Below are 56,596 nucleotides of genomic sequence, written 5' to 3'. Positions count from 1 at the left end.
GCCGGTGGCCCGGCCAGCAAGGCGAGCGCCTTCGAGGCGACGCCGGCGAGCCGGTCGCAGGGCACGACCGCGTCGATGATCCCCTTGGCGACCAGGTTCTCGGCCACCTGGACACCGTCGGGGAACGGATGCCCGTTGAGTGCCTCGTAGACCGATGGGCCCAGGAAACCGATCAAGGCGCCCGGTTCCGCCACGGTGACGTGCCCGAGCGACCCCCACGACGCGAACACCCCGCCCGTGGTGGGGTGTCGCAGATACACCAGGTACGGCAGACCGGCCGCCTTGTGCTCGACGACGGCCCGGGAGATGTCCACCATCATGACGAAGGCCGGCGTGCCTTCCTGCATTCGGGTACCGCCGGAGGCGGGCGCGGCGATGAGGGGCAACCGCTCGGCCGTCGCGCGGCGCACGGCCGTTACGATGCGCCCGGCCGCGTCACGACCGATCGACCCGCCGAGGAAGCGGAACTCGCTCACGACGAGTGCCACGTCGTGACCCCCGATCCGGGCCCGGCCGGTGACAACGGCCTCGTCCGTACTGGAACGTTCCCGAGCCTGGAACAGCGCTTTCTCATACTCCGGATCCCGGTCGCCGGGGGCGATGGGCACATCCCACGAATGCCAGGAGCCCGGGTCGACGTTCGCCTCGATCAGTTCGAGGGCACCCGGCCGACGCGTCATCGGACCACGTCGCCGACCCAGCGCCGCACCGATTCCCCGTGCTGGTCGAGGACGGGCGGCGGCCGGTGCGCGGTCCGGGTGTGCTCCCGCCCGGACGGTTCGAAGAAGCGCAGCGGTGGCCCGGGCAACGTGAGCGGGCCCAGGGTCTCGTGCGTGACGTCGATGACCAGGCCCTGGCTCAGGGTCTGCTCCCAGGTGTAGACCTCGTCCAGGGTGCGTACCCTGCCGGCAGGTATGCCCAGCTCGCGTAGCCGTTCGAGCAGGTTGCCGGCGCTCCAGTCCGCGAAGGCCCGTTCGACCAGTTCGATGACCCGGTCACGGGACGCGACGCGTTGGGCGTTCGTGGCCATACCCGGCTCCTCGGGGTCGAGATCGAAACCCGCGCAGAACCTCTGCCAGAGCCCCTCGCTCCCTACGGCGATCTGTACCGCTCCGTCGGCGCACCGGAAGAGCCCGTAGGGCGAGATGGACGCGTGGTGATTGCCCGCCGCCCGCCCGACCTCGCCGGCGACCGTCCAGCGGGTCCCCTGGAAGGCGTGCACGCCGACGGCCGCGGCCAGCAGTGAGGTGCGTACGACCTGGCCTCGTCCGGTCGACTCACGCTGGCGCAGTGCCGCCAGGACACCGTAGGCGCCGTACATGCCGGCGAGCAGATCGCAGATCGGCGTCCCGAACCGTTGCGGGTCGTCCGGCGCCGATCCGGTCAGGGACATCAGGCCGCCCTCGCCCTGGGCGATCTGGTCGTAGCCCGGCCGTCCGCCTTCGGGACCGTCGTGGCCGAAGCCGGTGATCGACAGTTGCACGAGCCGCGGGTTGAGCTTTCCGAGCGCGTCGGCGCCCAGCCCGAGCCGTTCCATGACTCCGGTCCGGAAGTTCTCCACCAGCACGTCCGCCCGTCGCACCAGGGCGAGCAGAACCTCGCGGTCGTCGTCGTCCCTGAGGTCCAGGCAGACGGACTCCTTGTTCCGGTTGGCCGACAGGAAGTACGTCGACTCTCGTTCCCCCTCGTCTCCGACGAAGGGCGGTCCCCAGCCCCGGGTGTCGTCTCCGTGCCCCGGTGCCTCGATCTTGACCACCCGGGCACCGAGGTCGCCCAGCATCATCGTCGCGTGGGGGCCCGCCAAGGCGCGGGACAGGTCGACCACGAGCACGCCCTCAAGGGGGCCGGCCAGGCTGGAGCCAAGGGCGGCGCTCATGCGGACGCGCCCGATCCCAGCACCTCGTGGCGCTCCTGGTTGGCCACGACCGGGTTCCGCAGCACGCCGAGCCGCTCCACCTCGACCTCCACTTCGTCGCCGGGGCGCAGCAGCCACGGCGGTGTCCGGGAGTAGCCGACCCCCGACGGGGTTCCGGTGGCGAGCAGGTCGCCGGGGCGGAGAGTGAGGGTCCGGCTGATGAGCGAGAGCGTGTCACCGACCGTGTAGACCATCTCGTCGGTGCTGCCCTGCTGCACCACGGTGCCGTTCACGCGCGTCTCCACCTTGAGCCCGTCACGCAGGTCGCCCACTTCGGCGGCCGGTACCAGCGGTCCGAGCACGCCGGAACGGTCTCCGTTCTTGCCCAGCGTCCACTGGGAGGTGAGCTTCTGTGCCCGGCGCGAGGTCACGTCGTTGAACGTGGAGTAGCCGACCACGGCCGCCAGGGCCTCCTCGGGCGTGGCGTCCACGAGGGTCGCACCGACCCAGGCCACCACCTCACCCTCCCAGTCCACACCGTCCTCGTCGGGCGGCACCGGGATGCCCACGCCTCCGACGGTGAGCGAGCTCGGCCACCGTGCGAACAGGGTGGGGTAATGCGGCACACCCTCGCTCGCGTAGGAACCCTCCGCGACGTGCTTGAGATAGTTCAGCCCGATACAGATGACCTTCGCGCCCGGCAGCACCGGGGGGACGAACTCGACATCGTCCAGCGGCAACATGGCCACCACCTGCTCGGTGGCCGGCTTGCCGGCCAACCAGCGTCGGGGTTCGGCCCAGAACTCCTCCAGGGGCGCGAGGACGTAGACCCCGAGGCCGTCGTCCGTGAGGATCCCCACCAGGACCGATCCGCCGGTATGGCGCAGTCCCACGATGCGCATCGGCATTTGTCATCTCCTTGACGTGCCAGTTCATGCTTGCTTCCCGCTCCCGTCCGAGTTCGGCGGGCGCACCGCGTGCGCCCGCCCGTCGTCAGACCGGGATCGCCGCGTAGGTCGCGTCGAGGTACTCCGTGATGCCTTCGAGCCCGCCCTCGCGACCGAGCCCGGACTGCTTGATGCCGCCGAAGGGCGCGGCCGCGTTCGACACGACGCCGACATTGACCCCGACCATGCCGCTGGCGAGGTTCCCGACCATGCGCAGCGCGCGCTCCAGGTCGCGCGTGTAGACGTAGCTCACCAGTCCGTACGGGGTGCCGTTGGCCGTGTTCACCGCCGCCTCCTCCTCGCGGAAGGTGGTGATCGGGGCGAGCGGTCCGAAGATCTCCTCGTCGAGCAGTGCCGTTCCCGGCGCGACGTCGCTCAGGACGGTGGGTTCCACGAACCGGCCGTTCGCCGATCCGCCCCCCACCTCGATCGTCGCGCCTCGCTTGAGGGCGTCGGCCATCAGCCGTTCGAACTTCGCGACCGCCGCGTCGTCGATGAGCGGCCCGACCTCGGCGCCGTCCTGCCAGCCGGCGGCGACCCGCATCGCTCCCATGCGGGCCGCGAGCCTGCCGGTGAACTCGGGGGCGATCGACTCCGCGACGATGAAGCGGTTGGCCGCCGTACACGCCTGGCCGCCGTTGCGCATCTTGGCCAGCAGCGCGCCCTCGACCGCGGCGTCGAGGTCGGCGTCCTCGCAGACGATGAAAGGCGCGTTCCCCCCCAGCTCCATCGAGGTCCTCATGACGTGGGCCGAGCACTGGGCCAGGAGCAGCTTGCCCACCTCGGTCGATCCGGTGAAGGAGAGCTTGCGGGCGAGCCCGGACCCGATCACCGCGCCGACGACCGCGGCTGGACGGGAGGTGGTGACGACATTGACCGCGCCGGCCGGAGCACCGCACTCCTCGATGATCCGCGCCAGGAGCAGGCTGGTCAGGGGCGTCTGCTCGGCGGGCTTGAGCACGGACGGGCAGCCGGCTGCGAGCGCCGGGGCGATCTTGCGCGCCCCCATCGCCAGGGGGAAGTTCCACGGTGTGACGAGCAGGCAGGGCCCCACCGCCCTGTGCTGGACGAGGATGCGGGTCAGCCCGGTGGGGGACAGCCGGTAGTCCCCTCCTATGCGGAGGGCCTCGTCGGCGAACCAGCCGAAGAAGTCGGCGGCGTAGGTCACCTCCCCGCGGGACTCGGTGATCGGCTTGCCCATCTCCAGGGTGATGAGCAGGGCGAGCTCGTCCGCACGCTCGCGCAGCGCGGCCTCGACCCGGCGCAGCAACGTGGCGCGCCGGGCGGGGGACAGGGCGGCCAAGGAGGGCTGCGCGTCGGAGGCGGCCCGGATCGCGTCCAGCGCGTCCTGCGCGTCGGCGTCGGCGACCTCGATCAGCGTCTCGCCGGTCGCGGGGTTGTCCACCGGGAACGTGGCTCCACCCGCCGCTGGGCGCCAGCGCCCTCCGGCCAGCAGCGTCGACGGGACGGCCGGGAGCGACGGGGCGAGGGTGGACGTGGCGAACGCGGTCATCGGTTCCTTCTTTCTTGCGGTGTCAAGACGGTCCTGGGCGCCTCACAGCACCGCGACACCACCGACGGGGCACCCGGACGCACCGGTGATGGGCAACGCGGGCGCGGTGAAGAGGAACTCGTACTTCCCGTAGTGGGCGCAGGTGGCCGCGAGCTCCTGAAAGTCGAAGATCTCGCCGATGGCCAGCCCCATGTGGACCAGTGCCACGACATGGAACGGCTGGAAGCAGTCGATCTCGTTGGGGCGGACCTCGACGCCCCAGGTGTCCGAGGCGACCGCGGCGATCTCCCGCTCGTGGAACCACGGGGCGGTGTGCAGCGACACTCCCGGGGCGGCACCGCCCGCGTAGTCGCCCCACGCGTGCCGGCGAGTCTCGAGGAAGCCGGTGCGGATGAGCACCGCGTCCCCGCGCCGGACCTGAACGCCCTGGGCTTCCGCGGTCGCCTCCAGTTCCTCGACGGAAACCGGGTAGCCGGGCTCGAGGGAGTCCACGCCCAGGTGCCGGGCCACGTCGAGCAGCACGCCTCGCATCACGAACTTGCCCGCGTAGTTCTCCACGCCGTTCTTGGCCGCTCCGCCGGAGGAGACGAGACCCGCGGAGTACCCGTTCCACATCTTCCCCTTCCAGAAGATGTGCGAGAGCGAGTCCCACTGGGTGCCGGCCTGGTTGGGCACGATGAGGATGTCGTCGGAACGCCCGTAGCCCTTGGCCGGGCCGAACCCGGCCGGAAGGATTTCCTGTGCTCCGGCCAGGTGGTCCGCGCCCGTCGCCGTCATCACGTTGCGCGGGTTGGCCCGCAGGCTTCCGGTCTGGGGGCCTCGCTGGTCATAGGGGAGTGAGCAGGAGACGGTCACGCCGTGCTCGACGAGCGCCGCGGCGCGCCGTACCTCCTCGGGCCCGACGTAGTTCATCGTCCCGAGCGAGTCGTCCTCGCCCCAGCGCCCCCAGTTCCTGCACTGCTCGATGTAGCGATCGAGAACATCCGCTCCAGCGAAGTCGGACATCTCACCTCCATGGTCATGCTCGCCGCGACGGCGGGCGGAATGGTCAAGAAGCGGTCGACGTGGCGAAGACGCCGACCAGCCGGGAGCCGAAGGCGTCGATCGCCTGCTCGGTGAGAGGCCCACCGCTCCGCGTACGCAGCACCAGTAGGTAGCGGTAGCGGAAGATCTCGCCAGTGGGTGCGTTCGTGATCGTGCGTACGGCCAGCCCGAGCGGGGCCAGGCGCGCGAGAGCCTCGTCGAGCTCCTGAGCGCCGTCGACGCGGACCGCCAGGTGGTCGGCACCGGGGGAGACCTCCAGCGCGGAGCCGAGCGCCCACCACCCGCCGACGCTGCCGTTGTCGACGTCGCGCTCGATGATGTCCAGGCCGAGCTCCCGGGCCACGGCCTCGGTGCCGATCAGGGCCATCGAGCCGTCACCGGCGAGCACCTCCCGCGCCGCGGCCACGGAGTTCAGCGGGTGGATCTCGACCGTGGCGGCGGGCAGCCGCTCCGCCAAAAAGCGACGGCACTGGCGGATGGAGCCGTGCCCGCCCACATATGTGATGTCGTCCAGACGGCTGCCCGGTCTGCCGAGCAGGGCGCAGTGGTACGGCACCACGATCTCGTCGCTGATGAAGAGCTTCTCTCCGGCGAGGATGCGGGCGGCGGTCTCGGTACACGCGGTGTTGGAGGTCTCCGAGGTCAGCACCCCCAGGTCGATCCTGCCGTCGAGTACGGCGGCGGCGACGTCGTCCATGGTGGGGAAGTACTCCGGGCCGCCCAGTCCGGGCCTGCGGTCGAGCAGGGCCCGTGTCGCCTGCCCCGCGAAGGTGAGCTCGCTGCCCAGCGTGCCGACCCGCCGCGTCGGCCGGTGTTCACTACCGCTCACGGCACCCTCTCAGTAGGTGAATAGTGTATTCATTCGATGAAAAGTGTATTCAGTAATCGGTAATGTGGCAATGCCTTCCGGCCGCCGACGACGCGCTCGGCGTGAGGCTGATCTCACGGCGTGGCGAGAGTGCTCGCCGAGGACGGGCGCACCGGCTCGAACACCCCGGCGGCGTGCCACGACGGGCGGCCGCTCAGGGCGCGTAGCCGGTGCGTTCCGGGTGGCTTTCGGGGAGAGAGATCCGGGTTCCGGTCTCAGCCGCCCGAGGTCTCGCCCCAGTTCATGTGGACGAGCCGGTCACGCGTGTGCTCGACGTGGGCCTCGATCAGGGTGCGGATCTCGTCCTCGTCGCCTCGTTCGAGGGCCCCGAGGATGGCCTGGTGCTCGGCGAGCACCTCCTGGCGACGCGGGAGGTCGGGGGTGGCCAGGTGCACGTAGCGGTAGATCCGGAACCGTACCTCGTCGATGATGCTGGACACGGCGGAGCCGCGACCGTGCAGCGAGTGGTGGAACTCCATGTCCGCCTGGAGCCACTCCTCGGCTGACATGTCCAGGTCCATGGAACCGGCGACCGCCCGGGCCGCCGGCAGGTCGACGTCGAGGAAATCGGGACGAGATCGCGCACGGAGCGTGGCGAAGATCTCCAGCGTCTGGCGCAGGTCGTAGAGTTCGAGCACCTGCTCCTGGGAGAGCTGCGTGACGACGTAGCGCTGGAAGGGGTTGGCGTCGAGCAGGCGTTCCGCCTGGAGTCGCCGCAGGGCCTCGCGTACCGGCACCCGGCTCACTCCGAGCGTGTTGGCGAGCTCAACCTGGTTGATCTCGGTCCCGGCCGGGAGCTCTCCTCGGATGATGGCCTCACGGACGCGATCGTAGACACGATCCCCGAGCGTCGAACGTGAGACGGCACCCATACCTGCGACTCCGGACGACCGGTCCAGGCTGCCGAGCGCTCCGCTGCTCACAGGAGAGAGGATCGGCTTCTGTGGCGCTCCTCGAGTATTTTTCGGCACCCCTCAAGTATAGGTTCCTCATGCGTATACAGTTGCCAGAAACTGTAAAAGATCATCCCGGCCTCCCCTCAAGCCTGCGTCACCGGTGCTGCCGGAGCGTGTTCCCGGAGGTCGGACACCTCCGGTGGCCCGGCGGAGCTCACCCGAGCCGTGTCACGCTCCGCCATGTGATCATTCTGGGTTGCGCCCGACAAAGTACTCCTCGTCAGGGTCGTCCGTCACCCAAAGCCCCGACTCCACCAGCGCTCGCCGGAACGCCGCCATCTCGCCGCTGTGCAGGCGGTTCGCCGGGACACGCATCGGCCCGCCGTTGAAGCCCGCGAGCCACGCCTGGTACTTCCACGCGGACCGGTTCACGGAGTGGGCGTGCGGGACGGGGGCGACGTTGCCGTTGGCCTTCCACGCGGGGGCGATCTTCCAGAGCAGGTCCATGGCCTTGTCGACCTTGCCCTCCTGGGCCAGGGCCAGCATCCGCGGGGCGGTGTCGCCGTAGTACTCGGTGTTCGAGGTCGCGATCACCCGTAGCGGGACGAGCGCGGCCAGCGCGATGGCCTCCTGGATGATCGGCATGGTGATCAGTACCTTCTCCGAGAGCCGGTGCCAGGCGTGTGCGAAGCCCGCGATCGACGGGAATCCGCCTTCGGCCTTCACCGAGACGACGTTCGGCGCGGCGTCGACCAGGTCGGCCAGCATGTCGACCGGCAACGAGGCGGAGTGGAGGCGTTCGAAACCCCAGTGTGTCATCGGGAAGAGGATGACGGCCAGGTCGGTGGCGTCACAGAACGCCTTGGTGTAGTCGTAGATCTCCTGCAGGGACTTCGGATAGAAGCTCGGCGGGTAGGACAGCAGCGCGAGGCGGGCTCCCGCGGCCTCGGCACGCCGCGCGGCGGTGATGTTCTCCTCCAGCGTGTTGAACGACGCGTGGAAGATCAGGTTGAGCCGGCCACCCGCCTCGTCGTGGGCGATCTCGGTGAAGCGGACGTACTCGTCGAGGGTGATGTTGGTCTCGCTGACGAGCAGCGTGCCGGTGAACCCGAGTTCGATCACCCGCCGGACGTCGTGGCGGACGCCGCTTTCGTTCAGGCGGGTCAGATCGGTGGAGAAACTGGGGATGAGCACGTTGTTGACACCGTGGAAGTGCTCACGGGCCCAGTCGCGCGCGTCGTGCTTACCGATGGCTGTGGTCATGATGGGGTTCGTCTCCTTATCAAAGGTGCGTGTGGCGGAAAGCCGGGAGGCCCGGACGGTCAGCGGCGGCCCTTGGGCGCGGCCAGGTTGTCCAGGGTGGTTCCGAGGCCGGCCTCGATCGCGCGCCGGTACGCCAGCTCGGCGGCGACCATGTCCTGGAGCGCGGTTCCGACGGACTTGAAGATGGTGAGGTCCCCCCGCGGGGCCTCGGGGAGCGCGACCTTGCCTTGGAGCAGGTCGCCGAGCCCCAGGACGGTGCTGAGGCTGCCGCCCTCGCCGACGAACTCCCGAATGTCGCCGGACTCGTCCGCGACCTGCTCCGGATCGGCGTCGAAGACGAGGGTTCCCGCACGCCTGAAGACGGCCGTATCGAGCTCGCGCAGGTCACGGTGGGTGGAGCCGATCGCGCTGATGTGCAGGCCGGGCCGGAGCCAGTCGGACTCGCACGCGATCGGGCCGCCGTAGCCGGTGTTGGTCGCGGTGATCACGTGGTCGACATCGGCGCACGCCTCCGCGGTCGTGGCGGCCGGCACCACCGGTAGGCCGAGCTCCTCGCGCAGCCGGCCGGCGAGCCGCTCCCGGCTCACCGGGTTCGGGCTGAACACCTTGACCTCGTCGATCTCACCCACCGCGGCGAAGGTGCGCAGGTGGGTCTCGGCCTCCAGGCCGGACCCGAGAACGCCGAGGCGGGTCGCCTTGACTCCCAGGGCCCGTGCGGCGACCACGCTCGTCGCGGCGGTGCGCGCCGCCGTGAGGTGGCAGGCGTCCATCATCGCCAGAACCTCGCCGGTCTCGACGGAGGCGATCATGATCAGGTAGCGGACCCCCACGCCGTTGCCGCCGAAGAACGCCTTGAGACCCATGACGCCCGACCGGGGCACCACCGCGGGCATGATGCGGAAGAATCTGCCGCCCCCCGAGAGGTTCAACCGCCCGGGAACGTCGGCGGGGGCTTCCGCGTCGGCCCGGATGGCCTGGTCGATCGCCTCGACGAGTGAGGCCGGGTCGAGCACGCTGCTCACCGAACGGTCATCAAGCAGGAGAGTCATAGCGGTTCCTTGGGAAGCGGCGCCAGTGATCGTGTGGAACGGAGTCGACGGTTCGGCCCATGACCTTGCATCACCCCGACAACTGTATACACTCTAATGACAACTTTGCACGCGTCAAGTCGTCGGTTACATCGGAACGAGCGGCGGCAACGCGCCCGTCTTTCGCGTCGCGGCGGGCGGCCTCTGGTGGACCGGCCACTGACGAGCGGCAAGAATCACGCAATTACTGGCAATTCGGTCGTAACCGGAAACTGGAGGAACTATGGAGCAGTCAGTCGAGCGTCTCGGATACGTCGTGATGGGTGTCCCGGACCTCGCCGAGTCGACGAGGTTCTACTCGAACGTCGGCCATCTCACCGTGCATGACCGTTCCGCGGAAACGAGCTTCCTCGGCGGCGGCTATGACCACCACTGGCTGCGGCTGGAGGAGAACCGGCACCGGCGCGGGCTGATGCGGGTGGGCTTCCAGCTCACGGGTGACGAGGCGTTGTCCGAGGTCGCGAACCGGCTGGACGAGCGCGGTGTCCGATTCGAGGAGATCGGTGACCTGGAAGGCGATGGGATCGATCGCGGTCTCCGGTTCGTCGATCCCGACGGGGTCGAGGTCGATGTCTACACCGACATGCTCTCCCGGGCGGTGAAGCCTGCTCAGGACGCCGTACGCATGACGGAGATGCTGCACGCGGTGTGGTTCTCATCCGACCCCGTCGCGGCGCATCGGTTCTACGCCGACGTCCTCGGGTTCCGGGCGTCGGACTGGATCAAGCGCAACGCGGTGTTCATGCGGTCGGCGAACAACTATCACCACTCGCTCGGCATCTTCCGTTCGAGCCCTCAGTGCGCCGCGTCCATGGACCACTTCTGCATCCTCGTGGAGAACATCGACGATGTGATGCGGGCCAGGAACATCGCACTGCGCCAGGGCGCGCAGCTCCAGAAGGACGTGCTTCGGCACGCCGCGTCCGGCTCGATCAGCGTCTACATCGCCGACCCCATGACCGGCATCTCCTTCGAGTTCTGCACCGAACACGACATCGTCGACGCGGACCACCGGCCACGCCTGCTGGAGGGCTCGCCGATCACGCGTGACGTGTGGCAGGCGGGCAGCCCGGGCCTGGCCAGGAACGCGCCGCTGGGTGCCACCTCGGACGCGCCGCTCCCGCGGGTGTCCGAGGAGAGCGGCGTCGCCGACATGGCGAACTCCATCGCCTGAGGCTCACCGGTACCGGCTCCAGGCCGGAAGCGCCGCCCCACCGCGCCCTGTCCACGGCAGGGCGCGGTGAAACACGGTGAAACACGGTGGGACACGGTGAGGCAGGGTGGGGCTCGACCACGCTCACGTACCGCGGAGGCTCTCCGCGACGAACTGTTCGACGTCCCAGGGGGTGACCGTCAGTCCGTCCAGGTTCGACTGCCTCGCGGCCATGTCGAGCATCGCCTTGTTGGCGGCGAACCCATACGGAAACGGGTCCGCCCCGAAGACCGACGCCTGCCAGTCCATGTCGTCGTTCCCGTCGAGGAAGACACCGGCGGCCTTGCGGTCTCGCCGGTACGCCTCCTGCTTGGCGGCTTCGAACGCCTCGAAAAGCGCCTCGGGCACCCATGGCTCCTTCTCGACGAGGCGCCGCTGCACGAGCACGACGTGGTTGACGGGCAGGAAGCCGGTTCTGCGCTTGAAGTCCGCCATGAACCGACGGCCCCCGTCGGGGAAGAGCCGCGCCACCCTGCCCGTCGAGGTGTCGATCGCGGTCCCGCCCGCCGGGAACGCGGCGTCCAGTTCCCCGGTCTGGAGCATGCGGTTCACATCGCCGCCGCCGGTCCAGTGCAGCGTGACGCCGCTGGGCGGATTCAGTTCGAAGCCCATCTGCCGGCCGTGGCTTTCCTCGCCCTGCCGCCCGATGTACCACTCGATGTCCTGGGGGCCGATACCCCAGAGCACCTCAAGCTGCGCCCGGAACCAGAGGCCCGCCGTCATGGTGTAGTCGGGGATCCCGAACTTCTTGCCCCTCAGGTCGGCGCCGCCCTCGATACCCGCGTCGGTGTTCACCCACGTGTTCAGCCCGAGGGTGGCCTTGCTGGCATAAACCGGGATCATCACCCAGTCCCACAGGTCCCTGGGACGTTCGCGGGTGACGATGAAGTTCGAGATGGAGAACTCGAACACGTCGTGCGCGCTGTCGCGGAGATGCATCGTGTGCAGGTCGCCCGCGTTGCCGCGCTCCCAGGTGATCTCGATGCCCCTGGGCTGGACGGTGCCGTCGACGAGCGGCGCCACGCGAGGGTTGAGCGAGAAGGTGCCGCGCAGCTGTATTGCCATTCCCGGCCTCCGATTTCGGAACTCTTGAGCGGCGAAAGTATACAGTCGCCACACTCGAACGCCAGGGCAGGTCCTCGGCCACCCGGCCGGCCCGGCGCGGGTGACTTCTTCGCGCAGCTGGACAGGCCCACGCCACTCCGTGGCCGGCTCGTTGCCCGCCGCGCCGGATGCGCGGGCTCACCGGTCCCGGCCTCGGTGTTCGCCTGCGTGCGCATCCGGGGGACCGCCCGATCCTCCGCCTGTGACGTGGGGGTCATCTCGATGTAACTATTGACACACGTTGCGGCGTCAGTAATCTGTATACACCTAGGCCTCACGGGTCGTTACGGTTCGAGCGATGACACGGTCGCGCCGGCAGCCGGCACCGCGTAGCACGAGGACAGCGGCCGTTTGTGGATGACCAGAACCCGTATCGCAGATAGACGTCCCCGGACTGCTCAAGCAGACGAGGCAGGTTGAGGAGGACTGAGAGTTGGGCGACTTTTCGCCTCCGGGCACCGGCGTGGGCAACGCCGAGGTGCCCGTGGTGGAGTTCAAGGATGTGACGGTACGTTACCCCGGCAAGGGTGTGATCCGTCCCGCTGTGGTGGATGTCGACCTCACCGTGCCCAAGGGACGCTTCGTGTGCGTGGTCGGGCCCAGTGGGTGTGGCAAGTCCACGCTGTTGCACGTGTGTTCGGGCCTGCTGAAGGTCTCGAACGGGCAGTTCCGGTACCTCGGCAAGGAGTGGCGCAAGCTACACCCGGGCATCGGTTATGTCACGCAGCGGGAGACGTTGCTGCCCTGGAAGACGGTCCTGGGCAACATCGCGCTACCGCTCAAGATCAAAGGTGTGTCGCGGGCGGAGCGTCGTGAGCGAGCGGCCGAGATGGCCGCGAGCGTCGGTCTGGGGGACTGGCTCAACCACTACCCGCGGGAACTCTCCGGGGGCATGCGGCAGCGCGTCCAACTCGGACGCACCCTGGTCACCGAGCCGACGCTGTTGCTCATGGACGAGCCGTTCGGTGCCCTGGACGCGGTGCTCCGGGTGCGGATGCAGGAGTTCCTGAAGTCCCGGATCGAGGGAACCGACCTCACCACGATCTTCGTGACCCACGATCTGAACGAGGCGCTGACCCTCGGTGACGAGGTGGTCGCCATGGCGGGAGCGCCGGGAACCGTCGACCAGATCGACACGCTCGAGGATCTTCCGCGCGGGGTCTCGCCCGTCGAGCTCCGGCAGACGCCCGCTTACGCGGTGCACGAAGCCAGGTTGTGGAAGACGATCGCCGGCAACCTGTCGGATGACGGTGTCGCACTGAGCAACCCCGCTCTGGAACACGATGACGACCAGGCTGTGACCGCCGCGACTCGCAGCGGGAGGGGAATCTCATGACGACGGAGACAGTGGTACCCGAGTCGGCGTCCAAGAGGGCGTCCGGTCCCGCCAGGCCGGCGCAGGACCGGGAACAACGCCGGGAGCGGCTGCTCGACCTGGCCAAACTCTGGGGGATCCGGATCGCCATCGTGGTGGTCTTCTGCTCGGCGTGGCAGTTCGCCAGCGGCAGGCTTCTTCCGGTGTTCATCATCTCAAGCCCGACGACGGTCGTCGAACGCTTCGGTCAGTTCATGGAGGGCGGCAAGCTCCTCTCGCACCTGTCCTACACCATGCAGGCCTGCGGCCTCGGCTTCGCGATCGGCGCGCTGGTCGGCAGCACGCTGGGCCTGCTCTTCGGCATCTACGAGTCCACCTCGCGGGTCATCGCACCGTTCGCCGCCATGCTCTACTCGATGCCGAAGATCATGCTGTCACCGCTCATCGTGGTCTGGGTCGGCGTCGACCTCACCATGAAGGTGTTCGTCGCGGCGTTCTCCTGCATGTGGGTGATCTTCTACAACGTGTGGAACGCCACCCGGCGCATCGACCACAACCTGCTCGACCAGATGCGCCTGATGGGTGCGAACCAGCGCCAGATCATCACCGGCCTCTACCTGCCGTCGGCGACGACCTGGCTGCTCACCAGCCTGCGCGTCGCGTTCCCGGTCGCGCTGATCGGCGCGGTGGTCGGCGAGTTCGTGGCGTCCTCGCAGGGCCTCGGCCATCTGGCTCTTGATTCCGGTCAGCGCTATGACTCCGCGGGGGTGCTCGTCGCGGTTCTGACGATCACCGTCACGGCGATGACCATCGACTCGGTCTTGGGGGCAATTCAGCGCAAGGTAGCGCTGTGGCAAGGTGAAGGAGCACGTGGATGACCACATCTGACAACAAGGCCCGGACGCGGGGAACGCGCCGGCTGGCGACTATCGCCTTGAGCGTGTTGCTCACGGCCGGGACGCTGACCGCCTGCGGAGGTGGCGGCGAGACGATCGCGGCGGATGCGAAGACCGGCAATCGGAAGATCCGGATCGCGGCGCCGTTCATCTCGACGATGAACTCGGCCATCCTGTACGCGCAGGGCACCGGCATCCTCAAGAAGCACAACATCGAGGCGGAGTTCATCGAGGTCCACGGTGGTGGCAGCCTGCAGGCGACCCTCGGCGGCAGCACCGACATGGCGATCACCTCGTCGGTGAACCCGATGGCGGCCCTGCAGCAGGGCCAGGAGTTCCCGATCATCGCGCAGGTCGGCAACGGATTTCCCGAGTCGGTCATCATCACCGCCTCCGCCTGGAAGGAGAGCGGTCTGAAGGACGACTCATCGCTGAAGGACAAGATGAAGTTCCTCGCCGGCAAGCCGTGGGGCGTCTCCAGCCCCCAGGGGTCGAGCAGCTACATGGCCAAGTACATGTTCCAGCTGGCCGGCCTGTCCGCGGACGACTTCAAGATGAACTCGATGGGCTCCGCCTCGGGGACCCTGGCCGGACTCAAGAGCGAGAAGGTCGTCGCCGGCAGCATGGGTTCGCCCTACCCGCAGGTGGCGGAGTCGGAGGGCTACGCGAAGCTCTTCGTCAACGTCAGCGGCGGTGAGGTGCCTGAGCTGACCAACACCCTGACGTCGGTCGTCGCGGTCACCCCGGACTTCTACAAGAACAACAAGGAGCTCGTGGCGGACTTCAGGAAGGCTCTGGGGGAGGCGCAGAAGGAGGTCTACGAGAACTCCGCGGTGGTCGACGAGTGGATCTACAAGGAGAAGTTCGAGGGCAGCCCCAAGGACGCCGTGCTGTCGGGGGTCAAGGACCAGCGGGACGGCGGTGCCATCGCCAAGCAGCCCGAGGTCAGTGAGGAGTCCGCCGAGAGGCTGGTCGCCTTCATGAAGGCGACGGGTCAGCCCGTGCCGGACGACTGGCGCAAGATCTTCGTGGACCTGTCCGCCAACTGAGTCGTCCACCGGGGTCGGACGTCGACGGTGACCCGAAACGGCCGTGGGTGTGGGGTCGGCTCCACACCCGCGGCCCGGCGCCGGCTGGTCGACCCAACTGTCCGAGACGTCCTCCACGGACGTCGAACTGAGAACGCGACCCAGGCCGATACATGGGTGACGCGAAGGCAAGGAGTGCACGTGTCGGAATTCATTGATGGGCGGATGCTCATCGGCGGCGAACTCGTGGAGAGCCGGACCTCGAACTGGCTGGAGTCGGTGAACCCGGCCAACGAGGAGGTCATCGGCCGGATGCCCGCCGCCGGACCGGAGGATGTGAACGCGGCGGTGGAGGCCGCGGCGGGGGCCTTCGACGCGTGGGCCGGACTGTCGATGACCGAGCGCGCCAACGCGCTGCGAGGCTACGCGCAGCGCCTGAGGGAAGAGGGCAAGCGGATCCTCGACATCGAGGTCCGCGACACCGGCAACACCATCGCCAAGCTCCGCCACGACGTCGCGAGCGCGGTGCGCGGCATCGAGTACTTCGCCGGCCTCGGGACCGAGCTCAAGGGTGAGACGATCCCCGCCAGCGCCGACGCGCTGCACTACTCCGTCCGCCAGCCCTACGGGGTGGTGGGGCGGATCGTGCCGTTCAACCACCCGATCCTGTTCGCCGCGAAGTTCGGGGCCCCGCTCATGGCGGGCAACTGCGTGGTGATCAAGCCGTCGGAGCAGTCGCCCCTGTCGGCCGGTGTCCTCGCCGAGATCGTGCGGGAGACGCTGCCGCCCGGCGTGGTCAACATCGTGACCGGCGACGGGGCCGGCGCCGGCGTCCCGCTGGTGCGCCACCCGCTGGTGAAGCGGATCTCCTTCATCGGTTCTGTGCCGACAGGGCTGGCGATCCAGCGTGCGGCCGCCGAGGTGGCCGTCAAGCACGTCAGCCTGGAACTGGGCGGCAAGAACCCGATGATCGTGTTCCCCGACGCCGACCCCGACCAGGTCGCCGCGAGCGCGGTCGCCGGCATGAACTTCGCCTGGATGGGCCAGTCCTGCGGCTCGATGAGCCGGATTCTGCTCCCGGACTCGCTCTACGACGCGGTCCTGGAGCGCGTGGTCGCGAAGGCCGAGGCGATCGTCCAGGGCGACCCCGCCAGCGAGGAGTCCGGTGCGGGTCCGATGAACTCGCGGGCGCAGTACGAGAAGGCACTCGGCTACATCCAGGCGGGGATCGAGGACGGGGCGCGCCTGGTCGCCGGCGGCACCCGCCCGGAAGGCCCCGAGTTCGAGCGCGGCTACTGGATCCGCCCGACGGTCTTCGCCGACGTCACCCGGGATATGCGCATCTTCCGGGAAGAGATCTTCGGTCCGGTGATGTCCCTGATCCGCTACCGGGACGTCGACGAGGCGATGGAGCTGGCCAACGACGTCGAGTACGGCCTGACCGCGTCCATCTGGACCAACGACCTGAAGCAGGCCATGCGGGCCGCGCGCGACGTCCGCGCCGGTTACGTCTGGGTGAACGGTGTGTCGCGGCACTTCCTCGGCACCGGGTTCGGCGGTTTCAAGAACTCCGGCACCGGACGTGAGGAGTGCTTCGACGAGATGCTCAGCTACACCGAGACGAAGACGGTGCACGTCCATGTGTGAGCGGACGACGGCTGCCGAGCAGATGCGAGTGGAGTCTCCGTGAAGCCAGAACAGTTGAACGTGCCGATCACCGAACGGCCCCCCATGGAATGGGGCAGCGACGCCATCGCGGAACTGCTCAGCCGTCTCGATCTGCCCTACATCGCCATGGTCCCCGGCTCCAGCTACCGGGGACTGCACGACAGCCTGGTGAACTACCTCGGCAACACCGGGCCGCAGATGATCGTGTGCCTGCACGAGGAGCACTCCGTCGCCATCGCGCAGGGGTACGCCAAGGTGACCGGCCGGCCGATGCTCGTGGGGCTCCACAGCAACGTGGGCCTGATGCACGCCGCGATGGCGATCTACAACGCCTACTGCGACCGCGCCCCCATGGTCCTGATCGGCGCGACCGGCCCGCTGGACGCCGCGAAGCGCCGGCCGTGGATCGACTGGGTTCACACGTCCGCCGACCAGGCGGCGATCGTCCGCCACTACGTGAAGTGGGACGATCAGCCAGGCTCTGTGCAGGCGGCGCTGGAGTCGGTGATGCGCGGGTACCGCCTCACCCGGGCCGAGCCGTCCGCCCCGGTCTACATCTGCCTCGACTCCGAGATCCAGGAGTGCGAGGTCGACGACTCTGTCGGGATCCCGGAGCCCGAGCGGTATCCGGCACCCACCGACCCCGCGCCGGACGCGGGCACGGTCGGTGAGATCCTCGCGATGCTCGCCTCGGCCGAGCGGCCGCTGGTGCTCCTGGGACGAGCCGGCCGCACCGAGGAGGAATGGGACCGGCGGGTGGCTCTGGTCGAGGCGCTGGGCGCCTGCTGCCTGACCGACATGCGCATGCCGGCCGTCTTCCCCACCGAACATCCACGCCACCCCGCCAAACCCGGTGCGGGCCGGCTGAGCAAGTCCGGTGCCGAGCTGGTGCGCCAGAGCGACCTGATCATCAGCCTGAACTGGACGGAGCTCTCGGGTACTCTCACCGCGGCGTTCGGGGACGGCCCGCGGCCTACGGTGGTCCACTGCAAGAACCTGGGAGCCCTGCTCAACGGGTGGACCAAGGACCACTTCGCGCTGGTCTCCTCGGACCTGGAGGTCACGGCCGGCGCGGACCAGATGGTCTCGGCCCTGCTGGCCCGGGTGGACGGGAACCCGCCGGTCGAGCGGCCCGACTGGCCCCCGGCGCTTCCGGCGACGCGGCCGGTCGGCCGCCCGGAGGTCGAGGGCGACCCCATTCTGATGTCCGACCTCGCCGCGGCGATCCGCGAGGCCGCCGGTGACAGGAGGATCAGCTACACCACACTCCCGCTGGGATGGTCCGGGGAGGACGCGCTGTTCTCCGAACCGCTGGACTATCTCGGCCGCGACGGCGGTGGCGGTGTCGGCTCCGGGCCCGGTATCGCCGTCGGGGCCGCGCTGGCCCTGGACGGGACGGGCCGCGTGCCGGTCGCCGTGCTGGGAGACGGCGACTACCTGATGGGCGGCTCGGCACTCTGGACCGCCGCCCACTACCGGCTGCCGCTGCTGGTGATCGTCGCGAACAACCGGTCGTACTTCAACGACGAGGGACACCAGCAGCAGGTCGCGGAGCGACGCTCGCGCCCGGCCGAGAACCGGACCGTGGGCCAGCACCTGCGCGATCCCGACCCGGACCTGGCGACGATCGCCCGTGGTCACGGGCTGTCGGCGTACGGTCCGGTCCTGGACCCGGGTGAGCTGCAACAGGTGCTCGCCAAGGCGTTCGACGAGGTCGGCGCGGGCGGCACGGTCGTCGTGGACGTCCGGGTCAATCCGTACGGCTACGGGCGGGCTTGATGGTGTCCTGGCGGCACGGCGAGCGGCGACCGGCTGCCTCGCCGTGCCGCCGGCGGTGTCGTTCCGGAGGGACGTGGACGTCATGGAGGGGCACGTGCTCCGGGCGGCCCTGGTCAGGGCCGTCACGGTCACGACCACCTAATATCAGGGAGTTCTCGTGAAGCTGTACATCGAGTTCGAGAAGTGCTGCGGGTTCGGCGAGTGCGTCGCCCTCGCACCCGATCTGTTCCGCATGGGTGATGACAACCGTGCCCATCTGATCGGTGACGGGACGGTGAACCGAGCCGACGAGGAGCGTGCGCGTACCGCGGCCTTCGCCTGCCCGGCGGAGGCCATCGGGGTCGACGGATGACCGACCGCAGTGACGTTCTGATCATCGGTGGCTCGATCGCCGGTGTGCGGACCGCGGAAGGGCTGCGCCGGCTCTCGTTCGAGGGCGGCATCACCATCCTCGAAGCGGGCCCGGACCTCCCGTACGACCGTCCCGCGCTGTCGAAGCAGATCCTCACGGGGCGCGGGAGCGCCGAGTCGGTCATGTTGCGCTCGCAGGCGGATCTGGACAGGGCCCGGATCGAACTGCGGCGGGGTTGCCGCGCCGTCGGTCTCGACGTCGGGGCACGTACGGTGCGGCTGGCCGACGGCACGGCGATCGAGTACTCCGATCTGGTCATCGCCACCGGCTCCGTGCCCCGGAGGCTGCCCGCGGCGCCGGCGCGTCCCGGTGTCCACTACCTGCGTACGTTGCGGGATGCCCTGGACCTTCGCGACGTCGTCGACGCGCCGGCCCGGGTCGTGGTGGTGGGAGCCGGGTTCATCGGTTCGGAGGTGGCCGCGGCGGCGACCGTGAGGTCGGCGAGCGTCACCGTCGTCGAGCCGTACGCGTTCCCGCTCGGCCGGGTTCTCGGCGACCTCGTCGGCAAGCGGCTCGCGCGGCTGCACGAGAGCAGGGGGGTCCAGCTCGTCCTGGGCCGCTCGGTGAGCGACGTCGGTGACGACGGCGCGGGTGGCCGGCGCGTTGTCCTCGACGACGGCACGACGTTGGACTGTGACGTGGTGGTCGTCGGCATCGGTGCGACTCCCGACACGGACTGGCTGGCCGAATCGGGACTCGACGTGGCCGACGGCGTCGTCTGCGACGAGTTCTGCCGCGCGAGCGCACCGCACGTCTTCGCGGCCGGCGACGTCGCACGCTGGCCGAACCCGCTGTACGACGAGCCGATGCGCATCGAGCACTGGACGAACGCCGTCGAGCAGGCGGGGGTCGTGGCGTGGAACATCGCGCGTCCGGACAGTCCACGCGCTTATTCGCCGGTCCCGTACGTGTGGTCGGATCAGTACGGCAGCCGGCTGCAGATCGTCGGCCGGCCGAGGGCTGAAGACGAGGTTCGGATCGTCCTCGAGGGCCCGGCCGGTGACAGCCTGGTCGCGTTGTACGTCCGCGACGGGGGACTCGCCGGCGCCTTCGCGCTGAACGCGCCGTCGCGGCTGCTCGCGCTGCGTCGTGCGCTGGCCGCGCGGACTCCGCTGGACGAGATCATGGCGACCTTCGAGGATTGAGCATTGTATGTACACTGAAGAGTGGATACACTTACTTCTCGTACAGGATGAGCGTGCAGGCCGCCATGCGGGGCCGCAAGCCCGCTCGTTTCGTACGAGAACGCCGATGAGTCCGTCGCGTCCATGACCGGACACGCTACTGCCCCGTCCACTCCCGCGTCGCCGCAGGTCCCCTCGCCGGTCGGCGGTCCGGGCCCCTGGCGACGGAAGAGCGGGGCGCGGTAGCGGCCGAGGCGCCGCCGCAACCACGAGGTCCGGAACCGGAAGGTGTCCCGACGTGAGGTGCGCGGCATTCCCGAGGACAGGGTCTGGACGTGGGAGAGAAAGGTTGTGGGGCTGTGGCTCATTTCGCTGAACTGATCCAGCCGGACCGCGTGCACTCCGCGGTCTTCACGAGCGAAGACATATACAAGGCCGAACTCGAGAACATCTTCTATCGCTACTGGGTGTTCGTGGCGCACGAGTCGGAGATTCCGCAGCCGGGCGACTACTGCACGAAGTGGATCGGCGAGAAGCAGCTCATCGTCTCACGTGGCGCCGACGGTGAGATCGGCGTCTTCTTCAACCGCTGCCGGCACCGCGGTGCCGCCGTGTGCATGGAGGAGTACGGCAACGCCTCCTTCTTCCGCTGCCCCTATCACGGCTGGACGTACAACTCCTCAGGAGACCTGGTCGGCGTTCCGTACCCGTCCCGGTACGGCGACGACTTCGACAAGAGCACACTCGGTCTCGGCCGGGTCCCCCGCGTCGGGTCCGCCTCGGGGTTCGTCTTCGCCTCGATGGCGGAGGAAGGCCCCACGCTGGCCGAACACCTGGGCAAAGCCGCCGGTTACCTGGAGGACTTCGTCAAGGCGTCGCCTCAGGGCACCGTGAGCCTGTCGGCGGGAACGTCCAAGTCGATGTTCTGGGGCAACTGGAAGTTCGTGGGCATGGACGGCTACCACACCAACTTCACCCACAAGACGGTCCTCGATCTGCGTCAGCGCAAGCAGGGCGCCTCCTACAAACGGGGCGCCGGCAACTCCGACAAGTCGTCGAACGAGAGCTGGGACCTGGGCAACGGTCACTGCCGGCTGGACCTGACCGGGAAGGACAAGGTCGTCGTCGGGGCCGCGTCGAACACGTCGATCGCCGCCGGGATCCCCGACACCGCCGACGGTCGTGAGTACATGAGCCTGATGACCGAGGCGTACGGAGACGACGCGCCCGAGGTGATCCGCCGCTCCCGCGACGTGCACATCCACGTCTGGCCGAACCTGCAGCTGATCGGCTCCCAGGTGCGCGTCGTCCGCCCGCTCGCCGCGGGACGCACCGAGGTGATGAGCTATCCGGCGATGTTGGACGGTGTTCCGGATTCCGTCAACACGGAGAGGATCCGCTCCTTCGAGTGGTTCAGCGGCGTTGCCAGCTTCGGCACGCCCGATGACACCGAGATCTTCGAGCGCAACCAGATCGGGCTTCAGGCCGACCACATCCCGTGGCTGGTCCTCGCGCGCGGGCTGACGGTCGAACCCCAGGAGGACGGCTCGCTGGTCGGCAACGTCACCGACGAGGTGCCGCAGCGCGCCCAGATGGGGGCGTGGCTGCGCGCCATGAGCGACGGTCCCGCGGCAGCGGCCGACGTGGCCGCGCACACCGAAGGAGAGGCACGGTGACCGACATGACCCTGCTCGGTGAGGTGACCGAGTTCCTGTTCCTCGAGGCCGAGCTGGCGGACGCGAACGCGTATGACGAGTGGCTCGCGCTCTGGGACGACCAGTGCACCTACTGGGTGCCGTGCAATCTCGACGACTACGACCCGGCGAAGCACGTCTCGATCATCTACGACGATCGCGCCCGTCTGGAGGAACGCTGCTTCCGGCTGACGACCGGAGGGGCTCACTCGCAGGAGCCCCGCTCGAAGGTGTCCCGGGTGGTCGGGAACATCCGCGTGGTGAACCCGAACGGCGAGGACGGGACCGTCGAGGTCACGGCCCGGACGATCATGGTCGAGCTGCGGCTGGGCCGCAAGTCGCTCTACGCCGCTCGCTGCCACTACACGCTGTGGCGCTCGCCGTCGGGTTTCAAGCTGCGCCGGAAGAAAGTGATGTTGCTGGACGCCGACGAACGGCTGGGCAACATGACGTTCCTGATCTGATCGACGGTGAACGAGACACCGGACGGAGGTATGCCGTGACCGACCTCAATGGCTCGAAGCGGGGCGGCGGCCGGGACGAGCCGCTCGCCGGCTTCGTCGACGGAGTAGTGGTCGGCAACGAGTTCGCCTCCATCGAGATATCGGTCGACACCTCAGGACGGGTACCCAGAGCGGTCCTGAAAGACATCACGTCAGGCCAGGCCCGCTACATCGATCCGCTCGTGCTCCAGGCGCTGGTCTACATGCCCGACGACGTGATGCAGTCCCTGGCGGATCCGAACCTGATCGTGTCCGACTAGCTTTCGCGCCGGCGGCCAAGGGCGGATCAGGGGTGTGTGAGCGGCCGGCTCCGGGCGACCGGCATGACCTCGCCGGTCGCCCGGAGCATCATGGCCCGCTGGTTCCGCGGTGAAGATCGGCAGGTCATCGGCCCCGCACGGCTGTCCCGAACCGGTGATTCCGGTCATCTCCCGGAACCTGTGGAGGTGGTGGTCGCCGGGTGGCGTGGTCGAACTCCAGCCGGTCACGCGGCGGGCCGGTTGTACCAAATGCTCACCGAGCGTCGACATCTCGTATCAGAATGACATGGCGCCGGGTGGTGGCCGACTTCTGCGAGGCTGGTATGGACAACGTAATGCGGCTGGTCGATGCCGCGGCACTCGATCCGCGGATCACCCCCGAGCAGTTGACCGCCCGCTATGGCCGCAACGACCACGTCTTCAGTCTGCTGGCCGTCGCGGAGGCGATCCTCAACCGGTTTCCCGCCGGCGTCACCCGGTGGTTGTCGGCCCCCGGCGCGCGGACGATGTGGGAGGAGGTCCTCACCGTCCAGGAGGGCAACCACCAGCTTTCGTGGTGGAGCAAGATGATCACTTTTGGCATCGAGCACCCCGACACCCTGCGTGCGGACCGGCGGCTGGCCAGGATCCGCCGGCGTCGCCGAGAGGCACGGTTCGTCGTGACCGCATCGATGGACCGGCCGGTGGACGGCCGGGTGGCTGTGCTGGCCCGCGGTATGACGCCCTGGTCGAGCTGGGCTCTCAGACCTTCGAGCAGATCGGCCTCGAAACCGGGGAGCGCCACGTCCGGGCCTGGTTCGCCGTTCCCGACCGGTACCTGATCGATACCCGGCACGACGCGTCCGTCGAGGACTGGGCCCCCAAGCTCACCTTCCTCACCCACCTGCGCACTCGCCTGATGGAACGCGGCAGGCTTCGCCGCGCACACGACCTACGGCTGTTCCGGCAGGTGCACGGCCCCCTGGAGCAGAGGCTCAGGGCGGCCTACCCCGATGAGTACGCCCGCTACCGGCAAGAAGAGCCCCTGCATGCCGCCGCGCCGCAGACGGGCGAACCTCGCCCGCCTCGTCCCGCCGCGTTCTCCGGGTACGCGGAGGTGTTGCACGAGCACACGTGGGACGTGAAATGGATCTACGACGGGCACCGGGTGTGGTTGGACGCCTGGCACGGTGACGGCTGGCGCAGGGGCGGCCGCATCGTCGTCACCGCCGCGCGGACCAGAAACGCCGGTAAGTCGTCATGGAGCAAGCCCAACTTCGTGTTCCACAACCGCCGCTCCCGCCGTTACACCCTCCTGTCGAGCGCCGAGGCCCTGGTAACGCTCGCCGCGGAAAACCCGGCGGTCACCCCGGCCCGATACCTCAAGGCCGTGGTACCGCAGGTACGCGAGCATCTTGAGGCGCTCATCCCCCCGGACGGCTTCCGATGGCGGCACCCGTACCCGCCCCCGTGCGGCTCGGCTCCGGACAGGCCGCGGGAGCTTCACGAGCCGCCTCAGCCGCGCGGGCTTCCGGGAGGGGAGCTAACCGGGTTCGCGCAGCGCCGAGGCTAAGCCCGCGGCCGTGGGGTGTTCCCACAGCAGGCGGGCCGCCACCGGCCTGCGCAGGCCGCCACGGAGGCGGTCCAGCAGCGTCACCGCGAGCCGTGAGTCGCCGCCCGCCTCGAAGAAGGTGTCGTGCGGGCCGACCCGGCGGTTGCCCAGCACCCGCCGGAAGGCTTCCAGCACCTCCAGTTCCAGCCGGTCACGCGGCTCGTCCGGGTGTTTCTCGGCGCGGGCGGCCGAGGAGGCCAGCCGGCGGCGGTCGATCTTGCCCGCGCTCGTCAGCGGCAGCTCGTCCAGCACGTGCACGGTCCCCGGCACCATGTAGCCGGGCAGTCGCCCGGCCGCCCATGCCCTGGCGTCCTTCGCCGTCACCGGCCCGGAGGCGGTGCGGGCGGACGCGGGCACGGGGACGGACACGGGGACGGACACGTAGGCCACCAGCTGGTCGTCCTCCAGTGTCACCGCCGCGTCGTCCACTCCGGGGCAGGCGCGCAGCGTCTGCTCGATCTCGCCGAGCTCGATCCGGTAGCCGCGGTGCTTGACCTGGTGGTCCACCCGGCCGATGAAGTCGAGGCGGCCGTCGGGGCGCTGCCGCACCAGGTCGCCGGTCCGGTAGAGCCGCCCCCCAGGAGCCGGAGGCCGGCCCGGTGCGGGGGGAAACGGCCCGGCGAGAGGCACGAAGCGTTCGGCGGTCAGCGCGGGTCGCCGGTGGTAGCCGCGGGCCACGCCCACGCCGCCGACGTGCAGCTCGCCGGGCACGCCCCGTGGCGCCGTCCGGCCCGCGGCGTCCAGCACCAGCGCGTACGCCCCCGCCATGGGCAGCCCGATCGGGGGTACGCCCTCGCCGGGCGAGCAGTCGGCCAGGGTCGCGATGACGGTCGCCTCGGTCGGCCCGTAGGCGTTGACCATGCGCCGGCCGGTGCCCCAGCGCTCGACCAGTTCGGGGGGGCACGCCTCGCCACCGGTCACCAGCACCCGAAGGTCCGGCAGCGGGTCGTCGCCGGGCAGCGTCGCGATCACCGAGGGGGGCAGCAGCACGGCGTTCACCTCGCGCCCGGACAGGCACCTGCTCAGTGCCCGGCCCACGAGGATGTTCCCGGCCTCCGGTACGCACAGGGTGCCGCCGGAGGTCAGCGTGGTGAACACCTCCCAGACCCAGGCGTCGAAGGTCGGCGGCGCGAACTGCAGCAGCCGCGTGCCGGGACCGATGCCCAGCTCGGAGGCGAGGGCCGTGACCAGGTTGCACGCGCCGGCGTGCTCAAGCAGCACCCCCTTGGGCAGGCCGGTCGAGCCCGAGGTGTAGATCATGTACGCGAGGTCGCGCGGCCCGGCGGGACCGGCCGGGGCGGTCGGTCCCGCTCGGCCGGCCGGGTCGCTCCGGTCGAGGTCGAGGCGGCGCCCCCCGCCCGGCGGCAGTTCGCGGAGGATCTCCCCGGTGCTCACCAGGACGGCCGCGGCCGCGTCGGACAGCAGGTACTCCAGCCTGGCGGCAGGCTGGGCCGGGTCGAGTGCCAGGAACGCGCCGCCCGCGTACAGCACCCCGGCCACGACCGTGACCAGCCGGGCCGAGCGGGGCAGGCAGATCGCGGTCACCGTGCCCGGGCCCACCCCCTCGGCGGCCAGCCGGCCGGCCAGCTCCCGGGCGCGCTCGTCCAGCTCGCGGTAGGTGAGCCGCCCGTCGTCGCCGTCCACCGCCGTCGCGCCGGGGGTGCGCCCGGCCTGCGCGGCGATCAGTACGGCCAGGGTGGAGTCCGGGTCCACGGCCACCGGTGGGCCGGTAAGAGGGCCGGAGCACTCGTCCAGCGGCAGGTCGAGCACCGGCCGGGCGGGGAGGCGGGACATCTCACCGAGCAACCGGACCAGGCGGGCGGCCATCAGCTGGATCGTGGCGTGGTCGAAGACGTCGACGGCGTAGGTGAGGGTCGCCCGCAGCCGCTCGCCGCCGCCTTCTGGAAGGGCCGCCCCGCCGTTCCCGGCGAGGGGAGCGCGCGGCCGGTCGCCGCTCTCCCCGCCCTCACGGCCACTGACCGACGCCTCCGTGGTGAGGCGCAGGTCCAGGTCGCGGGCCGCCCACGGAGTGACGGCGTCCGGGGCGTCGAACGGTTCCAGGCGCAGGCCCGCCGCCTGGTGCGTGACGGGAGGGGGCACGACGCCGTACGTCACGTCGAACAGCGCGCCCCGGCTGGGGGTGCGGGGCGGGGCGACGGCGGCGGCCACGTCCTGCAGCGGCAGCCGATGCCGCCAGGCGTCGCCGACGGCTCGCTCCAGGCGGGCGGAGAGGGCGGCGGGGCCGGGGTCGCCGGACAGGTCCACGCGCACCGGGAGGAAGTCATCCAGCGGCCCCACCGTCCCGGAGAATTCGTTCGGCTCCCCGCCGAGCGGCCCCGAGACGCGGCCGGGGGAGTGCACGCCGATCGTGAAGCGCTCCTGGCCCGAGCAGCGCGACAGCAGCGCGGTGAACGCGGTGAGCACAGCGAGCGGAGGGTCGCCCAGCCCGGCCGGTACGGCCACCTCGAAGTGGTGTGCCCCGCCCGCGCCGGAACGGTGCCCGGGGCGGGGGCGGTCGGTGGCCACCTCCAGCGGCGGCACCTCCCGCAGTGCCGCACGCCAGAACTCGGGCCTGGCGTGCGGCGCGGTGGGAACGACGCCGGCCGGCCCTGCCGGTCGATCGGCCTCGGAAGCCAGGGGCCGCGTGGGCGCGGCGCGCGAAGGGAGGTCAGAGGGTGTCGCGGGCGGGCGGGGGAGGTCGCCCGCGACCGGTGCGCGGGGCGGATCGGGCAAGTGCGGGGAGTCCCCTTCGGTTCGCGCCCGGTACAGCTCGGCCAGGTCGGCGGCCAGTACGGCGGCCGAGCCCTCGTCGGTGACGCACGGGTGCGCGCGCAGCACCAGCACGTGCTCCGCCGGGCCGAGCGCCAGCAGTGAGGCGCGGGCCAGTGGCCCGGTCACCAGGTCGAACGGCCGGGACTCCAGCTCGGCCAGCGTCGCGCCGAGCTTCTCGGGCTCGACCGGAACCGCCCGCGGGACGGGCAGGACCCCGGCCGAGACCACCGGGCGCGGCCCGTCGCCCCGGGCGGGCAGGGACCAGCGCAGCACCTCGTGCCGCGCGGCCAGGTCGCCGAGCGCCGCGCCCAGTGTCGCCTCGTCGAGGGGGCCGGTCAGCCGCAGCCGCAGGGAGATCCCGCCGGGCGCGGCATCGCCGAGCAGGTGTTCCAGCCAGGCCCGCTCCTGGACGGGCGAGAAGAGCCTCACCGCTCGCTCCCGGGCAGGTTCAGCCGGAGCCAGTCCAGCTCCTGTTCGATCATGCTCTGGAAGTTCGCGGGCGAGACCATCGAGTACGGCATGTGCGCCTCGCCCCAGTAGCTGACCAGCCGCACCTTCTTGGCCTGCCTGGCCAGCGCCGTGTACATCTCCTCGGAGCCGGTGTGGGTCAGATAGTCACGTTCGCCGTGCAGCATGAGCACCGGAGTCTTGATCTTGCCCGCGTGCAGCAGCGGGCTGTTGCGCACGTACCGCCGCGGGTCCTCCCACGGGGGCCGGCCCAGCCCGAACTCGAAGGCCGGGTCCTCGATGTAGGCCGGCGCGAACCATTCCTGCGCGCGCGGCGTGTAGCGGAAGCGGGCGTCGAACACGCCGTAGCTGCTGATCACGTCGGAGAAGCCGGAGATCGCGATCGCCGCCTCGAACCGGTCGGTCTGGGTGACGAGGCTGTGCACGTTGTAGGAGCCGAAGGAGTGCCCCATCACCGCCAGCCGCTTGGCGTCGGCCACCCCCGCGTCGATCGCGGCGTCCACCGCGTTCATGATCGGTTTGGTCGGCCAGGTCATCGGCTCGGCCGCCGCCTTGCCCTCGGGGCGGGGGATCGACGGGACGAGCACGGCGTAACCATTGGCGGCCAGGAACTGCAGGGTCAGGTAGCTCGGGTTGTTGACCTGGAACTCCGGCACGTCCTCCAGGGTCGAGACGATCCGGGTGCCGTACACGTTGACCACGAGAGGGTGACGCTGCCCGTCGCGGTGGCCCGGTGGCAGCAGCAGCGCGCCGGTCAGCTTCTCCCCGTCCGCGCCCTTGTAGGTGACGAGCCTGCGCTGCGGGGGGAGCACCTGGGCGAGGTGGCCGTTCAGCGAGATGCGCTGGGTGTGGCGGCCGGCGTGCGTGGTCCACAGCGCGGTGCCCTGGTCGCCGCCCGCGCCGAAGACCGCGGTGCGGCCGGCGGGGGAGTACCCGGCGACGCCCGCTTCGGGGTGCGGCGCCGGGAGCGGGGTCAGCACCGGCGCGGCGCCGGGCGCCAGCTCGTACAGGCCGCCCTTGGTGTCACGCGCCAGCACCAGGGGGAAGTCGCGGTCGAGCCGGGGGTTGGCCGGTTCGGCACCGCCCCGGTCGGTGGGGCGTACGCCGTTGCGCCTGACCCCGTCGTCCAGCGGCCAGGCCAGCTCCGCCAGCGGGGCGGCGCCGGTGGCCTTCAGGTCGCGGGCCTGCCCGGTACGCGGGTCGATCAGCCAGGCGCGCCCGTCGGCCACGCCCAGCACGCCACCGCTCACCGGCACCAGCTCCAGCGGGGGGACCTTGAACCGCGAGGTCAGGTCGCGCGGCTTGGCGGCGGGATCGGCCGGGTCGAACGCCCACCAGTCCTGGCGGGCCGCCGGATCGGCGGCCTTGGCGACCTGCGTGCCGCGCACCAGCGGGGTGCCCGCGCCCCAGAGCAGGCCGGTGGCCACCAGCCGGTCGGCGGCCAGCGGTGCGGCCTTCCCGCCGGCGGCGGGCACCAGGTAGGCGGTGAACGGGTCGGGCGTCTTCGGCGTGGCCTTGCCGACGACCAGCAGGTTGGCGCCGTCGGCGGCCCAGCGGGGCTGCACGGTGACCGAGGGACTCGGCACCTCGGTCACCACGCGTGGCTGCCCGCCGGAGGCGAAGGCGATCGCCAGCCGGGTACGCCGTTCCAGGACGCGCTTGAGCTGCCCGGCGCGTGCGGGGGTGGGGCCGAGGTCGTCCACCCGGGCGATGTGCCGCCCGGTCGGGTCGGCGACCAGGTTGCCCGCCGTGTAGGTGCGGGCCGGCCCGGCTGAGGTGATCTTGCCGGTGACGGCGTCGACGACGGCGATCTCCTCGTCCAGCGCGTCCGCACCGTCGGCGGTGGAGCTGTCGAGCACGGAGGCGGTGTTCTCCTTGCCGCGCTCGACCTTGGCCCACTCCTTCGGGGCGGCACGCTGGGCCTCCAGCCACTGCCCGTACTCCAGCGACCAGCGGCCGGGGTTCACCATCGGCGCGATCACCCGCCGGGAGTCCAGCCACTGGATCAGGTAGCCGGAGGCGTTCGTCATCGTCTGCACTCCGCGCGGGGTCAGCTTGCGGATCTCGCCGCTCTCCCGGTCCCACACGTGCAGGAAAACGTCGTCGCCGCCCCGGGTGGAGGCGAAGGCCAGCATGCGCCCGTCGGGCGACCAGACCGGGTTGTAGTGACCGGTGCCGTCCTTCGCCCCGTGCGTCACGTCACGGGCCGGTCCCGCGCCGTCCGCTATCCAGATGTCGGCGCGCTCGTTTCCATCGACAAATGATGCGCCATATCTGCTCGACTCGCTCGGGCCGCGTTTCACGACCGCCGCCACTGATTTACCGTCGGGGGACGGGACGACCTGACCGAGTTTCTTCGTGGTCAGGAAGTCCCGCATCGTGAACGGTCCGGGGGCCCGCACCGCGACAGGCCGCTCCACCGGCGGGGAAGCGCCTCCGACCAGGGCGGTGGCCGTGAGCAATGACAGGACGAGCTTGACACGTAGCACCATGGGAGGACGATAACCACGTCATCGGAAACGCGGAAAAACGCCCGGGCGGCCCTCCGGCGGGCGGTTTATAATCCCGCCTTCGCCTTAATCGGAACAACCCGCCGCTTAAATCAGTGCCATCCCGCCGGCGAGATGACAGCTGCCGGGAGTTTCTCCGAGGAATGGGAGGTTCGTAAATGACCGATGTCGATCTGGCCGACGCCGATCTGCACGTCGGAGACAGACCCCACGAGGTCTTCCGCCACCTGCGCGACCATGACCCGCTGTACTGGAACCCCGAGGGCAGGGAGCCGGGCTTCTGGTCGGTCACCCGCTACGAGGACTGCGTGAAGGTGCAGAAGGACCCCCGGACCTTCAGTTCCAACCAGACCAACACCCTTGGCCCGCACCGCAACACCGGTGACCAGGGCTCCGGAAAGATGATCAATACGACCGATCCGCCCCGCCACACCGAGCTGCGCAAGCTGGTCAACAAGTGCTTCACGCCCCGGGCCATCGCCGCCCTGGAGCCGTACCTGCGCTCGGTCGTCAGGGACGTGTTCGCCGACGCGCTGGAGCGGGGCGAGTGCGACTTCGCCGAGGTCGTGGCGGCCCTGCCGGTCGCGGGCATCTCCGCGCTGCTGGACGTGCCGCGCCAGGACTGGGACCTGATGCTCAACCTCACCTCCACCGCGTTCGGCTCGCACGACAGCGAGTACCAGCTGACCTCCGACGTGCGCGCCAACGCCGCCCAGGCGCACGGCCGGCTCCTGCTCTACTGCCAGGGCCTGGTGGAGCGGCGGCGCGCCTCACCCGGCGACGACATCGTCAGCCTGCTGGCCCACTCCCAGGACGCGGGGGTGCTCAGCGAGGAGGAGTGCCTGCTCTTCTTCGACGTGCTGATGCTCGGCGGCAACGAGACCACCCGGCACGCCGCCGTCGGAGGGCTGCTGGCCCTCATGGAGCACCCCGACCAGTGGGAGCGGCTGCGCAAGGAACCCGAGCTGGTGCCAGGCGCGGTCGGCGAGCTGCTGCGCTGGACCTCGCCCAGCCGCCACGTGCTGCGCCGCGCCGCCCGCGAGACCGAGCTGTACGGCAAGACCATCCATCCGGGCCAGGACGTCGTCATCTGGCACACCTCCGCCAACCGTGACGAGCGGGTGTTCGACGCGCCGGAGGTGTTCGACGTCGGACGCCCCCGCAGCTCACGCAACGGGCACGTCGCGTTCGGCTCCGGGCCGCACTTCTGCCTGGGCGCCGCCCTCGCCGAGCTGGAGCTCACCGTCTTCCTGGACGAGCTCGCGACCTCGGTGTCGGCGGCCGAACTGCTCGGACCACCCGACTACCTGCGCTCCCCGGTCATCAACGGCGTCAAGCACGTCCAGGTTCGGCTCCATCCGATGGGGTAGAGGCATCCACCATGAATTCGCTCACCTGGGATCAGGTCCACGCGCGGCGGCTGGCCCGCCACCATCTCGTGAAACCCGTCTCCGGCGACCTGCGGAAACCCGTGCGTGACGTGTGCGGGGTGCAGGCACAGGTCGCCGCCGCGGCCGAGCTGGCCATCGGGTCACGGGTGAGGGACGCCACCCGCGAGCAGGTCCGCGCGGAGCTCTACGACGACAAACGCCTCGTCAAGACGTACAGCCTGCGCGGCACCCTGCACGTGCACGCCGCCGACGAGCTGGCCCTGTGGCTGGCGGCGATGCGCTGGAAGCCCTACTGGCGCGCCAAGGGCAGCTGGCACGCCCACCACGGGCTGACCGCGAAACAGGGCGAGTCGTTCGTCGACGCGGTCCGCGAGGCACTGGACGGCGAGTGCCTGACCCGCGAGGAGCTGGCCGGGGAGGTGTCGGGCCGGGTCGGGGCCTGGGCCAAGGACAAGCTCGCCTCCAACTGGGGCGAGCTGCTGCGTCCGGTGGCCTACCTCGGCGTGCTCTGCTTCGGGCCGGTACGGGGCGCCAAGGTCACCTACGTCAGGCCCGACCGGTGGGCGGGGCTGAAGGTCGAGCTCGGCGAACAGCCCGACCCCGAGGAGTCGGCGATGGAGATCATCCGCCGCTACCTGCGCGCCTACGGTCCCGCCACCCACCAGGACCTGGCCCGCTGGTTCGCGCTCAGGCCGCCCGAGGCACGCGAGGCGCTGGAGTCGCTCGGCGACGAGATCGTCCAGGTCGAGGTCGAGGGCCGCAGGGCGTACGTCCTCGCCGCCGACGAGAGCCGCTGGCCGTCACAGGCGAGCTGCCTGCGGCTGCTGCCGCAGTACGAGGCGTACATCCTGGGCAGCGGCCCCAAGGAGGTCGTCGTGCCCAAGGACACCGCCGGACGCGTCTTCGAGCACGGCCGGGGCAGGTACGAGGGCGCGGTCGCCCACCAGGTCATGCTCGTCGACGGGGTCGTGTCCGGCATGTGGGAGCGCAGGGAGAAGGGCGGCAAGGTCGAGATCAAGGTCGAGTCGTTCGTCGAACTCGATTCCGGCCGGAGCGAGGAGCTGGAGCGGGAGGCCGAGCGCGTCGGCCGCTTCTACGGTGCCGAGGCCACCCTGTCCATGGGCAGGCTCACCGCCAGGAAACGCTGAGTCCTCCGCGAGTTCCGCCGCCCAGGCACCGGGCGGCGGCTCGGTCGTGGCCTTCGCTCATCGGCAGGTGCCGAGGTCCTCCCGGATCGCACGCAGCACCGTCCGGCGCTGGGTGTGGATGAAGAAGTGCCCGCCAGGCAGCAGCCGGAGCCGGAACGCCGACTCCGTCTGCGCGCTCCACGCGCCCAGACCGGCGGCCGTCGTCGTCGGGTCCCCGATCCCGCCGAACACCGAGATCGGGCAGGCCAGTGGCGGCTCGTCCTGGTGGACGTAGGACTCCGCCACGTTCAGGTCGGCGCGGAGCACCGGCATGACGAGGCTCATCAGCTCCGCGTTGCCGATCACCTCCGGCGGGATGCCGTCCAGCCGGTGCAGCACTCGCATCAGGTCCTCGTCGCAGAGTCGCCCGAGCCGCGGCATGCCGTCGCGGATCTGGGGGGCGTTCCAGCCGGAGACGAACAGCCGTCCCGGGCCCGGCAGCCCGCGCGAGCGCAGCCGCCGCGCCGTGGTGAACGACACCAGCGCGCCCATGCTGTGTCCGAACAGCGCGAACGGCAGCGGGGCCAGGCGCGACAGTTCGTCGATCACCGGATCGACGATCATCGACAGCCGGTGCGGCGGCTTCTCCCCGATGCGGGTCTCCCGGCCGGGAGAGCGCACCGCCCACAGTTCCACGTCGTCGGACGGCAGGCCGGCCCAGCCGCGGAACGTCGTGGCGCCGCCTCCCGCGTTGGGCACGCAGACCAGCCGCGCGCGAGGCCGCTCCGGCCGCCGCAGCGGTACCAGCCAGCTCGCGGTGGTCAGGCGAGCGGTCAACACGAGACCTCCAGGGATCGTGCGGAGTCCCGGACCCGCTCGCAGGTCGCGACCAGGTCCGCCAGGGATTCGGGGGGGAACATGTGAGCCGCGTCGCCGGGGCGATACAGCCGCTCGGGCTTCGTACACGACTCGATGAGCAGCCCGTCCGCACCGTACGCCGAGGCCGCCAGCGCGGCCGGGGCCACCAGCGAGGCGGAGCGGGTGCTGTGGCTGGGGTCGAAGATCACGGGCAGCTCGGTACGGGCGCGCAGCGCGGTGATCGCCCCGAAGCCGGGCTGCTGCGGCGTTCCGGTGGCACCCGCGCAGAGCACCACGGCACTGTTACCCCGGGTGAAGACGAACTCCGCGGCCCGCAGCCAGTCGTCCAGGCTCGCCCGTGGCCCCCGCATCAGCAGCACAGGGCGTCGCTGAGCACCCAGCTCGGCCAGGAGCGGCCGGTTGTCCAGCTGCCGGCCGTCCACCTGCAGGCAGTCGGCCACCTCGGCGACGGCCGCCACCTCGCGCGGGTCACAGACCTCGGTGATCACCGGGATGGCCGCCGCACGCCGGATCTCCGCCAGCGCCTCCAGGCCCCGCAGGCCCCTGCCGGGAAAGTGATAGGGACTGCTGCGCGTCTTGGACAGCCCGGCCCGCAGCGCGTGCGCCCCCTGTGCTCTGACCGCCAGGGCCGTCTCGACCGCGTCCTCGGTCGATTCCAGCGCGCACGGTCCCGCCGCCCACCACAGCCTCGGCCCTCCGACCACCCCGACCTGCCGAGGCGCCTCCGGCGGGCCGGGCAGCGGTGGGCCGATCGTCACCTCGCGCGGGGCCACGCCGCTGTCGCGCCGTACCAGCCAGTGGCCGTCGGGGGTGGGGCGGCGGGCCAGCACGGCGGGTGAGGCGGGTACGTGGGCGAGGGATTCGTCGCCGCTCACCACAACGAACACCCTTCCGGCCAGGCGCACCGGCCAGGCGGTGACGTCCTCGTGCGCCCCGGCCCGCGCCGCCACCTCCTCGGCGGCCTCGGCGGAGGTGCCGGGCCGCAGTTCGATCAGCATGCCGGGACCCCCGCGCCGATCTCCTTCCGCCAGGTCGCGATGCTCGCCTCCAGCGCGGCGACGTCAGGACCGTGCCGCAGCACCCCGGTGGTGACCGGCAGCACGGCCCGCCCCGGCGCGCCGGCGGCGACGGCGACGAGGTCGCGGGTGTCGCGGCCGGCCCGGCCCAGGCCGGGCAGTTCCACGACCGCGGACGGCATCCGGGCCACCAGGTCGCGGGCCTCCCCGGGGGCGGCTCCGACCACGGCCGCCGCCGCCACGCCGTGCTCGTCGTTCCACTCCCGCACCTCGTCGGCGGTGCGCTGGGCGACGGTGCGCGAGCCGGTCATGGCGCACTGCACCCCGCCGGCCGCGTGGTTGGAGGTGCGTACGAGCACCATGACCAGCGTTCCACTGTCCCAGGCCCGGCGCAGCAGCGGGCCGAGAGAGCCGAAGCCCATGAACGGGGTCGCCGTCACCGCGTCCCCGCGCAGCACGCTGCCGGGCCCCAGGTAGAGGTCGGCGTAGGAGTCCATCGTGTCGTCGGCGTCGCACACCTTCGCGTCCAGCACCGCCAGCGAGCCCCGCTCGTGCACGCCGTCGACGACGTCACGCAGCAGGGCGGTGCCCGCGGTGCCGAACCGGGTGAAGAACGGCGCCTGGATCCGGTAGACGGCCACCTGCTCGCCCGCGGCCTCCAGCACCGTCGCGCACATTCGCCGGGCGCCCCCCACGTCGTCGGGCATTCGCCATGCCTCCAGCCACTTGGGGGAGGGGGCGAGTCCCAGGCAGAGGGCGGATCGGGTCTGCAGCAGGTCGGTCCATATCGGTACAGCAGCCATGGGGCCATTGCACACAACCGAGCCCGCTTCCGCACGGCGTCCACTCGCCGTCGAGGTTTCGGCGAGTAGAATCCCCGTTCCTCACCGCGCCCGCGGTGAGGAACGGGGATTTCGCCATTTTTTGATCTACATCGTAAAGGGGGCGGCTCGGTGAAAATCCGCCACCGACCGGGCTTCTGGACTGAAGACCCTCCCCGAAGAGCGAAGACGGATTCGGACGCGCCGCTGTCCGTCGCTCAGCGGTTGGTCCACAGGTGCCAGAACCAGTCGCCCTCGGAACAGGTGTAGTGCTCCCAGTGGCCTCGGTCGATTCCCCCCTGGCCGGCTGCCACGCAGTTGGAGTGGCTTGAGAACCAGTCGCGGTACACGTCGTCGCCGACGGGTAGCCGGCCGACCGTGCCGGCCTGCGCGGTGACGGTGCGTACTCCGGCCCCGGAGGTGGTGGCCGAGGCCGCGAAGGCGGGGGTGCCTGTCGCCAGCAGGGCCATGCCGGTGATCGCGCAGGCCGTCAGCAGCGCGCGAACATGGCATGCCTTCGTGGGGCGGCTGTGCTCGCCCGGGGAGCCGGAGATGTCGCGATGATTTGTGTTCATCTTCACTCCTCGTATTCGTGATGTGAGATGCCGATCACCTCACGCCTGTTGCTCGCCGAGACCGTGACGTGGGGGGAGCCCGGATCACCGCTCTTCCGGGAGAATCCACCAAGGTCGCCTTGCTCAACTCCGCCGTCACCGGCATGATCGTCGATTGCCCGGATCCCCTTGCCGACCGTCTCCTGCTTCCGTAACGGCCGGCACGCGGGACACCGCCGTTTCGGTCACCGCTTGATTACTTAGTGTAATGGTCTTCGGTTGGCAAAGAACAGGTTTTCGACACGAGGAGAGGCGAGCATGCGGCTGAGGTCGCCGGAGGAGCCTTCGTGATCTCGCACGGGCTCGTTGACGGGCCACACGGACCGATCCTGGCACGCGTTCCCGGAGATGCCGGGTCGCTGGCCGAGCTGGTACGCGGTCACTACGTCGGTGAGCGGCGGCTTCGGGAGGTCCGCGACCTGGCCGCGCTGCTGGCCGAGTTCCGGCGGGTCCACCACCTGCTGCCGCTGTTCGGGTGTGTGCCCGCCGAGCCGGACACCTGGGCGGAGCTGATCGCCTGCCTGGTGCAGGAGCTGGTGGTGCGCGGGGTCAACCTGACCCGGGTGCCGGCGGCGGTGCGGTGCGCCGCCGCCCTGCGCGAGCTGGGGCATCCTCTCGCGGGACTGCCCCTGAGGCTCGGCAGGGGGGAGCGCCGGATGTGCGTGCCCGACTTTCATTCGGGCTGGGTTTCCCCGTCTGAGATCTACATTCCCGAGCATCCTGAGGTCGCGGGGATGCTCCTGGACGGTCGCACGCTCGCGCGGGTTCCCGGTGAGGAGCCCGCGATCGTGAGCACCGGGCAGGAGGAGCGGCTCATCACCGCGGCGGTGGAGCACTGGAGCTCACCGGGATGGGCGAAGATCTTCGAATTTCCCGGGGCTGTCGGCCCTGAGGAACTGGTGCCGCTGGGGGTGAACGCCTTCCTGCCGGACGCCTTCGTGGCCGAGACCGTGTTGAACGGGCAACGGGACGACCTGGGGTCGGTGGTGGGGGAGCTGTTCACCTCCGCCTACTGCGACGTCTCCTACTCCTCCGGGCTTCGCGGGGGGTACGGCAGGCTGGCGGCGTGGCGGTCGGTCGCCGGTCTGGTGCGCGCCCCCGCCGACGCGTCCGTCCACCGGGTCAACGAGCTCGCGGCCCGGTGGCGGTGGCTGGTGTTCAGGATCACCAGGCGCACGCCGTACTGGACCGACCGGGAGCTCGCGCTCGGCGCGCTCAGCCCGCGCGGGAAGGTGCTGAGCCTGCTGGTCTCCCACGACACCGACTAGCCGGCCTGCTGAGACGTTTCCGAGCCGGGACCGGTGGGACCCCGTGTGGGGCAGGGGTCCCGGGGGCCCTGGGGGCCGCGGTAGGGCAGGGTCTGGCTGTAGACGAGGTTGGTGGTGGTGCTGCCGAACCGGGCCAGTTCGTCGACGAGCTGTTCGAGGTGGGCCATGGAGGTCGCGGCCATCTTCAGCACGTAGCAGTCGTCGCCGGTGGTCCGCAGGCACTCCAGGATCTCGGGGCGCTCGTCGAGCAGCCGGTGCAGGGGCCGGTGCTGGTGCCGGCTGCCCGGATACTTCAGGCGTACCACGGCGAGCACGGCGAAGCCGACCTTCGCCAGGTCGACATGGGCGTGGTAGCCGGTGATGACGCCCGCCGCCTCCAGGCGCCTGATCCGCTCGGTGGTGGCGGAGGCGCTGAGGTTCACCCGCCGTCCCAGCTCGGTCAGCGGGATGCGGCCGTCTCGCTGGACCTCGACCAGGATCGACCAGTCGGTGGCGTCGAGGCTCTCGGTCATCCGGCAAAGGTACCGGCATATTCACGGCATATCTAATGTTACACCGGGAAAACTCTCTTCCATTGGAAAACAGCAGCTGGATAGCCTGAACCAGTGCAAATAGGCGTTAATGTCCCGAATTTTGGGCCGGGGACCGACCCCGGCGTGCTGCGCGACTGGGCGCAGACGGTGGAGGGCCTGGGTTTCGACCTGCTCATGGTCTCCGACCACATCGCGATAACACCCGACGTCGCCGAACAGTACCCGGCGCCGTTCTACGAACCCTTCACCACCCTCGCCTGGCTGGCCGGCATCACCGGCAGGGTCAGGCTCGGGACCACGGTGCTCATCGTGCCCTACCGGCACCCGCTGCTCGTCGCCCGGATGGCCGCCAACCTCAACCGGCTCAGCGGGGGACGGCTCGTCCTCGGCGTGGGCGTCGGCTGGGCGCGGCAGGAGTTCGACGCGCTCGGAGTCCCGTTCCAGCGGCGTGGGGCGCTGACCGACGAGCACCTCCGGGTGATCCGCGCCGCCTGGAACGACGAGAAGGACTACCGCGCCGGGCGGATACCGATCTGGGTCGGCGGCAACAGCGACGCGGGCCTGCGCCGGGCGGTACACCTCGGCGAGGCGTGGCATCCACTGCGGGTCACCCTGCCCTGGCTGCGCGAGGCGCTGGGGCGGTTGAGGACCATCGCCGAGGAGTCCCGGCGGCCGGTGCCCGCCCTGACCCCCCGGATCGCCCTGCGGCTCACCGAGGCGCCGATCACCGACCCCGGGCGGCTCGCCGGGGAGGGCACGATCGACCAGGTGCTCGACGACCTCGAACAGCTGCGCCTCCTGGGCTCCGACACCGTCGTGCTCGATCCGTTCAACGGCGACCCGGACGAGACGCTCCGCCCGCGGGTGGCGTGGCAGGCGCTCGCCACCGTGGCCGCCCACTGGTATCCGGGTACGCGTCAATCAGGGACGAGGTGACCATGACGCGCGACGACGAACACCTGCTGCGCAGGGCCATCGAGCTTGCCGCCGCGGCGCGGGCGGCCGGTGACCCGCCGTTCGGGTCACTGCTGGCGGGCCCGGACGGCACCGTGCTCGCCGAGGACCGCAACACGGTTCTCAGCGACGCCGACATCACCGCCCACCCCGAGCTCAAGCTGGCCAGGTGGGCGGCCCGCGAGCTCGACCCCGCCGCCGCGGCCACCACGACCATGTACACGAGCTGCCAGCCCTGCCCCATGTGCACGGGCGCGATCGAACGATCCGGCCTCGGCCGAGTGGTGTTCGCGCTCTCCACCGAACAGCTCGCGAGCCTCAAGCCGGAGGCGGCCGGCACCGGCGCCCGCCAGGAGGGCCCCGCCCTGTTCGACGAGGCGCGCGTCCCGGTCGAGGGCTACTACCGCTGATCCGGTCCGATGGTTTCCACGGCCGTCCCGACCCCGAAGGCGGCATCGGCTCATCACCGGAAGGTGGGAACCGACCTCCTCCCCTCTGCGGGGGAGGAGACTCCCCGTCTCCCTTCCCGCCCGAAGGCGGGGGCTTCCAGGTTGGAGGATTTGATGAAGGCGGTCGTTTACCGGCGCTACGGAGGGCCGGAGGTCCTGGAGATGGGGGAGGTCCCCGAGCCGAAACTCGGCCCGGAGTCCGTTCTCATCGACGTCAGGACGGTGTCGGTCAACCCGGTCGACTGGCAGATAGCCGCCGGGCGCCTGGACAGCCGTTTCGACGTGCGTTTTCCCGTCGTCCCAGGCTGGGACGTCGCAGGAGTGATCGCGAAGGTCGGCCCGACGGTCACCGGCTTCGCGGTGGGGGACGAGGTGGTCGGGTACGTGCGCGAGGATTCCATCGGGAGGGGGACCTACGCCGAGCGGGTGGCCGCGCCGGTGCGCACCATCGCCCGCAAACCGGCCAATCTGAGCTGGGAGCAGGCGGCGGCCGTCCCCATCGCCGGCCTCACCGCCTACCAGTCGCTCGTCCACGCGCTGCGGGTGGGGACCGGTGACACCGTGCTGGTGCAGGCCGCGGCGGGCGGTGTCGGGTCGTTCGCCGTACAGATCGCCGCCGCTCTGGGAGCGCGTGTCATCGGCACCGCCTCGGCCCGCAACCACGACTACCTGCGGGGCCTCGGCGCCGAGCCGGTCACCTACGGCCCCGGGCTCGGCGAGCGGGTCCGGACGCTCGCGCCGGCCGGCGTCAGCGCGATCGTGGACATGTACGGCGGCGAGACGCTGGTCTCCTCCCTCGACCTGCTGCGCGAGGACGCGCGGGGGCGGGTCGTCTCGCTGACCAACGACGGCGTGCTGGAGCACGGCGGCGTCTTCGTGTTCGCCAGGCCGAGCACGGCGGACCTCGACGAGCTGCGACAGCTGATCGAGAACGGTCTGGTCGTCCCGGAGATCGCGACGGTGCTGGATCTGTCGGAGGCCGCCGAGGCCTTCCGGTTGAGCCAGAGCGGGCACATGCGAGGCAAGATCGTTCTTCGGGTGTCGGCGGGCTGAGACAGGCCCGGCCGGGCGGCGTCCGCATGGGCCGCCCGGCCTTCGCCGGCGGCGGGCGCTCCAGCAGCCGCGGCGAGGCCGGTGACGACCTGCGCTCGAATCTCGTCCGCGTCCAGGCGGAGAACGGGGCCAGGCCCGCCCGGCCGTTGAGGAGGCATCCAGGTGACACGCGTCGGTGACCGTGGCGATCCGCTGTGGTAGGCGTTCTGTGTGAAGAGTCGGAATAGGGTCAAGGCGCCGGCTGTGTTCGGCATGCTCACCTGGTGGGGCGGTTGGGATCTTCTCCAGGGGTAGGGGACGGGTATGGGTCGACCGCTGAACATCCAGTTGATCGTTTCCTGTTTCGGGTTCATCGTTTTCCTGGTTTTCGCACTCGGGGCCGGAATCGCGCAGTCGTGGCTCTTGTTTCTCGTGGGCCTCGTGTTGACCGCCGTCGCCGTGGGCTTCGTACTGATCACGGGAGAACGGTGGAAGCCCAGCCGGGGGGACGACTCGGCCCGTTCTCGGTACCGGTCCCGGCGTCGCTGAGCTCACCCCCGACACGCCCGGTGGGGCCGGGGCGCGCGTTCGGGTCCGTCGCCGCAGCGCGCGGGCGGGATGTGTGGCCGTGGGGCCTGTGTTCAAACGTCGGTTGGAGGTTCTGGCGATGGCCGGACGGGTGGTGGTGGTCACGGGAGCCAGCGGGGGGATCGGCCGTGCGACCGCGCGGGCCTTCGGTGCCCAGGGGGCGAAAGTGGCCCTGCTGGCACGGGGGGAGGTCGGGCTGCGAGGGGCGGCCGAGGACGTGACGGCGGCCGGCGGCCAGGCGCTCGCGCTCCCGACGGACATGGCCGACTACGACGCGGTCCGGGAGGCGGGGCGGCGTGCCGAAGGGGAGCTCGGCCCGATCGACGTATGGGTGAACGTGGCGTTCAGCTCGGTGTTCGCCGAGTTCGTCGACATCGAGCCGGAGGAGTTCAAACGGGTCACGGAGGTGACCTACCTGGGATTCGTCCACGGCACGAGGGTGGCGCTGGATCTGATGCTGCCGCGCGACCGCGGCGTGATCGTGCAGACCGGATCGGCGCTGGCCAAACGTGGCATTCCTCTGCAGTCAGCATATTGCGGGGCGAAACATGCCATCCAGGGGTTCCATGAATCGCTGCGCACGGAGCTGTTGCACCACGGCAGCGGGGTGCGGGTCACGATCGTGCACATGCCCGCGGTGAACACGCCGCAGTTCGGCTGGGTTCTGTCCCGCCTGCCGAAACAGGCGCAGCCGGTCCCGCCCATCTACCAGCCGGAGGTCGCGGCCCGGGCGCTGCTGTACGCCGCCGATCACCCGAAGCGCCGGGAGTACTGGGTCGGTGGCAGCACCGTCGCCACCCTGCTGGCCAACAAGGTCGTTCCCGGGCTGTTGGACCACTACCTGGCGAGGACGGGTTTCGAGTCCCAGCAGACGGATCAGCGTCGTGACCCCGACCAGCCCGCCAACCTGTGGCGGCCCGCCGACGGTGCGGACGGCCGGGACTACGGCGCGCACGGGGTCTTCGACGAGCGCTCCCATCCACGCAGCTACCAGCTGTGGGCGGCGGAGCATCGCGCGGTGCTGGCGGCGGGAGCCCTGCTGGGGCTGGCCGGTCTGCGCCTGCTGTGCCGGATGCGCCGCTGAGCGTCAGTGGGCCAGCCGGGTCGCGCTTTCCAGCAGCATGGCGTGGACGAAAGCCTGCGGCAGGTTGGCGCGGAGCTGGCGCTGGGTCACGTCGTACTCCTCGGTGAACAGGCCGGTGGTGCCGCAGCCGGATCGGATCCGTTCGAAGCAGCCGAGTGCCCGGGCGGCGTTTCCCTGCTGGTGCTCGGCCAGGGCGAGCAGGAAACCGCAGAGGGTGAACGCCCCCTCGGCCTCACCGAGGGGGCCTTCGTCGATCCGGTAGCGGTAGACGAACCCCTCCTGGACGAGCGTGTCGCGGACCGCCGCCAGCGTCGCAACGGTGCGCGGATCGTCGCCGGGCAGCGCGCCGCGCAGCGGCGGAAGGAGGAGGGACGCGTCGACGCGGTCGTCGCCGGGGGAGCGCCGCCAGCGGCCCTCGGCGTTCAGGCTGGACCTGGTCGTGGCGGCCAGGATCGTCTCGGCGAGGGAGAGCCATCCGGCCGTCTCGGCGGTGTTCGCGACGAGGGCGGAAAAGGCCCGCAGGCCGGCCACGCAGATCAGCCGGGAGTGCGTCCACCGCCGGTCGTCGATCTCCCAGATGCCGGCCTCCGGCTCCTGCCAGCGCTTGGTGATCGCCGACACGGCGACGCGTGCCGCGCGGACGGCCTCGGGAGGCAGCCGATCCGCCCGCTGGGCCGCGGCGAACAGCAGCAACGCCTCGCCGAAGACGTCGAGCTGGAACTGGCCGGTGACGCGGTTGCCGATGATCATGTTCCCCCCGGGATAACCGGGCAGCGGCGCCGGTGCCTCCGATGGCACCGGGTGGCCGGTCACCGTGTAGGCGGGCCTCAGATGCTCGCGGGCGGCGAGGATCCGCTCGGCGACGAAGGCCACCGAGGCGTCGAGCAGTTCGAGCCGGCCGCCGTGGGCCGCCACCGCCTGGCCGGCGTAGCATTGATCACGAATCCAGGCATACCGGTAGTCATAGTTGCGGTGCCCGCCGCTCCGCTCCGGCAGCGACGTCGTCACCGCCGCGACCATCCCGCCGGTACGGCTGGTCAGGCCGGTCAGCACCGCGTACGCGAGCTGGGCGTCCCGTGGCGCGATCGTGTCGTCGCAGGCCGGTACGCTCGCCCGCCAGCCGTTCTCGGTCGCGGTCCACAGGGCGTCCGCGGCCAGCGGGTCGGTACGGTCTTCGGCCGACAGTTCGAGAACGAGATCGTGTGCCTGGCCGGCTCCGAGGTCCAGGCACATGGTCAGGCCCCCGTCCACCGGTTCCGCGTGGGCGGCACCCGCCCAGCGGATGCGGACCTCGCCGCTGCGTCCGGTCCACAGCTGTCCCGAACGGCGCAGCGCGGTCATCGTATGGCGGCCGAAACCGGCTCTGATGTCCAGAGCGACACGGATCCGTGCGAGACCGCTGACCACCTCGATTCTGCGGAGCAGAACCGCCCGGTCGCCGTCGGCCGGACGGCTCAGCGCCTCCCGGCACTCCACCACCCCGTCGCCGGTCACCCAGCGGCTCCGCCAGATCAGGCTGCGCCTCTCGTAGTACCCTCCCCACACCCGCCACTCGTCCTCGGGCCGGACCCAGTAGCCTCCCGCGCCGCCGACCAGCGCGCTGAAGACGGCCGGTGAGTCCCACGAGGGGAAGCACATCCACGCGTAGCCCCCGTCCGGATCGACGAGCGCGGCGCGCTCGCCGTCGGCGATCAGCGCGTATTCGCGCAGCGAGTGGACGCCGCCTTTGAACACTGTCATCACTTCTATTTGCCCCCGGTTCGTCAAACGCAACGGTAGAACGGCTGGTCGGCGGGTAAGCGAGGTCAAGGGGGACGTCCCGGGGGAGGGCTGTCGCCTGATCCTTGGGGGGACGACCGATGGCGTCGATGACCGTTGCCGACTATCTGCTGGAACGTCTGCGTGAGTGGGGGGTCGAGAGGGTCTTCGGCTATCCGGGCGACGGCATCAACGGCCTGCTCGCCGCCTGGGGGCGGGCCGGTGACCGGCCGAGGTTCGTCCAGGCGCGGCACGAGGAGATGAGCGCGTTCGAGGCGGTCGGTTACGCCAAGTTCGCCGGACGCCTCGGTGTCTGCGCGGCGACCTCGGGACCGGGCGCCGTCCACCTGCTCAACGGGCTCTACGACGCCAAGCTCGACCACGTCCCGGTGGTGGCGATCGTCGGCCAGACCAACCGCAGCGCGATGGGCGGCTCCTACCAGCAGGAGGTCGACCTGCTGTCGCTGTACAAGGACGTGGCGGGCGACTACGTGCAGATGGTCACCGTGCCCGAGCAACTGCCGAATGTGCTGGACCGGGCGATCCGGGTGGCGCTGGCCGAGCGGGCGCCGACCGCGGTCATCCTGCCCGCCGACGTGCAGGAGCTGGAGTACTCCGCGCCGGGCCACGCGTTCAAGATGGTGCCCTCCAGCCTGGGCGTCGACTGGCCGGCGATCTCTCCGGACGGCACCGCGCTCCGCTACGCCGCGGACCTGCTGAACGCCGGTGAGAGGGTCGCGATCCTGGCCGGTTCGGGCGCCAGAAGGGCACGTGAGGAACTGCAGCGGGTCGCCGAGCTGCTGGGGGCGGGCGTGGCCAAGGCGCTGCTGGGCAAGGACGTGCTGTCGGACGAGCTGCCGTACGTGACCGGCTCGATCGGGTTGCTGGGCACCCGGCCGAGCTACGAGATGATGAACCGCTGCGACACGTTGCTCACCGTCGGCTCCAGCTTTCCCTACACCCAGTTCATGCCGGGCCTCGACCAGGCGCGGGCCGTGCAGATCGACATCGATCCCAAGCAGATCGGCATGCGCTACCCCTACGAGGTGAACCTGGTCGGAGACGCCGCGATCACCCTGCGGGCCCTCATCCCGCTGCTGGTGCCCAAGGAGGACCGCTCCTGGCGCGAGCGCATCGAGTCCGATGTGGAGCGGTGGTGGGAGACCGTGCGGATGGAGGCGATGGTCGAGGCCAAGCCGATCAACCCGATGCGCCTGTTCCACGAGCTGTCCGCGCGGTTGCCCGACGACGCGATCGTCACCGCCGACTCCGGTTCGGCCGCCAACTGGTACGCCCGTAACCTGCGCTTCCGCGGCGAGATACGCGGCTCGCTGTCGGGCACGCTGGCCACCATGGGGCCGGGCGTGCCGTACGGGATCGGCGCCAAGTTCGGCCGTCCGGACCGTCCGGTGATCGTGTTCGCCGGTGACGGCGCGATGCAGATGAACGGCCTGGCCGAGCTCATCACCGTCAAGCGCTACTGGCGGGAGTGGTCCGATCCGCGGCTGATCGTCGCGGTGCTGCACAACAACGATCTCAACCAGGTGACCTGGGAGATGCGTGCCATGCAGGGCGCGCCCAAGTTCCCGCAGTCGCAGACCCTGCCCGACGTGGACTACGCCGGCTTCGCCGCCTCTCTCGGCCTGGGCGCCGTCACCGTCGAGCGGCCCGAGGAGATCGGGCCGGCCTGGGAGCAGGCGCTGGGTGCCGACCGGCCCGTGCTGCTGGACGTGCACGTCGATCCGGACGTGCCGCCGATCCCGCCGCACGCGAGTTTCGAGCAGATGAAGGACGCCGCCGAGGCGCTGCTGCGGGGCGACGAGAACCGCTGGGGGGTCATCAAGGAGGGGATCAAGACCAAGGCCCAGGAGTTCCTCCCGCACCGTGACGGCGGCGGCAGGTGATCGACCCGCCGATCGAGTCGGCCGAGGCGAGCGTCTACACCGTCCCGACCGACTCACCCGAGGCCGACGGGACGCTGGCGTGGGACTCGACCACGATGGTGCTGGCGCGGGTGCGGGCGGATGGAGTCACCGGCCTCGGCTGGACGTACGGACCCGCCGCCTGCGCCGCCGTCATCGGAGACCGGCTCGCCCCGGTGCTGCTCGGCCGTGCCGCTCTGGACGTCGCCGGAGCGTGGCGGGCGATGGTCCGCGCCGTCCGCAACGACGGCAGGCCGGGAGTGGCCGGATACGCGATCTCCGCCGCGGACGTGGCGCTGTGGGATCTGAAGGCCCGTCTGCTCAAGTTGCCGTTGTACCGGCTGATCGGCGCGGTGCACGAGGAGGTTCCGGTCTACGGCAGCGGCGGTTTCACCACCTATGACGACCGGCGGCTGACCAGGCAGCTCGTCCACTGGACGCAGGAGCGGCGGATTCCCAGGGTGAAGATCAAGATCGGTGAGTCGTGGGGCGCCGACCCCGGCCGGGATCTGTACCGGATGCGCCTGGCCAGAAAGGTCGTCGGCGACGAGGTCGGACTGTTCGTCGACGCCAACGGTGCCTACAGCGTCAAGCAGGCGGTCCGGGTGATGGGCGAGGCGGCCGACCTGGACGTGCGCTGGTTGGAGGAGCCGGTCTCCTCGGACGATCTCCACGGGTTGCGTGCGGTGCGTGACGCGGTCCTGCCCGAGGTCGCGGCCGGAGAATACGGGTGCGACCTTACTTATTTCCGGCGGATGTGCCAGGCGGGGGCGGTCGACTGCCTGCAGGCCGACGTGTCCCGCTGCGGGGGCGTCAGCGAATGGCTCCGCGTCGCCGCCGTCGCGGCCTCGCACGGCCTGCAGATCTCCGGTCACTGCGCGCCGCACCTGCACGCGCACGCCGCCGCGGCCACCCTCAACCTGCGCCACCTGGAATGGTTCCACGACCATGTGCGCATCGAGTCGATGTTCTTCGACGGCGTCCTGGACCCGAGTGGCGGCAGCGTCCGGCCCAGCCCCGACGCGCCCGGCCTCGGCCTCACCCTGCGCCGCGCCGACGCCGAGCCGTACCGGGTCGGCTGATCGTGCCCGGCCTTCGGCAAGGTCTGATTCATGCCGGAACGTTGCCACCCCCTTGGCGATATGTCGGGTATGTGAGTAAACGTGCCACTTTATCGTGATCTTACTGCGCGGGTGGACGGAGAGGTGCGGTGCGACGAGGGGACGCTGGCCGCCTACGCCCACGACTCCTCGAACTACCGGCAGACGCCGTCCGTGGTCGTACTGCCCCGCACCGTCGACGCCGCGGTCCAGGCGGTACGCGTCTGCCACGAGTACGGGGTGCCGGTGCACTCCCGCGGCGGCGGTACCAGCCTGGCCGGGCAGTGCTGCAACGAGGGTGTGGTGATCGACTGGTCGAAGTACTGCACGCGGTTGCTGTCGGTGGACGGCGAGCGAGCGCTGGTCGAGCCGGGCGCCTGTCTGGACGACCTCAACGCCCGGCTCGCGGACCGTCGGCTGATGGTCGGCCCGAAGCCTGCCACGCACGACACCTGCACGATCGGCGGGATGATCGGCAACAACTCGTGCGGGGCCTCGGCGCAGGCGTACGGGAAGATGGTCGACTCGGTGATCCGCCTGGAGGTGCTCACCTACGACGGCCTGCGCATGTGGGTCGGTGAGACCTCCGACGAGGAGTACGCGCGGATCCTCGGGCAGGGCGGCCGGAGGGCGGAGATCTACCGCGCGATGCGGGAGCTGCGCGATGAGCACCTCGCGCTGATCCGCACCCGTTACCCGGACATCCCGCGTCGCGTCTCGGGCTACAACCTGGACTCGCTGCTGCCCGAGAAGGGTTTCAACGTGGCCCAGGCGCTGGTGGGCAGCGAGTCGACGCTGGTCACGGTGCTGCGGGCGGAGATCAGGCTGTTCGAGGTGCCGCCGTTCCAGTCGCTGGTGGTGCTGGGCTACCCGGACCTCGCCACGGCCGGCGACATGGTTCCGGAGATCGTGACGCACCGGCCACTGGCCCTGGAGGGGCTCGACCACGAGTTGATGGACCTGGCCAGGGTGGAGCGGGTCGCCGGTGAGAACGTGCTGAACAGGCTGCCCGAAGGGTCGGGCTGGCTGATGGTGCGGCTCGGCGGTGCCACCCGGCAGGAGGCCGACGACCGGGCCCGGAGGCTGGCCGAGAGCGCCGGGCGCGCGCACACCGCCTACTTCGACGATCCGGCCGACGAGGAGCGGATGTGGCGGATCCGTGAGGCGGGGCTGGGGGTGACCGCCTACCCGCCGGACAACCCGGACACCCACGAAGGGTGGGAGGACGCGGCGGTCCCGCCGGACCGGCTCGGCGACTACCTGCGCGACTTCCAGGAACTCCTGCGCAGGTTCGACTACCACAACTGTTCTCTTTATGGGCATTTCGGACAGGGATGTGTGCACACCCGCACACCGTTCGATCTGGACGATCCCGAGGGGGTGGCGAAGTACCGCCGGTTCGTGGAGGAGGCCGCGCACCTCGTCGCCTCCTACGGGGGGTCGCTGTCCGGCGAACACGGCGACGGGCAGTCCCGCGGAGAGCTGCTGCCGATCATGTTCGGCCACGAGATCGTCCAGCTGTTCGCCGACTTCAAGCGGATCTGGGATCCCACCTGGCGGATGAACCCCGGCAAGATCGTCAAACCGTACCGGCTGGACGAGAACCTCGATCACCTCGACTACCACCCGAAGGAGCCGAGGACGCACTTCGACTACCCGGCGGATCACCACCGGTTCACCCACGCCGCCGCCCGCTGCGTCGGCATCGGCAAATGCCGTTCCAGCTCCGGCGGGGTGATGTGCCCCAGCTACCGGGTCACCCGGGAGGAGAAGCACAGCACCCGCGGCCGGGCCCGCATCCTGATGGAGATGATGCGCGGCGAGACCATCACCGGCGGCTGGCGTTCCGAGGAGGTGCACGAGGCGCTCGACCTGTGCCTGGCCTGCAAGGGATGCCGGGGGGAATGCCCGGTCCACGTGGACATGGCCACCTACAAGGCCGAGTTCCTCTCCCATCACTACCGCCGGCGGCCGCGGCCGGCCGCGCACTACTCAATGGGCTGGCTGCCGCTGTGGGCGAGGCTCGCCTCGGTGGCGCCCGGGGCGGTCAACGCGCTCACCCACGCGCCCGGCCTGGGCCGGATCGTCAAGCTGGCCGGTGGCGTGGATCGGCGCCGCGAGCTGCCGAGGTTCGCCGCCCAGCGCTTCACCGACTGGTTCAGGGACCGGCCCATGGCCGAGGGGGACCAGGTCGTGCTGTGGCCGGACACCTTCACCGACAACTTCAACCCCGGCGCGGCCAAGGCGGCGGTGCGCCTGCTGGAGGCGTACGGATACCGGGTCGAGGTGCCGCCGGTGCCGTTGTGCTGCGGGCTCACCTGGATCTCCACCGGCCAGCTCGCCATGGCCGAGCGCGTCCTGCGCCGGACGGTGGCGGCGCTGGCCCCCCGGCTGCGGCGGGGGGTGCCGGTCGTCACGCTGGAGCCCAGCTGCGCCGCCGTCCTGCGCTCCGACGCGCCCGAACTGCTCTCCGGCGACCCCGACGTGAAACTGCTGGGCGAACAGACCAGGTCGCTGGCGGAGATGCTGGTGGACCGGGTGCCGACCGCTCCGCCACCGGGCACGGGGATCCACGCGATCGCCCAGCCGCACTGTCACCAACATGCCATCTGGGGCTTCGACGCCGACACCAGGCTGCTGGAACGCGTCGGGGTCGGGGTCGAGGTACTGGATGTCGGCTGTTGCGGCCTCGCCGGCAACTTCGGCTTCGAACGCGGGCATCACGAGATATCGACCCGGATAGCCGAACTGGGCCTGTGGCCCGCCGTACGCGACGCCGGCCGGGACACCAGGATCCTCGCCGACGGCTTCTCCTGCCGCACCCAGATCGAGTCCGGTACCCGCGCGCAGCCGGTCCACCTCGCCGAACTCCTCGCCGAGGTACTGCTGCGACCCCACGGGCCCGGCACCCGGGAAAAGCCCGGCCGGCCGCAGCCGGGGAAGGTCCGCTCGCCCACGGCGCACCGATGAGTTTTCGCGCGATCCGCCGTCTCAACGGGGTCAGTCGAATCGATCTCGGCGGAGGTAGGTCATGGGTAGGTTGCAGTACCAGTGCACCATGTCGCTGGACGGCTTCATCGCCGGCCCGGGAGGTGACATGTCCTGGTTGGCCGAGCACCTCGGGCCCAACCCGATGGTGGAGGAGATCATGGGCCGGACGGGTGCGCTGCTCGTCGGCAACCGCACCTTCGGCGGCGACGATCCGCACCGCGGCGGCGAGAAGCAGGGCGAGCCGTACGGCGGGGGGTGGACCGGGCAGCAGTTCGTGCTCACCCACAAGGCGCCGGACACGCCGGTGCCGGGTGTCACCTTCGTCGGTGACCTCGACAGCGGCGTCGCCGCGGCCAAGGCCGCCGCGGGTGACAGGTACGTCGGTGTCCTCGGCGCCCAGGTGGCCCGGCAGTGCCTCGACGCGGGCGTGCTCGACGAGATCCTGGTGTTCATCGCGCCCGTCCTGCTCGGCGACGGCGTCCGGCTGTTCGATCATCCGGGTGGGACCGGCATCAGGCTGGAGCGCCTCGGCCTGACCCAGGTGCCCGGAGCGACGAGCCTTCGGCTACGCGTCCTCGGCTGACCCTTCTGGCCGGGCCGTGCCGGCCCGGCGGGCCCACGCTCAGGCAGAGCGCGGGTCAGGGCCGTCCGTGCCCCGGGCGAGGGCCGGTACCCGAACGGCACGGGTACCGGCTCCGTCCGGCTCAGCGGCGCGGGGACCGGCAGGTGGGCCTGGTTCCGATGACGACTGTGGCGTCCAGCTCCTCGGAACCGACCACCCTCGGGATCAGCCCGTTGCGGGTGAAGGCCTCGGCGGTTCGCGGCGCCTGGCGCTCGCTCGTCTCGACCAGCAGGTGGCCGTCCGGCGCCAGCCACAGCGGCGCCGCGGCGGCCAGGCGCCGTACGACGTCCAGGCCGTCCTCGCCGCCGTCGAGTGCCACCCGGGGCTCGTGGATACGGGCCTCCGGGGGCAGCAACCCGATCGCCTCGGTGGGTACGTAGGGCGCGCTGGCGACCAGGAGGTCGACGCGCCCCCGCAGTGTGCCGGGCAGCGGCGCGTAGAGGTCGCCTCCGTACACCTGACCGCCGGTGGCGGCGACGTTGCGGCGGGCGCACCGCACCGCGGCCGGGTCGATGTCGACGGCGTGCAACTCGACCCGCTCCAGCGCGGCGGCCAGCGCGGCGCCCACCGCGCCCGAGCCGCAGCACAGGTCGACGACGACCTGCGTCCGGGCGGGGGCCTGCCGGTCTTGGACGGCGACGGCCTGGTGGATGAGGAACTCGGTGCGCCGCCGGGGTACGAAGACTCCGGGGTCCACGGCTATCCGCAGGCCACAGAACTCCGCCCAGCCGAGAACGTGTTCGAGAGGCAGGCCGGCGACCCGGCGGTCCACCATGGCGGTGAGGTCGGACGGGGTCCGTGCCGTGGAGGCGAGCAGGTGCGCCTCGTCCTCGGCGAACACGCAGCCGGCGGCCCGGAGCCTGGTGACGATGACGGACTGGAGGTAGGGGGACAGAGGAGAGGACACGAGAGCCTTTCGGGATGCCGAAGGGTGCTCTCCCGGTCACCTATGCCCGGTGAACCGCACGGTCGTGAGATGAGAGCACCCGACCTGACACAGCGGTAATGGGTCTCACCTCCTCGATGGGTCCATTGCTGGAGACGGCAACACTATCCGAGCCGGAGAGCGGCGCAAACACATTATGTTGAGCCGGGACAGCGGGTGAGCGGATCCCGCCGCCCGCGTGTCGCCCCGATGACCGATTCCTGCAAGACGCCGGCCCGGCGGCCGGAGCAGGATGAACGCCTGATCGGCCGCCCATGGCTGGAACCGGGGGCCGGCCCGCACAGGCCCGGTCTCCCGCTTCACCGCCATTCACATACCGGGAGAAACTGGATGAACGTCGATCTTGCCGCGGCGGACGCCTTCATGGCCACGCACGCGCGTGTCCTGGACCGCCGCCGTTTCGAGGTGCTGAGGGGCCGGCAGGGCCCCGCCGCCGTGCTGGCCGCCCTGGACGGCTATCGCAACCCCGACGGCGGCTACGGCTGGGGTCTGGAGCCCGACCTGCGCTCCGGCGAGAGCCAGACCGGGGCCGCGGCGCACGCCTTCGAGGTGTTCGAGGACATCGCCCCCGCCACCACGCCGCGGGCCGTGGCGCTGTGTGACTGGCTGGAGTCGGTGTCCCTGCCCGACGGAGGCCTGCCGTTCGTGTTGCCGCTGACCGGCACCGCCGGTTGCGCCCCCTGGTGGCGGGACGCCGACCCCTCGGTGTCGTCGTTGCAGATCACCGCGGTGTCCGCCGCCGTCGCGCATCGCGTCGCCCTCCATGACCCCGCCGTGGCCGCCCATTCCTGGCCGGCACGGGCCACCAGGTACTGCCTGACCGAGATCGAGGCGATCGAGACGGCGCCCTCCGCGTACGTGCTGGCCTTCGCGGTGCGGTTCCTGGACGTCGTGCACGGACGCCTGCCCGAGGCGGCCGATCTCCTGCGCCGCCTCGGCGAGTACCTTCCCGCCGACGGCCGGCTGCACGTCGAGGGCGGTACCGAGGAGGAGACGCTGTATCCGCTCGACTTCGCCCCTTACCCCGGGGGGCCGGCGCGGGAGTTGTTCGCCCCCGAGGTGATCTCCGCCGACCTCGACCGCCTGGCCGGTCTGCAACAGGACGACGGCGGCTGGGCCGTCGACTACGCCAGGATCTCGCCCGCGGGCTCCCTCGACTGGCGAGGCCACATCACGGTCCGCGCCATCGACATCCTGCGGCGGAACGCCAGGATCTGACCTGGCGATCGCGAGCCGCGAAACCGGGACCGGAAGCGGAACCGGCTCAGGTCGGCACGGTCCCGCTTCTCCCGTCACGTCCGCTGGCCGCAGTGTTCGAAGGGGCTGTCGTAGCCGGTGGAGCCGGCCTTGCCGCCCCACTTGACGCACTTTCCGGCTCCGGAGGCGCGTATCGGGCCGGCGTAGTAGGCGAAGTTGCCCGAGTCGGTGACGCGGGTGGCGCCCTGTACCTCCAGGTAGGCGCCGGTGGCGCTCGCGGTGCCGATGGAAGTGCTCCTGATCGTGGTCACGCAGTTGTAGCCGGTGGAGTTGTCGTAGAGCAGGTAGACGGTGCCCGCCGAACCCAGCGCCGCGGAGTCGATCACGTCGTAGCCGGAACCGCACACCTCCTGCGGGGTGTACGGGTTGGTGGAGCCGCCGCAGTTCTTGGAGGTCACGGTCTGGGCGGGGTAGCCGAACGTGGACCCGTTGAAGACGGCCTTCTGGATGTTGGACGGGTAGCCGGTGCTCAGGCGGACCTCGTAGTGCAGGTGGGCGGAGATGTTGTTGCCGGGCTTGCTGGTCTTGCCGACCGTGCCGATCTTCTGGCCCTGGGAGACCGAGGCGCCCGCGCTCACCGAGCGCGAGTTCAGTGTTATCTAGCGAGGAACCCCGGGCGTTCACGCCCGGGAGGAATCGCTTCCCGGTCCTGGGGTTGTGAACATCCGGTTGTTGGTCCGGGCGTTTCTGGTTTTCGATGTATCCCTTGATGATGCTCAAGGGTGCGCCGCCACAGGAGGCGGCGAAATAGGACGGCGACCGGAAACGGCCGCCCCACAGATACCTGCGGACGTGAGCGGAGTACTCCTTGCCCGGCAGGCGGGCCGAGACGCCCTTGAGGGAGTTGACCAGGGTCGAGAGGGCGACCTTGGGCGGGTGGCAGACGAGCAGGTGGACATGGTCGTGCTCGCCGTTGAACTCGACGAGCCGGGCGCCGAAGCTGTCGCACACCTCGATCATGATGTCCTCGCAGCGACGCAGGACCCCGCCGACGAAGACCTCGCGCCGATACCCCGGAATGAAAAGACCAAATGCGCATGAAGCGTGCAGACAACGCTTCGGCCCCTTCTTATATCGGGGTTCGGTTCCCATCTCGGTGACATAGACCTAACGCTAAAGTGTTCGAGGTGAAGCTGGTGGTGCAGGTGAGACTCCTGCCGACGCCCGAGCAGGCGGCGGCGCTGCAGGCGACCCTGCACGCGGTCAACGACGCGGCCACCTGGGTCTCGGCACTCGCCCACCACCGACGGGTATTCCGCAACTACGACCTGCGCAGGCACGTCTACGGGCAGATCAAGGACAACTACGGGCTGGCGGCTCAGGCCGCGCAGCATGTCATCAAGAAGGTCACCGACGCCTACGCCACGCTGCACGCCAATATCCGCAACGGCCAAGTGGGCAAACCCGGCTCCGTACGGCGCGAGCGGGCCTTGGCCAAGCCGATCGTCTTTCGCCCCGGCGCGGCCCAGCCGTTCGACTTCGAAGGCCTGGGCGACCTGCACTGCGGGGCCTACGCCATGCAGGGGCTGGGCGGCCTGCAGGTGGTCCGCGGTGACCGGTCGCACGCCTCCGACCAGCTGGAGCGCTCTTTGCTGATCTTCCAGCGGCTCGGAGACCGGAGCGGGGAGGCCGCCACGGTCCAGACACTCGGCGAGCTGCACCGCTCGGCGGGCCGTACCCGCCTGGCACGGAACTACCTGCACCACGCCCTCGTGCTCCGTCGCGAACTGCGGGGAGGCGCCGACCTCGCCGTGGGCGCCGGCGCCCGGGACGTACGGGGCTAGGAGGACGACGGCGCGGCGGTCTCCTCCACGGTGGTCTCCTCCTCAGCCGGGGAGGCGCCGCGGGCCGAGCTCGCCAGGATGCCCCAGAGGGCGCCGGCCAGCACCACCGTGCCCCCCGCGAACTGCTGCCAGGTCAGGGTCCCGCCCAACAGCAGCCAGGTGGCGAGCACCGTCACGACGGGCTCCAGCATGCTGAGAATCGACGCGCGTACCGGGCCGAGCGTCGTGGCCCCGACGAAGAACAGGGCGATCGCGAGCACCGTCGACACCAGCGCCACCGCCGTCACCCAGACCCACCCCGCCGGCGCGAAGCCGAGGTCCAGCCCGCCCGATGCCAGCCCGAGCAGCGCGAACGAGCCGGTGGCGAACATCGACAGGTAGGCCGTGGTGACCGAGGGGGACAGCGAGGCGGAGACCCGGCTGCCCACGATGATGTACAGGGCGTAGGCCACGGCGGCCCCGGCCGCCGCGAGCAGGCCGGGAACGTCGAGGCCGGTGTCCAGGCGGCCCACCACCAGGGTCAGCCCGGCCAGTGACACCAGGATCGGCCCGGCGACGGTCCAGCTCATGCGAGTGCGCTCCACCACCGCCGACAGGACGGACACGAGCGCCGGATACAGGTACAGCAGCAGTACGGCGAGGGCCGGCGAGATGCGCTGGACCGCGGTGAAGTACAGCAGCGACTGGGCCGCGTACATGCCGCCGCCCAGCAGCGCGAGGGTCGCCCACTGCCGTCCGGTCAGCCGCCCGAGCCTGCCGCGCACTCCCAGCCATCCCAGGAACAGCGCCGACGCGATCGCGAACCGCAGCATGAGGAGCGTCGTCACCGACATCCCCGTGCGATACGCGAAGGAGGCGAAGACGGGCATGAGCCCGAACGCCGCCGCCGAGATCAGGATCGCCGCGACCCCGCGCCGCATCACCATCACCACCTCCGGCGATCATTGTGACCTATGGGACCTCGTCCCTGTCATCGGGTACCTTCGGCGGCTGGAGGTCCTGCCGCGCGGTGTCCTGAGCGGCGGTGACGGTGATCGGGACGTGATCGCGCTAGGCTGAGCAGGGCCGAGGATCCATGTCGGCCGCGGCGCGGCATCCCGCCGCCAACGGTCCTTGTTCGTGACAGGTCGTGTCCGCGGTCATGCCGGGCGTACACCACGCGCAGGGAGAGGCATGCGCTCGAAACAGACGAGGTTCGAGACAGTGACCGAGCCCGTCGATCCCCCCGGGCGGCGTCGCTCGCACCACGGTGTCCTGGCGGCGATCGCCGTCGGTGGCGCGATCGGCGCGGGCGCCCGCTACGGCGCCGCCCTGCTGTGGCCGACCGCGGCCGGCTCCTTCCCGTGGACCACGTTCTGCGTCAATGTGGCGGGCTGCCTGCTGATCGGGGTCCTGCTGGTGGCGCTGACCGAGGTGTGGACGGCACCGGTCTGGGTGCGGCCGTTCCTCGCCACCGGAGTGCTGGGCGGGTTCACCACCTTCTCCGCCTACTGCCTGGACATCGAGCGCCTGGTCACCGGCGGCAGAACCGGCCTGGCACTCGGTTACCTGGCGGCGACGCTCCTGGCGGCCCTGGCCGCGGTGGTCGCCGGAGCGTGGGCCACCCGGTGGCTTCTGGTGCCGGCGGCGAGGAGGGCGCGATGATCCCGCCTGGACGGGCGCTGCGGTTGACGATCTTCGTTGACGACACCGACACCTGGCACCACCGCCCCCTGTACAGCGAGATCGTGCACCGCGCCCATGCCGCCGGGCTGGCCGGGGCATCGGTCTTCCACGGAGTGGAGGGTTTCGGAGCCGGCTCGGTCGTGCACACCACCCGGTTGCTGTCGATGACCGACGACCTGCCGGTGACCATCGTGATCATCGATACCGAGGAGCGGATCCGCGGCTTCCTGCCCCGGCTGGACGACCTGCTCACCGAGAGCCTGGCCGTTCTGGACGAGGTCGAGGTCGTCCGCCCCCGAGGCGGGCGGGAGAAGTGAACTGGCTGCTGGTGCTGCTCGGCGGCGCGGTCGGCGCGCCGATGCGCTACCTGACCGACCGGGCCGTGCAGGCACGCCACGACACGGTCTTCCCCTGGGGCACCTTCACGGTCAACGTGGCCGGCTCGCTGATCCTGGGCCTCCTGGCCGGGGCCGCGCTGTCCGGGGCGGTGGGCCCCGGCATGTGGTCGCTGCTGGGCACCGGCTTCTGCGGGGCGCTGACCACGTACTCGACGTTCTCCTACGAGACGCTGAGGCTGGCCGAGACCGGCGCGGTGCTCTTCGCCGTGGCCAACGTCGTCGCCTCGATCGTCGCCGGCCTGGCAGCGGTGTTCGCCGGTCTCACCCTCGCCCAGACGATCTTCGGGTGAGCCGCCCGCGCGAAGGGCCGGGGAACCTCGTACGGCCGGCCCCGCCCACGGCAGGGTCTTCGGGAGCGGTGCGTCTCACTCCCGGTCGAAAGGCCGGGCCATCTCGTCCAGGACGTCGTCCATGATCTCGCACAGCAGCCGGGTCTCCTGCTCTTCGGTCCACATGTGCGTGGCGATGCGCAGTGCGACCAGGAAGGCGGCCGCCGTCACCCGGGCTCGGGTACCGGTCGCGGAGTCGCCGCCGCGCTCCGCGATGACCTGGGCGAGCTCGCGTTCGAGGTTGGCGTGGTTGGCCA

The 56,596-nt window shown here is 70.5% G+C and carries 52 protein-coding genes and 1 pseudogene (2 of these 53 cut by a window edge); 30 read left to right on the top strand and 23 right to left on the bottom strand.

What is annotated here, in order from left to right:
* The 9 genes from AB0J58_RS11145 to AB0J58_RS11105 form a co-directional block, all read right to left on the bottom strand.
* Positions 1-680: the beginning of a carboxyl transferase domain-containing protein gene (locus AB0J58_RS11145; protein WP_364213370.1), read on the bottom strand. The gene continues 928 nt to the left of window position 1, outside the view; only the first 680 of its 1,608 coding nucleotides appear in the window; its start codon is at positions 678-680; the stop codon falls past the left edge of the window.
* Positions 677-1,876: a CoA transferase gene (locus AB0J58_RS11140; protein ID WP_364213367.1), complete on the bottom strand. Its 1,200-nt coding sequence runs from the start codon at positions 1,874-1,876 to the stop codon at positions 677-679. Before AB0J58_RS11140 ends, AB0J58_RS11145 begins: the two co-directional genes overlap by 4 nt.
* Positions 1,873-2,763: a fumarylacetoacetate hydrolase family protein gene (locus tag AB0J58_RS11135; protein ID WP_364213364.1), complete on the bottom strand. Its 891-nt coding sequence runs from the start codon at positions 2,761-2,763 to the stop codon at positions 1,873-1,875. Before AB0J58_RS11135 ends, AB0J58_RS11140 begins: the two co-directional genes overlap by 4 nt.
* 85 nt (positions 2,764-2,848) lie before the next feature.
* Positions 2,849-4,315, bottom strand: a complete 1,467-nt coding sequence (locus AB0J58_RS11130; protein ID WP_364213361.1) for an NAD-dependent succinate-semialdehyde dehydrogenase — start codon at positions 4,313-4,315, stop codon at positions 2,849-2,851.
* A 42-nt stretch (positions 4,316-4,357) separates the two neighbouring features.
* Positions 4,358-5,320: a cyclase family protein gene (locus tag AB0J58_RS11125; protein WP_364213358.1), complete on the bottom strand. Its 963-nt coding sequence runs from the start codon at positions 5,318-5,320 to the stop codon at positions 4,358-4,360.
* A gap of 43 nt (positions 5,321-5,363) precedes the next feature.
* On the bottom strand, positions 5,364-6,188 hold the full coding sequence (locus AB0J58_RS11120) for a prephenate dehydratase domain-containing protein (RefSeq protein WP_364213355.1): 825 nt from the start codon (positions 6,186-6,188) through the stop codon (positions 5,364-5,366).
* A 254-nt stretch (positions 6,189-6,442) separates the two neighbouring features.
* Positions 6,443-7,150: a GntR family transcriptional regulator gene (locus AB0J58_RS11115; protein WP_364213352.1), complete on the bottom strand. Its 708-nt coding sequence runs from the start codon at positions 7,148-7,150 to the stop codon at positions 6,443-6,445.
* A 219-nt stretch (positions 7,151-7,369) separates the two neighbouring features.
* Entirely contained in the window at positions 7,370-8,386 is a 1,017-nt protein-coding gene (locus tag AB0J58_RS11110; RefSeq protein WP_364213350.1) for a dihydrodipicolinate synthase family protein, read from the bottom strand.
* A gap of 59 nt (positions 8,387-8,445) precedes the next feature.
* Positions 8,446-9,435: an ornithine cyclodeaminase family protein gene (locus AB0J58_RS11105; RefSeq protein ID WP_364213347.1), complete on the bottom strand. Its 990-nt coding sequence runs from the start codon at positions 9,433-9,435 to the stop codon at positions 8,446-8,448.
* A 262-nt stretch (positions 9,436-9,697) separates the two neighbouring features.
* Between AB0J58_RS11105 and AB0J58_RS11100 the strand changes: the two genes are divergently transcribed.
* Positions 9,698-10,648 (top strand): VOC family protein, encoded by a 951-nt coding sequence (locus tag AB0J58_RS11100; protein WP_364213344.1) that lies wholly within the window; start codon positions 9,698-9,700, stop codon positions 10,646-10,648.
* Positions 10,649-10,771: 123 nt separating this feature from the next.
* On the opposite strand, the gene AB0J58_RS11095 is transcribed toward AB0J58_RS11100, so the two are convergent.
* Complete coding sequence (locus tag AB0J58_RS11095; RefSeq protein WP_364213341.1) at positions 10,772-11,752, bottom strand: hypothetical protein; 981 nt, start codon at positions 11,750-11,752, stop codon at positions 10,772-10,774.
* A gap of 472 nt (positions 11,753-12,224) precedes the next feature.
* Between AB0J58_RS11095 and AB0J58_RS11090 the strand changes: the two genes are divergently transcribed.
* The 12 genes from AB0J58_RS11090 to AB0J58_RS11035 all read left to right on the top strand — a co-directional run bounded on the left by AB0J58_RS11090 (position 12,225) and on the right by AB0J58_RS11035 (position 24,022).
* Positions 12,225-13,127: an ABC transporter ATP-binding protein gene (locus AB0J58_RS11090; protein ID WP_343969160.1), complete on the top strand. Its 903-nt coding sequence runs from the start codon at positions 12,225-12,227 to the stop codon at positions 13,125-13,127.
* Positions 13,124-13,984 carry an ABC transporter permease gene (locus AB0J58_RS11085; protein ID WP_364213338.1) on the top strand — a complete coding sequence of 287 codons (861 nt, stop codon included), beginning with the start codon at positions 13,124-13,126 and terminating at the stop codon, positions 13,982-13,984. The genes AB0J58_RS11090 and AB0J58_RS11085 overlap by 4 nt, the downstream gene beginning before the upstream one ends.
* On the top strand, positions 13,981-15,051 hold the full coding sequence (locus AB0J58_RS11080) for an ABC transporter substrate-binding protein (RefSeq protein WP_343969156.1): 1,071 nt from the start codon (positions 13,981-13,983) through the stop codon (positions 15,049-15,051). The genes AB0J58_RS11085 and AB0J58_RS11080 overlap by 4 nt, the downstream gene beginning before the upstream one ends.
* 180 nt (positions 15,052-15,231) lie before the next feature.
* Positions 15,232-16,677: an aldehyde dehydrogenase family protein gene (locus AB0J58_RS11075; protein WP_364213335.1), complete on the top strand. Its 1,446-nt coding sequence runs from the start codon at positions 15,232-15,234 to the stop codon at positions 16,675-16,677.
* A 39-nt stretch (positions 16,678-16,716) separates the two neighbouring features.
* Positions 16,717-18,477 carry a thiamine pyrophosphate-binding protein gene (locus tag AB0J58_RS11070; protein WP_364213332.1) on the top strand — a complete coding sequence of 587 codons (1,761 nt, stop codon included), beginning with the start codon at positions 16,717-16,719 and terminating at the stop codon, positions 18,475-18,477.
* Between the two features lie 157 nt (positions 18,478-18,634).
* Positions 18,635-18,829 carry a ferredoxin gene (locus AB0J58_RS11065; RefSeq protein ID WP_364213329.1) on the top strand — a complete coding sequence of 65 codons (195 nt, stop codon included), beginning with the start codon at positions 18,635-18,637 and terminating at the stop codon, positions 18,827-18,829.
* Complete coding sequence (locus AB0J58_RS11060; RefSeq protein ID WP_364213326.1) at positions 18,826-20,034, top strand: FAD-dependent oxidoreductase; 1,209 nt, start codon at positions 18,826-18,828, stop codon at positions 20,032-20,034. Before AB0J58_RS11065 ends, AB0J58_RS11060 begins: the two co-directional genes overlap by 4 nt.
* A gap of 338 nt (positions 20,035-20,372) precedes the next feature.
* Positions 20,373-21,689, top strand: coding sequence for a Rieske 2Fe-2S domain-containing protein (locus tag AB0J58_RS11055; RefSeq protein WP_364213323.1), 1,317 nt, complete (start codon positions 20,373-20,375; stop codon positions 21,687-21,689).
* Positions 21,690-21,694: 5 nt separating this feature from the next.
* Positions 21,695-22,171: an aromatic-ring-hydroxylating dioxygenase subunit beta gene (locus AB0J58_RS11050; RefSeq protein ID WP_364213450.1), complete on the top strand. Its 477-nt coding sequence runs from the start codon at positions 21,695-21,697 to the stop codon at positions 22,169-22,171.
* Between the two features lie 35 nt (positions 22,172-22,206).
* Positions 22,207-22,470 carry a hypothetical protein gene (locus AB0J58_RS11045; protein ID WP_364213320.1) on the top strand — a complete coding sequence of 88 codons (264 nt, stop codon included), beginning with the start codon at positions 22,207-22,209 and terminating at the stop codon, positions 22,468-22,470.
* Positions 22,471-22,751: 281 nt separating this feature from the next.
* Positions 22,752-23,291 (top strand): hypothetical protein, encoded by a 540-nt coding sequence (locus AB0J58_RS11040; RefSeq protein WP_364213317.1) that lies wholly within the window; start codon positions 22,752-22,754, stop codon positions 23,289-23,291.
* A gap of 77 nt (positions 23,292-23,368) precedes the next feature.
* Complete coding sequence (locus AB0J58_RS11035) at positions 23,369-24,022, top strand: hypothetical protein (protein ID WP_364213314.1); 654 nt, start codon at positions 23,369-23,371, stop codon at positions 24,020-24,022.
* Here AB0J58_RS11035 and AB0J58_RS11030 read toward each other — a convergent pair.
* Both AB0J58_RS11030 and AB0J58_RS11025 read right to left on the bottom strand, forming a co-directional pair.
* Positions 23,993-27,262, bottom strand: a complete 3,270-nt coding sequence (locus AB0J58_RS11030) for an amino acid adenylation domain-containing protein (protein WP_364213311.1) — start codon at positions 27,260-27,262, stop codon at positions 23,993-23,995. The genes AB0J58_RS11035 and AB0J58_RS11030 overlap by 30 nt on opposite strands.
* The gene (locus AB0J58_RS11025; RefSeq protein WP_364213308.1) at positions 27,259-29,793 is read right to left on the bottom strand and encodes a prolyl oligopeptidase family serine peptidase; all 2,535 of its coding nucleotides are present in this window, start codon (positions 29,791-29,793) and stop codon (positions 27,259-27,261) included. The genes AB0J58_RS11030 and AB0J58_RS11025 overlap by 4 nt, the downstream gene beginning before the upstream one ends.
* Positions 29,794-29,969: 176 nt before the next feature.
* On the opposite strand from AB0J58_RS11025, the gene AB0J58_RS11020 reads away from it, so the two are divergent.
* A complete protein-coding gene (locus AB0J58_RS11020; protein ID WP_364153637.1) occupies positions 29,970-31,181 on the top strand; it encodes a cytochrome P450 in 1,212 nt (403 codons plus the stop codon).
* A gap of 11 nt (positions 31,182-31,192) precedes the next feature.
* Positions 31,193-32,350 (top strand): winged helix DNA-binding domain-containing protein, encoded by a 1,158-nt coding sequence (locus tag AB0J58_RS11015; protein WP_364213305.1) that lies wholly within the window; start codon positions 31,193-31,195, stop codon positions 32,348-32,350.
* A 57-nt stretch (positions 32,351-32,407) separates the two neighbouring features.
* On the opposite strand, the gene AB0J58_RS11010 is transcribed toward AB0J58_RS11015, so the two are convergent.
* From AB0J58_RS11010 to AB0J58_RS10995, 4 genes are all read right to left on the bottom strand, one after another.
* Positions 32,408-33,169, bottom strand: coding sequence for an alpha/beta fold hydrolase (locus AB0J58_RS11010; protein WP_364213302.1), 762 nt, complete (start codon positions 33,167-33,169; stop codon positions 32,408-32,410).
* On the bottom strand, positions 33,163-34,206 hold the full coding sequence (locus AB0J58_RS11005) for a hypothetical protein (protein WP_364213299.1): 1,044 nt from the start codon (positions 34,204-34,206) through the stop codon (positions 33,163-33,165). Before AB0J58_RS11005 ends, AB0J58_RS11010 begins: the two co-directional genes overlap by 7 nt.
* A complete protein-coding gene (pyrF, locus tag AB0J58_RS11000; protein ID WP_364213296.1) occupies positions 34,200-35,027 on the bottom strand; it encodes an orotidine-5'-phosphate decarboxylase in 828 nt (275 codons plus the stop codon). The genes AB0J58_RS11005 and pyrF overlap by 7 nt, the downstream gene beginning before the upstream one ends.
* Before the next feature lie 236 nt (positions 35,028-35,263).
* Positions 35,264-35,620 (bottom strand): hypothetical protein, encoded by a 357-nt coding sequence (locus AB0J58_RS10995; RefSeq protein ID WP_364213293.1) that lies wholly within the window; start codon positions 35,618-35,620, stop codon positions 35,264-35,266.
* Positions 35,621-35,946: 326 nt separating this feature from the next.
* Between AB0J58_RS10995 and AB0J58_RS10990 the strand changes: the two genes are divergently transcribed.
* A complete protein-coding gene (locus AB0J58_RS10990; protein WP_364213290.1) occupies positions 35,947-36,927 on the top strand; it encodes a DUF6183 family protein in 981 nt (326 codons plus the stop codon).
* Here the strand turns inward: AB0J58_RS10990 and AB0J58_RS10985 are convergent.
* Complete coding sequence (locus AB0J58_RS10985) at positions 36,924-37,439, bottom strand: Lrp/AsnC family transcriptional regulator (protein ID WP_364213287.1); 516 nt, start codon at positions 37,437-37,439, stop codon at positions 36,924-36,926. The genes AB0J58_RS10990 and AB0J58_RS10985 overlap by 4 nt on opposite strands.
* Before the next feature lie 144 nt (positions 37,440-37,583).
* Between AB0J58_RS10985 and AB0J58_RS10980 the strand changes: the two genes are divergently transcribed.
* The 4 genes from AB0J58_RS10980 to AB0J58_RS10965 all read left to right on the top strand — a co-directional run bounded on the left by AB0J58_RS10980 (position 37,584) and on the right by AB0J58_RS10965 (position 41,567).
* A complete protein-coding gene (locus AB0J58_RS10980) occupies positions 37,584-38,396 on the top strand; it encodes an LLM class flavin-dependent oxidoreductase (protein ID WP_364213284.1) in 813 nt (270 codons plus the stop codon).
* 2 nt (positions 38,397-38,398) lie between these two features.
* On the top strand, positions 38,399-38,824 hold the full coding sequence (locus tag AB0J58_RS10975; RefSeq protein ID WP_364213281.1) for a nucleoside deaminase: 426 nt from the start codon (positions 38,399-38,401) through the stop codon (positions 38,822-38,824).
* A gap of 153 nt (positions 38,825-38,977) precedes the next feature.
* A complete protein-coding gene (locus AB0J58_RS10970; protein WP_364213278.1) occupies positions 38,978-39,916 on the top strand; it encodes an NADP-dependent oxidoreductase in 939 nt (312 codons plus the stop codon).
* 646 nt (positions 39,917-40,562) lie between these two features.
* Positions 40,563-41,567, top strand: a complete 1,005-nt coding sequence (locus AB0J58_RS10965; RefSeq protein WP_364213275.1) for an SDR family oxidoreductase — start codon at positions 40,563-40,565, stop codon at positions 41,565-41,567.
* A gap of 3 nt (positions 41,568-41,570) precedes the next feature.
* On the opposite strand, the gene AB0J58_RS10960 is transcribed toward AB0J58_RS10965, so the two are convergent.
* Positions 41,571-43,307: a glycoside hydrolase family 15 protein gene (locus tag AB0J58_RS10960; RefSeq protein ID WP_364213272.1), complete on the bottom strand. Its 1,737-nt coding sequence runs from the start codon at positions 43,305-43,307 to the stop codon at positions 41,571-41,573.
* A 119-nt stretch (positions 43,308-43,426) separates the two neighbouring features.
* On the opposite strand from AB0J58_RS10960, the gene AB0J58_RS10955 reads away from it, so the two are divergent.
* The 4 genes from AB0J58_RS10955 (at position 43,427) to AB0J58_RS10940 (ending at position 49,921) form a co-directional block, all read left to right on the top strand.
* Positions 43,427-45,229 (top strand): thiamine pyrophosphate-requiring protein, encoded by a 1,803-nt coding sequence (locus AB0J58_RS10955; RefSeq protein WP_364213269.1) that lies wholly within the window; start codon positions 43,427-43,429, stop codon positions 45,227-45,229.
* Complete coding sequence (locus AB0J58_RS10950; RefSeq protein WP_364213266.1) at positions 45,226-46,329, top strand: enolase C-terminal domain-like protein; 1,104 nt, start codon at positions 45,226-45,228, stop codon at positions 46,327-46,329. The genes AB0J58_RS10955 and AB0J58_RS10950 overlap by 4 nt, the downstream gene beginning before the upstream one ends.
* Before the next feature lie 111 nt (positions 46,330-46,440).
* On the top strand, positions 46,441-49,317 hold the full coding sequence (locus tag AB0J58_RS10945; protein WP_364213263.1) for an FAD-binding and (Fe-S)-binding domain-containing protein: 2,877 nt from the start codon (positions 46,441-46,443) through the stop codon (positions 49,315-49,317).
* A gap of 61 nt (positions 49,318-49,378) precedes the next feature.
* The gene (locus tag AB0J58_RS10940) at positions 49,379-49,921 is read left to right on the top strand and encodes a dihydrofolate reductase family protein (RefSeq protein WP_364213260.1); all 543 of its coding nucleotides are present in this window, start codon (positions 49,379-49,381) and stop codon (positions 49,919-49,921) included.
* A 121-nt stretch (positions 49,922-50,042) separates the two neighbouring features.
* On the opposite strand, the gene AB0J58_RS10935 is transcribed toward AB0J58_RS10940, so the two are convergent.
* Entirely contained in the window at positions 50,043-50,867 is an 825-nt protein-coding gene (locus AB0J58_RS10935) for a putative protein N(5)-glutamine methyltransferase (RefSeq protein ID WP_364213257.1), read from the bottom strand.
* Between the two features lie 369 nt (positions 50,868-51,236).
* On the opposite strand from AB0J58_RS10935, the gene AB0J58_RS10930 reads away from it, so the two are divergent.
* Positions 51,237-52,124, top strand: a complete 888-nt coding sequence (locus tag AB0J58_RS10930) for a hypothetical protein (RefSeq protein WP_364213254.1) — start codon at positions 51,237-51,239, stop codon at positions 52,122-52,124.
* A gap of 74 nt (positions 52,125-52,198) precedes the next feature.
* Here the strand turns inward: AB0J58_RS10930 and AB0J58_RS10925 are convergent, their stop codons facing one another.
* On the bottom strand, positions 52,199-52,756 hold the full coding sequence (locus AB0J58_RS10925; RefSeq protein WP_364213447.1) for a M23 family metallopeptidase: 558 nt from the start codon (positions 52,754-52,756) through the stop codon (positions 52,199-52,201).
* A gap of 85 nt (positions 52,757-52,841) precedes the next feature.
* A pseudogene (gene tnpA, locus AB0J58_RS10920) lies at positions 52,842-53,266 on the bottom strand (IS200/IS605 family transposase); the annotation flags it as partial.
* A 24-nt stretch (positions 53,267-53,290) separates the two neighbouring features.
* Here tnpA and AB0J58_RS10915 point away from each other — a divergent pair.
* Positions 53,291-53,947, top strand: coding sequence for a hypothetical protein (locus tag AB0J58_RS10915; protein WP_364213251.1), 657 nt, complete (start codon positions 53,291-53,293; stop codon positions 53,945-53,947).
* Here AB0J58_RS10915 and AB0J58_RS10910 read toward each other — a convergent pair.
* The gene (locus AB0J58_RS10910) at positions 53,944-54,816 is read right to left on the bottom strand and encodes a DMT family transporter (protein WP_364213248.1); all 873 of its coding nucleotides are present in this window, start codon (positions 54,814-54,816) and stop codon (positions 53,944-53,946) included. The two genes, AB0J58_RS10915 and AB0J58_RS10910, sit on opposite strands and share 4 nt — an antisense overlap.
* Between AB0J58_RS10910 and AB0J58_RS10905 the strand changes: the two genes are divergently transcribed.
* From AB0J58_RS10905 to crcB, 4 genes are all read left to right on the top strand, one after another.
* The gene (locus tag AB0J58_RS10905; RefSeq protein ID WP_364213245.1) at positions 54,815-55,006 is read left to right on the top strand and encodes a hypothetical protein; all 192 of its coding nucleotides are present in this window, start codon (positions 54,815-54,817) and stop codon (positions 55,004-55,006) included. The two genes, AB0J58_RS10910 and AB0J58_RS10905, sit on opposite strands and share 2 nt — an antisense overlap.
* Positions 55,007-55,120: 114 nt before the next feature.
* Positions 55,121-55,591, top strand: a complete 471-nt coding sequence (locus tag AB0J58_RS10900) for a CrcB family protein (protein ID WP_364213242.1) — start codon at positions 55,121-55,123, stop codon at positions 55,589-55,591.
* Positions 55,588-55,929: a DUF190 domain-containing protein gene (locus AB0J58_RS10895; RefSeq protein WP_364213239.1), complete on the top strand. Its 342-nt coding sequence runs from the start codon at positions 55,588-55,590 to the stop codon at positions 55,927-55,929. The genes AB0J58_RS10900 and AB0J58_RS10895 overlap by 4 nt, the downstream gene beginning before the upstream one ends.
* Complete coding sequence (gene crcB / locus AB0J58_RS10890) at positions 55,926-56,300, top strand: fluoride efflux transporter CrcB (protein ID WP_364213236.1); 375 nt, start codon at positions 55,926-55,928, stop codon at positions 56,298-56,300. The genes AB0J58_RS10895 and crcB overlap by 4 nt, the downstream gene beginning before the upstream one ends.
* Before the next feature lie 75 nt (positions 56,301-56,375).
* Here the strand turns inward: crcB and AB0J58_RS10885 are convergent, their stop codons facing one another.
* Positions 56,376-56,596, bottom strand: the final stretch of a protein-coding gene (locus AB0J58_RS10885) for a TetR family transcriptional regulator (protein ID WP_343966161.1). It continues 376 nt past the right edge of the window; 221 of the gene's 597 nt are visible here — the last part of the coding sequence; its start codon lies beyond the right edge, outside the window; its stop codon occupies positions 56,376-56,378.

The sequence above is a fragment of the Streptosporangium sp. NPDC049644 genome (genome assembly GCF_040675205.1).
Classification (GTDB): Bacteria; Actinomycetota; Actinomycetes; order Streptosporangiales; family Streptosporangiaceae; genus Streptosporangium; species Streptosporangium fukuiense.
This window is presented reverse-complemented; position numbering and strand designations above follow the sequence as displayed.

What these genes read in the sequence shown, in the direction of transcription:
- AB0J58_RS11085 (WP_364213338.1), top strand. Translation starts at nt 13,124, where the DNA reads ATGACGACGGAGACAGTGGTACCCGAGTCGGCGTCCAAGAGGGCGTCC.
- AB0J58_RS11050 (WP_364213450.1), top strand. Translation starts at nt 21,695, where the DNA reads ATGACCCTGCTCGGTGAGGTGACCGAGTTCCTGTTCCTCGAGGCCGAG.
- AB0J58_RS11080 (WP_343969156.1), top strand. Translation starts at nt 13,981, where the DNA reads ATGACCACATCTGACAACAAGGCCCGGACGCGGGGAACGCGCCGGCTG.
- AB0J58_RS11100 (WP_364213344.1), top strand. Translation starts at nt 9,698, where the DNA reads ATGGAGCAGTCAGTCGAGCGTCTCGGATACGTCGTGATGGGTGTCCCG.
- AB0J58_RS10910 (WP_364213248.1), bottom strand. Translation starts at nt 54,816, where the DNA reads ATGCCCGTCTTCGCCTCCTTCGCGTATCGCACGGGGATGTCGGTGACG.
- AB0J58_RS11125 (WP_364213358.1), bottom strand. Translation starts at nt 5,320, where the DNA reads ATGTCCGACTTCGCTGGAGCGGATGTTCTCGATCGCTACATCGAGCAG.
- AB0J58_RS10900 (WP_364213242.1), top strand. Translation starts at nt 55,121, where the DNA reads ATGCGCTCGAAACAGACGAGGTTCGAGACAGTGACCGAGCCCGTCGAT.
- pyrF (WP_364213296.1), bottom strand. Translation starts at nt 35,027, where the DNA reads ATGGCTGCTGTACCGATATGGACCGACCTGCTGCAGACCCGATCCGCC.
- AB0J58_RS11095 (WP_364213341.1), bottom strand. Translation starts at nt 11,752, where the DNA reads ATGGCAATACAGCTGCGCGGCACCTTCTCGCTCAACCCTCGCGTGGCG.
- AB0J58_RS10940 (WP_364213260.1), top strand. Translation starts at nt 49,379, where the DNA reads ATGGGTAGGTTGCAGTACCAGTGCACCATGTCGCTGGACGGCTTCATC.
- AB0J58_RS11060 (WP_364213326.1), top strand. Translation starts at nt 18,826, where the DNA reads ATGACCGACCGCAGTGACGTTCTGATCATCGGTGGCTCGATCGCCGGT.
- AB0J58_RS10975 (WP_364213281.1), top strand. Translation starts at nt 38,399, where the DNA reads ATGACGCGCGACGACGAACACCTGCTGCGCAGGGCCATCGAGCTTGCC.
- AB0J58_RS11140 (WP_364213367.1), bottom strand. Translation starts at nt 1,876, where the DNA reads ATGAGCGCCGCCCTTGGCTCCAGCCTGGCCGGCCCCCTTGAGGGCGTG.
- AB0J58_RS11040 (WP_364213317.1), top strand. Translation starts at nt 22,752, where the DNA reads ATGACATGGCGCCGGGTGGTGGCCGACTTCTGCGAGGCTGGTATGGAC.
- AB0J58_RS11025 (WP_364213308.1), bottom strand. Translation starts at nt 29,793, where the DNA reads ATGGTGCTACGTGTCAAGCTCGTCCTGTCATTGCTCACGGCCACCGCC.
- AB0J58_RS10965 (WP_364213275.1), top strand. Translation starts at nt 40,563, where the DNA reads ATGGCCGGACGGGTGGTGGTGGTCACGGGAGCCAGCGGGGGGATCGGC.
- AB0J58_RS10970 (WP_364213278.1), top strand. Translation starts at nt 38,978, where the DNA reads ATGAAGGCGGTCGTTTACCGGCGCTACGGAGGGCCGGAGGTCCTGGAG.
- AB0J58_RS11135 (WP_364213364.1), bottom strand. Translation starts at nt 2,763, where the DNA reads ATGCCGATGCGCATCGTGGGACTGCGCCATACCGGCGGATCGGTCCTG.
- AB0J58_RS10895 (WP_364213239.1), top strand. Translation starts at nt 55,588, where the DNA reads ATGATCCCGCCTGGACGGGCGCTGCGGTTGACGATCTTCGTTGACGAC.
- AB0J58_RS11020 (WP_364153637.1), top strand. Translation starts at nt 29,970, where the DNA reads ATGACCGATGTCGATCTGGCCGACGCCGATCTGCACGTCGGAGACAGA.
- AB0J58_RS10985 (WP_364213287.1), bottom strand. Translation starts at nt 37,439, where the DNA reads ATGACCGAGAGCCTCGACGCCACCGACTGGTCGATCCTGGTCGAGGTC.
- AB0J58_RS10905 (WP_364213245.1), top strand. Translation starts at nt 54,815, where the DNA reads ATGAGCCCGAACGCCGCCGCCGAGATCAGGATCGCCGCGACCCCGCGC.
- AB0J58_RS10955 (WP_364213269.1), top strand. Translation starts at nt 43,427, where the DNA reads ATGGCGTCGATGACCGTTGCCGACTATCTGCTGGAACGTCTGCGTGAG.
- AB0J58_RS10960 (WP_364213272.1), bottom strand. Translation starts at nt 43,307, where the DNA reads ATGACAGTGTTCAAAGGCGGCGTCCACTCGCTGCGCGAATACGCGCTG.
- AB0J58_RS11130 (WP_364213361.1), bottom strand. Translation starts at nt 4,315, where the DNA reads ATGACCGCGTTCGCCACGTCCACCCTCGCCCCGTCGCTCCCGGCCGTC.
- AB0J58_RS11005 (WP_364213299.1), bottom strand. Translation starts at nt 34,206, where the DNA reads ATGCTGATCGAACTGCGGCCCGGCACCTCCGCCGAGGCCGCCGAGGAG.
- AB0J58_RS11015 (WP_364213305.1), top strand. Translation starts at nt 31,193, where the DNA reads ATGAATTCGCTCACCTGGGATCAGGTCCACGCGCGGCGGCTGGCCCGC.
- AB0J58_RS11035 (WP_364213314.1), top strand. Translation starts at nt 23,369, where the DNA reads ATGGAACGCGGCAGGCTTCGCCGCGCACACGACCTACGGCTGTTCCGG.
- AB0J58_RS11110 (WP_364213350.1), bottom strand. Translation starts at nt 8,386, where the DNA reads ATGACCACAGCCATCGGTAAGCACGACGCGCGCGACTGGGCCCGTGAG.
- AB0J58_RS11105 (WP_364213347.1), bottom strand. Translation starts at nt 9,435, where the DNA reads ATGACTCTCCTGCTTGATGACCGTTCGGTGAGCAGCGTGCTCGACCCG.
- AB0J58_RS10930 (WP_364213254.1), top strand. Translation starts at nt 51,237, where the DNA reads ATGAACGTCGATCTTGCCGCGGCGGACGCCTTCATGGCCACGCACGCG.
- AB0J58_RS10995 (WP_364213293.1), bottom strand. Translation starts at nt 35,620, where the DNA reads ATGAACACAAATCATCGCGACATCTCCGGCTCCCCGGGCGAGCACAGC.